This window comes from Massilia pseudoviolaceinigra (assembly GCF_030846505.1).
Lineage (GTDB): Bacteria > Pseudomonadota > Gammaproteobacteria > Burkholderiales > Burkholderiaceae_D > Telluria_A > Telluria_A violaceinigra.
Genome location: NZ_JAVCWL010000023.1, coordinates 1 through 56743 on the forward strand (window position 1 = coordinate 1; position 56743 = coordinate 56743).

52 protein-coding genes and 1 other RNA gene (1 of these 53 cut by a window edge) are annotated in these 56743 nt (G+C 63.4%); 29 read left to right on the forward strand and 24 right to left on the reverse strand.

Features of this window, described 5'->3' with window-relative positions:
* The 3 genes from RBA40_RS21570 to RBA40_RS21580 all read left to right on the forward strand — a co-directional run.
* The coding region (locus tag RBA40_RS21570; protein ID WP_306649813.1) for a response regulator transcription factor at positions 1-260 on the forward strand (260 nt) is incomplete at its 5' end.
* Between the two features lie 147 nt (positions 261-407).
* Positions 408-827, forward strand: a complete 420-nt coding sequence (locus RBA40_RS21575; protein WP_306649815.1) for a helix-turn-helix domain-containing protein — start codon at positions 408-410, stop codon at positions 825-827.
* 1532 nt (positions 828-2359) lie between these two features.
* A complete protein-coding gene (locus RBA40_RS21580) occupies positions 2360-2815 on the forward strand; it encodes a zinc-ribbon domain containing protein (protein ID WP_306649817.1) in 456 nt (151 codons plus the stop codon).
* Between the two features lie 53 nt (positions 2816-2868).
* Here the strand turns inward: RBA40_RS21580 and RBA40_RS21585 are convergent, their stop codons facing one another.
* Complete coding sequence (locus RBA40_RS21585) at positions 2869-3468, reverse strand: short chain dehydrogenase (protein WP_306649818.1); 600 nt, start codon at positions 3466-3468, stop codon at positions 2869-2871.
* A 114-nt stretch (positions 3469-3582) separates the two neighbouring features.
* On the opposite strand from RBA40_RS21585, the gene RBA40_RS21590 reads away from it, so the two are divergent.
* Positions 3583-4467 (forward strand): LysR family transcriptional regulator, encoded by an 885-nt coding sequence (locus RBA40_RS21590; RefSeq protein WP_306649820.1) that lies wholly within the window; start codon positions 3583-3585, stop codon positions 4465-4467.
* Between the two features lie 29 nt (positions 4468-4496).
* On the opposite strand, the gene RBA40_RS21595 is transcribed toward RBA40_RS21590, so the two are convergent.
* From RBA40_RS21595 to RBA40_RS21605, 3 genes are read right to left on the reverse strand one after another with little or no spacing between them, the layout of a single operon-like run.
* Entirely contained in the window at positions 4497-5936 is a 1440-nt protein-coding gene (locus tag RBA40_RS21595; RefSeq protein ID WP_306649821.1) for an efflux transporter outer membrane subunit, read from the reverse strand.
* A 16-nt stretch (positions 5937-5952) separates the two neighbouring features.
* A complete protein-coding gene (locus tag RBA40_RS21600) occupies positions 5953-7560 on the reverse strand; it encodes a DHA2 family efflux MFS transporter permease subunit (RefSeq protein WP_306649823.1) in 1608 nt (535 codons plus the stop codon).
* Positions 7561-7569: 9 nt separating this feature from the next.
* Positions 7570-8727, reverse strand: coding sequence for an HlyD family secretion protein (locus tag RBA40_RS21605; RefSeq protein WP_306649825.1), 1158 nt, complete (start codon positions 8725-8727; stop codon positions 7570-7572).
* A gap of 111 nt (positions 8728-8838) precedes the next feature.
* On the opposite strand from RBA40_RS21605, the gene RBA40_RS21610 reads away from it, so the two are divergent.
* Positions 8839-9501 carry a TetR/AcrR family transcriptional regulator gene (locus tag RBA40_RS21610; RefSeq protein WP_306649827.1) on the forward strand — a complete coding sequence of 221 codons (663 nt, stop codon included), beginning with the start codon at positions 8839-8841 and terminating at the stop codon, positions 9499-9501.
* Between the two features lie 94 nt (positions 9502-9595).
* A complete protein-coding gene (locus RBA40_RS21615; RefSeq protein WP_099875462.1) occupies positions 9596-9781 on the forward strand; it encodes a hypothetical protein in 186 nt (61 codons plus the stop codon).
* Between the two features lie 232 nt (positions 9782-10013).
* Here RBA40_RS21615 and lpdA read toward each other — a convergent pair whose 3' ends face one another.
* The 3 genes from lpdA to aceE all read right to left on the reverse strand — a co-directional run bounded on the left by lpdA (position 10014) and on the right by aceE (position 16010).
* Positions 10014-11849, reverse strand: coding sequence for a dihydrolipoyl dehydrogenase (gene lpdA / locus RBA40_RS21620; protein ID WP_306649829.1), 1836 nt, complete (start codon positions 11847-11849; stop codon positions 10014-10016).
* Between the two features lie 13 nt (positions 11850-11862).
* The gene (gene aceF / locus RBA40_RS21625) at positions 11863-13197 is read right to left on the reverse strand and encodes a dihydrolipoyllysine-residue acetyltransferase (RefSeq protein WP_306649832.1); all 1335 of its coding nucleotides are present in this window, start codon (positions 13195-13197) and stop codon (positions 11863-11865) included.
* 116 nt (positions 13198-13313) lie between these two features.
* Entirely contained in the window at positions 13314-16010 is a 2697-nt protein-coding gene (aceE, locus tag RBA40_RS21630) for a pyruvate dehydrogenase (acetyl-transferring), homodimeric type (protein ID WP_306649835.1), read from the reverse strand.
* A 299-nt stretch (positions 16011-16309) separates the two neighbouring features.
* On the opposite strand from aceE, the gene folD reads away from it, so the two are divergent.
* From folD to RBA40_RS21660, 6 genes are all read left to right on the forward strand, one after another.
* Positions 16310-17155, forward strand: a complete 846-nt coding sequence (folD, locus tag RBA40_RS21635; protein WP_306649837.1) for a bifunctional methylenetetrahydrofolate dehydrogenase/methenyltetrahydrofolate cyclohydrolase FolD — start codon at positions 16310-16312, stop codon at positions 17153-17155.
* Positions 17156-17223: 68 nt separating this feature from the next.
* Positions 17224-19308 (forward strand): M3 family metallopeptidase, encoded by a 2085-nt coding sequence (locus RBA40_RS21640; protein WP_306649839.1) that lies wholly within the window; start codon positions 17224-17226, stop codon positions 19306-19308.
* A 26-nt stretch (positions 19309-19334) separates the two neighbouring features.
* A complete protein-coding gene (locus RBA40_RS21645; RefSeq protein ID WP_306649841.1) occupies positions 19335-19955 on the forward strand; it encodes a glutaredoxin family protein in 621 nt (206 codons plus the stop codon).
* A gap of 8 nt (positions 19956-19963) precedes the next feature.
* Positions 19964-20389 carry a DNA polymerase III subunit chi gene (locus RBA40_RS21650; protein ID WP_306649843.1) on the forward strand — a complete coding sequence of 142 codons (426 nt, stop codon included), beginning with the start codon at positions 19964-19966 and terminating at the stop codon, positions 20387-20389.
* Positions 20386-20748: a DUF2486 family protein gene (locus RBA40_RS21655; protein ID WP_306649845.1), complete on the forward strand. Its 363-nt coding sequence runs from the start codon at positions 20386-20388 to the stop codon at positions 20746-20748. The genes RBA40_RS21650 and RBA40_RS21655 overlap by 4 nt, the downstream gene beginning before the upstream one ends.
* 242 nt (positions 20749-20990) lie before the next feature.
* Entirely contained in the window at positions 20991-22136 is a 1146-nt protein-coding gene (locus RBA40_RS21660) for a branched-chain amino acid ABC transporter substrate-binding protein (protein ID WP_306649847.1), read from the forward strand.
* 109 nt (positions 22137-22245) lie between these two features.
* Here the strand turns inward: RBA40_RS21660 and RBA40_RS21665 are convergent, their stop codons facing one another.
* Entirely contained in the window at positions 22246-22554 is a 309-nt protein-coding gene (locus tag RBA40_RS21665; protein WP_306649849.1) for a c-type cytochrome, read from the reverse strand.
* 185 nt (positions 22555-22739) lie between these two features.
* Between RBA40_RS21665 and RBA40_RS21670 the strand changes: the two genes are divergently transcribed.
* A complete protein-coding gene (locus RBA40_RS21670; protein ID WP_099875452.1) occupies positions 22740-22970 on the forward strand; it encodes a TIGR04438 family Trp-rich protein in 231 nt (76 codons plus the stop codon).
* Positions 22971-23129: 159 nt separating this feature from the next.
* On the opposite strand, the gene ilvD is transcribed toward RBA40_RS21670, so the two are convergent.
* Positions 23130-24815, reverse strand: coding sequence for a dihydroxy-acid dehydratase (gene ilvD, locus RBA40_RS21675; RefSeq protein WP_306649851.1), 1686 nt, complete (start codon positions 24813-24815; stop codon positions 23130-23132).
* A gap of 142 nt (positions 24816-24957) precedes the next feature.
* Between ilvD and RBA40_RS21680 the strand changes: the two genes are divergently transcribed.
* Positions 24958-25875, forward strand: a complete 918-nt coding sequence (locus tag RBA40_RS21680; protein WP_306649853.1) for a LysR substrate-binding domain-containing protein — start codon at positions 24958-24960, stop codon at positions 25873-25875.
* Complete coding sequence (lgt, locus tag RBA40_RS21685) at positions 25853-26692, forward strand: prolipoprotein diacylglyceryl transferase (RefSeq protein ID WP_306649855.1); 840 nt, start codon at positions 25853-25855, stop codon at positions 26690-26692. The genes RBA40_RS21680 and lgt overlap by 23 nt, the downstream gene beginning before the upstream one ends.
* On the opposite strand, the gene RBA40_RS21690 is transcribed toward lgt, so the two are convergent.
* The 9 genes from RBA40_RS21690 to RBA40_RS21730 all read right to left on the reverse strand — a co-directional run bounded on the left by RBA40_RS21690 (position 26643) and on the right by RBA40_RS21730 (position 32009).
* A complete protein-coding gene (locus tag RBA40_RS21690; protein WP_306649858.1) occupies positions 26643-27446 on the reverse strand; it encodes a sulfite exporter TauE/SafE family protein in 804 nt (267 codons plus the stop codon). The genes lgt and RBA40_RS21690 overlap by 50 nt on opposite strands.
* Before the next feature lie 159 nt (positions 27447-27605).
* Positions 27606-28028, reverse strand: coding sequence for a hypothetical protein (locus RBA40_RS21695; protein WP_306649860.1), 423 nt, complete (start codon positions 28026-28028; stop codon positions 27606-27608).
* Complete coding sequence (locus tag RBA40_RS21700; RefSeq protein WP_306649862.1) at positions 28028-28900, reverse strand: MCP four helix bundle domain-containing protein; 873 nt, start codon at positions 28898-28900, stop codon at positions 28028-28030. The genes RBA40_RS21695 and RBA40_RS21700 overlap by 1 nt, the downstream gene beginning before the upstream one ends.
* A gap of 35 nt (positions 28901-28935) precedes the next feature.
* Positions 28936-29409 carry a chemotaxis protein CheW gene (locus RBA40_RS21705; protein WP_306649864.1) on the reverse strand — a complete coding sequence of 158 codons (474 nt, stop codon included), beginning with the start codon at positions 29407-29409 and terminating at the stop codon, positions 28936-28938.
* Positions 29410-29730: 321 nt separating this feature from the next.
* Positions 29731-30360: an ANTAR domain-containing response regulator gene (locus tag RBA40_RS21710; protein ID WP_306649866.1), complete on the reverse strand. Its 630-nt coding sequence runs from the start codon at positions 30358-30360 to the stop codon at positions 29731-29733.
* A gap of 274 nt (positions 30361-30634) precedes the next feature.
* Positions 30635-31099 (reverse strand): EVE domain-containing protein, encoded by a 465-nt coding sequence (locus RBA40_RS21715; protein WP_306649868.1) that lies wholly within the window; start codon positions 31097-31099, stop codon positions 30635-30637.
* Between the two features lie 116 nt (positions 31100-31215).
* Positions 31216-31396: non-coding RNA, 6S RNA (gene ssrS, locus RBA40_RS21720), on the reverse strand.
* 44 nt (positions 31397-31440) lie between these two features.
* Entirely contained in the window at positions 31441-31752 is a 312-nt protein-coding gene (locus RBA40_RS21725; RefSeq protein ID WP_306624011.1) for a cell division protein ZapA, read from the reverse strand.
* Positions 31749-32009, reverse strand: coding sequence for a cell division protein ZapB (locus RBA40_RS21730; RefSeq protein ID WP_306649870.1), 261 nt, complete (start codon positions 32007-32009; stop codon positions 31749-31751). Before RBA40_RS21730 ends, RBA40_RS21725 begins: the two co-directional genes overlap by 4 nt.
* Positions 32010-32462: 453 nt before the next feature.
* Here RBA40_RS21730 and groES point away from each other — a divergent pair, with 453 nt between their 5' ends.
* On the forward strand, positions 32463-32753 hold the full coding sequence (gene groES, locus RBA40_RS21735) for a co-chaperone GroES (RefSeq protein WP_054264305.1): 291 nt from the start codon (positions 32463-32465) through the stop codon (positions 32751-32753).
* 77 nt (positions 32754-32830) lie between these two features.
* The gene (groL, locus tag RBA40_RS21740; protein ID WP_306624009.1) at positions 32831-34477 is read left to right on the forward strand and encodes a chaperonin GroEL; all 1647 of its coding nucleotides are present in this window, start codon (positions 32831-32833) and stop codon (positions 34475-34477) included.
* Between the two features lie 91 nt (positions 34478-34568).
* Here the strand turns inward: groL and RBA40_RS21745 are convergent, their stop codons facing one another.
* Positions 34569-35006 (reverse strand): OmpA family protein, encoded by a 438-nt coding sequence (locus RBA40_RS21745; protein WP_306649872.1) that lies wholly within the window; start codon positions 35004-35006, stop codon positions 34569-34571.
* Between the two features lie 143 nt (positions 35007-35149).
* Here RBA40_RS21745 and RBA40_RS21750 point away from each other — a divergent pair, with 143 nt between their 5' ends.
* The 4 genes from RBA40_RS21750 (at position 35150) to RBA40_RS21765 (ending at position 38274) form a co-directional block, all read left to right on the forward strand.
* Positions 35150-36076 carry a LysR substrate-binding domain-containing protein gene (locus RBA40_RS21750; RefSeq protein ID WP_306649874.1) on the forward strand — a complete coding sequence of 309 codons (927 nt, stop codon included), beginning with the start codon at positions 35150-35152 and terminating at the stop codon, positions 36074-36076.
* 129 nt (positions 36077-36205) lie between these two features.
* Entirely contained in the window at positions 36206-37063 is an 858-nt protein-coding gene (locus tag RBA40_RS21755; RefSeq protein WP_306649876.1) for a CmcJ/NvfI family oxidoreductase, read from the forward strand.
* A 17-nt stretch (positions 37064-37080) separates the two neighbouring features.
* A complete protein-coding gene (locus tag RBA40_RS21760; protein WP_306649878.1) occupies positions 37081-37710 on the forward strand; it encodes a 2-hydroxychromene-2-carboxylate isomerase in 630 nt (209 codons plus the stop codon).
* Between the two features lie 39 nt (positions 37711-37749).
* A complete protein-coding gene (locus RBA40_RS21765) occupies positions 37750-38274 on the forward strand; it encodes a hypothetical protein (protein ID WP_306649880.1) in 525 nt (174 codons plus the stop codon).
* 18 nt (positions 38275-38292) lie between these two features.
* Here RBA40_RS21765 and RBA40_RS21770 read toward each other — a convergent pair whose 3' ends face one another.
* Positions 38293-40137, reverse strand: a complete 1845-nt coding sequence (locus RBA40_RS21770) for a glucokinase (protein ID WP_306649882.1) — start codon at positions 40135-40137, stop codon at positions 38293-38295.
* Positions 40137-41777 carry an alpha-amylase family glycosyl hydrolase gene (locus RBA40_RS21775; protein ID WP_306649884.1) on the reverse strand — a complete coding sequence of 547 codons (1641 nt, stop codon included), beginning with the start codon at positions 41775-41777 and terminating at the stop codon, positions 40137-40139. The genes RBA40_RS21770 and RBA40_RS21775 overlap by 1 nt, the downstream gene beginning before the upstream one ends.
* 335 nt (positions 41778-42112) lie before the next feature.
* On the opposite strand from RBA40_RS21775, the gene RBA40_RS21780 reads away from it, so the two are divergent.
* From RBA40_RS21780 to RBA40_RS21815, 8 genes are all read left to right on the forward strand, one after another.
* Positions 42113-43675: a POT-type proton-dependent oligopeptide transporter gene (locus RBA40_RS21780; RefSeq protein ID WP_306649886.1), complete on the forward strand. Its 1563-nt coding sequence runs from the start codon at positions 42113-42115 to the stop codon at positions 43673-43675.
* Between the two features lie 65 nt (positions 43676-43740).
* Entirely contained in the window at positions 43741-44202 is a 462-nt protein-coding gene (locus RBA40_RS21785; protein ID WP_306649888.1) for a cache domain-containing protein, read from the forward strand.
* 197 nt (positions 44203-44399) lie between these two features.
* Complete coding sequence (locus RBA40_RS21790; protein ID WP_306649889.1) at positions 44400-45368, forward strand: ABC transporter substrate-binding protein; 969 nt, start codon at positions 44400-44402, stop codon at positions 45366-45368.
* A 12-nt stretch (positions 45369-45380) separates the two neighbouring features.
* On the forward strand, positions 45381-46202 hold the full coding sequence (locus RBA40_RS21795) for an ABC transporter permease (protein ID WP_306623993.1): 822 nt from the start codon (positions 45381-45383) through the stop codon (positions 46200-46202).
* Position 46203: 1 nt separating this feature from the next.
* Positions 46204-47001 (forward strand): ABC transporter ATP-binding protein, encoded by a 798-nt coding sequence (locus RBA40_RS21800; protein WP_306649891.1) that lies wholly within the window; start codon positions 46204-46206, stop codon positions 46999-47001.
* A 45-nt stretch (positions 47002-47046) separates the two neighbouring features.
* Positions 47047-48819 carry a sensor histidine kinase gene (locus RBA40_RS21805; protein WP_306649893.1) on the forward strand — a complete coding sequence of 591 codons (1773 nt, stop codon included), beginning with the start codon at positions 47047-47049 and terminating at the stop codon, positions 48817-48819.
* Complete coding sequence (locus RBA40_RS21810; RefSeq protein ID WP_374710530.1) at positions 48816-50147, forward strand: sigma-54-dependent transcriptional regulator; 1332 nt, start codon at positions 48816-48818, stop codon at positions 50145-50147. Before RBA40_RS21805 ends, RBA40_RS21810 begins: the two co-directional genes overlap by 4 nt.
* A gap of 88 nt (positions 50148-50235) precedes the next feature.
* Positions 50236-52992: an alpha-1,6-glucosidase domain-containing protein gene (locus tag RBA40_RS21815; RefSeq protein WP_374710532.1), complete on the forward strand. Its 2757-nt coding sequence runs from the start codon at positions 50236-50238 to the stop codon at positions 52990-52992.
* On the opposite strand, the gene RBA40_RS21820 is transcribed toward RBA40_RS21815, so the two are convergent.
* The 3 genes from RBA40_RS21820 to RBA40_RS21830 all read right to left on the reverse strand — a co-directional run.
* Positions 52993-54846, reverse strand: a complete 1854-nt coding sequence (locus RBA40_RS21820) for a glucokinase (RefSeq protein WP_306649894.1) — start codon at positions 54844-54846, stop codon at positions 52993-52995. It abuts the gene before it with no gap.
* Positions 54847-54984: 138 nt separating this feature from the next.
* Entirely contained in the window at positions 54985-56637 is a 1653-nt protein-coding gene (locus RBA40_RS21825) for an alpha-amylase family glycosyl hydrolase (RefSeq protein WP_306649895.1), read from the reverse strand.
* Between the two features lie 34 nt (positions 56638-56671).
* Positions 56672-56743 carry the final stretch of an alpha-D-glucose phosphate-specific phosphoglucomutase gene (locus tag RBA40_RS21830; RefSeq protein ID WP_306649897.1) on the reverse strand. It continues 1560 nt past the right edge of the window, so 72 of the gene's 1632 nt are visible here — the last part of the coding sequence; its start codon lies off the right edge, out of view; the stop codon is at positions 56672-56674.

Here is a 56743-nt window from a genome sequence, read left to right on the forward strand (position 1 = left end):
CCGCGGGCAAGCGCTATTTTCCGGCGGAGATCGCGGCCGAACTGGCCAATCACTTGGGCCAGGAATGCCTGACCCCGCGCGAAGTGCAGGTGCTGCAGCTGATCGCCCGGGGCCACAGCAACAAGCAGGTGGCGGGCGAACTGGCGCTGTCGGAGGACACCGTCAAGGGACACCTGCGCAATATCATGGACAAGCTGGGGGCGAACAACCGCACGCACGCGGTGACGATCGGGATCGAGCGCGGGTTCATCGGCTTGTAAACACCGACGGTGCGGCTGCTACCGCAACGCCATCGCACCAACACTTTCGGGGGGGTATACAGTCACCCGAGTGGCCCTGTTCGCCCAGGCTGGCTTCACGCATCATCGTCGCTGACGGAGCATCGTCAAGCCACCCTGGAGCGACCCATGCAAGCGACCCTGATTTCCACCTCGTCGACGGCCCCGCCGGGTCGCCGCTTCCACGCGGCGCGGTTGGCCGCATCCCCCGAACAGAAAGGCGCGCTTGCGCCCTGGCAGGTGCGCCAGCTGACGGCGCATATCGACGCCAACCTGTGCGCCACCCTGCGCACCACGCACCTGGCCGCCACCGTGGGGCTGAGCGTGAGCCACTTTTCGCGCGCATTCAAGAACGCGGTCGGCGTACCGGCCCGTGTGTACGTGCTGCGCCGGCGCGTGGCGGCAGCCTGCGAAGCCATGCTGACCGGCGATGAAGCGCTCACCGACATCGCGCACGCCCACGGCTTTTGCGACCAGTCGCATTTCACGCGCGCGTTCCAGATGCAGATCGGGATGGCCCCGCAAGCCTGGCGGCGCAGCAATCGCTAGAATCTGCGGCAGCGCGCGCCGGAACAGCTTGATCATCCACCGGTAGTCCTCACAGGTCCCCTCCGTGGCAGTACGGATATAATCAATCCGACCGCGCAATCATCCGATGGGAATGCCAATGAATTTTCGACGCTTGACCAGATCGAAATGGGCTATTGCCCTGGCGACCATCATGCTGGTTGCAGTGGCATTCGTCGTGGGGATAATGCTAACCAGTCTTTTCAGTCTATCCTGGGTAAGCTCGAACGATGAAAGCTGGAATTGGCATAATGTTCTGACATCGATATGCATGCTCACAGTCCTTGGCGCCTACTTCGGGACGATTGTGGCCTTTGACGCCAGATCGACAATGGCGGTTGCACACCACCCGGTTCTTCGCACTCTGCTATGCGGGGCGCTCGGTGCGGCTGCCGTTCTTGTTGCGCATGCGTGGCCACCTGAGACAGTCAGCCTTACCGTGGTGGCGGCCGGCGCTGTGATCGGAGGCGTGCTTGGATTACTTGGGTGGACCTGGGCAAAATACGTCAACTTCTAGTTTTTCATGTGTTCGGGAATGCGCAACGACGCTCATAACCCGCTTTACAAACCGGTGGCGATCGGTTGCCGATTCCTGGCTGAACGACAACCGTTTGGATTGACGCTTGCTGGGCGGCGCGATTGACATGCCTGACATGCCTGCCCATACTTGACTCACCCCTTTGTGAGGAGGCTATCCTGCCGCCATCACCAAAAACAAGTCGGGAGCCGCACCTCGTCATTCCGCGTCGGAACTCTTCGAGCAACTCGGGACCTTGTTCCATCCGCTGATAGCGCGATCCTCCGCAACAGAGCGTCCGGGCAGCATGGCGGCGCCCCATTCGCCAGCGCAGCTGGTCTCCGAGTTCCCGTAGCGCGTCCGGTGCCTTCATGTACGCGGTATACGCCGGGTACTCGACTGGGCGGCCGGTACGCGCAGCGCCGTACGCATCATCAAATCTCCTTAAAGGGGCGATGTCTTCCACCACGCAAACGCACTCGCAATCCTTGCACCACGCGGGACGCACATTGACCCACAGCAGATCGGCATCGGCGATTTGCTTGTGCGCCGGCGCCGCGTCCACGTAATAGTACGCCTCACGAAATTTGAAATTGAATCGTTTATCGCAGCTGGTGCAAACATAGAAATCGGGGAGCATGGGATGCCTTTGGGCGGATGTGGTGGCGAGTCATTATCCGCCTTGTCAGACCGCCAACAAGCGCGCCGGCTTGCCACACCCGGTATACCTGCCCCGTCTGCGCCCCTTCCACGCTGCAACTCGATCACGGCGTCGCGCGCAATTGCCTCCACGACGCTATTGACCATGCTGGCCGAGGCACCGAAGCGCATCGCCTGCTCCGCCGGAATCCCGCTGATCAGCGGTAATCGATCCGCCATCGTGCTCGACGCACTGCCTATGCCGTCAGACAACTGCCGGCAAATTGCCGGATGAAAGGTAGCCGGCGCTATCCATTCACGTAGAATGTGCCTTTCCAGCATTAGATGGAGTGTCAACTTGACCTCGCTCAACAACACCATTCCCGATACTCGCCCGTCAACCGTTCCCGCCGATACAGAACTCTGGTCCACTCAAAGCCAAAACTCGGTTCCGTGCCAGTTTGGATGGGTCAAGGATTACACTGACAAGGAATATGTCTGCCGGACCTGCGGCGCACCGTGCATTTTTACAGCGAAAGACCAGAAATATACGTACGAGGTAAAAAAAGCTTACATCGACCAGGAACGCAAACTGTGCAGGCCATGCTGGAACCAGTCAAATGCCATCGCAGAACGGATCAAGCCTTACGTGACCCGGTGGGCAGCGGAAAAAAATGTGCTGCAAAATGACATTGCGTTTCTCGCGGAATGGCTGGAACTTCTGACTCAACGTGAGCGCAACCTTTCTGGACGTTTCGACATCGCCCAAAAGAACCTGTTGATCAAATTGATCCGCAAAGCAGGTGCCCGATAAGGGCGCGGGCCCATACCTGCCCGTGCCGCCCCGCCATCAATCGGTGCACTTTTCTACCACACGCGGTAGACCTGCCCCGTCTGCGCCCCTTCCACGCTGCGGCTATACGCCAGCGCCACGCGGCTGGCCGGCGCCGCCTCGAATCCGTAAAAATACGGGCCATACGCATCGAGCGATTCTTCCAGCACCGTCGGGCTGATGGCATTGATGCGCAAGCCGCGCGGCAGTTCGATGGCGGCGCCGCGCACAAACCCCTCCACGGCGTTATTGATCATGCTGGCCGACGCGCCGAAACGGATCGGTTGCTCCGCCACGATCCCGCTGATCAAGGTAATCGATCCGCCATCGTTCAGGAATGCCGGCGCCACCTGCGCCACATTCACCTGCCCCATCAATTTGCTGGCGATACCGACCTGGAACTGCTCCAGCCCCATTTCCGCCAGCGGTCCAAAATGCACGGCGCCTGCGGCCACCACCACGGCGTCGACCTTGCCGACTTGCTCGAAGAGATGCCGCACCTGGGCGATGTCGCGGATATCGGCGCGCACCTCGCCGCTGTTGGCGCCAACGGTCACGATTTCGTGGCGCGCGGCCAGATGGGAAGAAACTGCCTTGCCGATGGTGCCGCTGGCGCCGATGACGATGATTTTCATAGCTACTCCATAGAAGTTGAGAAATGGGCGATGCAGGCAATCAGTATCGATCCCTTAGCAATGAAGATAAATGGACTAATATGACGGATATTGCTCACTCATGATTCGGAATCAATGGATAAACTGCGCAGCATGGAGATTTTTACCGCGGTGGTGGACGACGGCAGCTTCACCGCGGCCGCCGCGCGTTTCGACATGTCGGCCGTGATGGTCGGCAAGCACATCCGCTTCCTGGAAGAGCGCCTGGGCGCGCGCCTGCTCGCGCGCACCACGCGGCGCCAGAGCCTGACCGAAATCGGCGAACAGTATGCGGAGCAGTGCCGCAGCATTTTGGCACAGGTGCGCGCCGCCGAATCGGGCGCCGAAGCGATGCGGCTCGCTCCGCGCGGGCGCCTGCGCATCAGCGCGCCCGTCACCTTCGGCAGCGAGTCGCTCTCGCCGCTGCTGCCGGGCTACCTGGCGCAGCATCCCGAAGTGAGCCTCGATCTGGAATTGAACGACCGCCTGGTCGACGTGGTGGACGATGGCTATGATGCGGCCATCCGCATCGGCGAACTGGATGATTCGGGCATGATCGCGCGCCGGCTGCGTCCTTACCGCATGTTGATCTGCGCCTCGCCCGATTACCTTGCGCGCCACGGCGAGCCGCGCGTGCCGGCCGACCTGGCGCAGCACGAGTGTCTGGACTTCATGCACTGGAAAAAACTGGTGCGCTGGCGCCTGGGCGACGATGACGGCGGTGCGCCGGCCCGGGCCAGCCGGTTCCGGTCGAACAATGGCCAGGCGCTGAAACAGGCAGCGCTGGCGGGCTTCGGGATTGTGATGCAGGCGGAGGTGATGCTGGCGCAGGAAGTGTCTGCGGGTCGGCTGGTATCGCTCCTGGAAGCGCATATTCCGGCGCCGCGCACGATGCACGTCATGTATCCGCGCGACCGCCAGGCCACGCCGAAACTGACCACCTTCGTCGATTTTCTGCTGGAGCACTTCGGCCCGCAGTAGCGCGGCGTACGCACCACTGCGGGTAATCCTTAACGCGACGCCTGGGCGATGGTCGCTTCGGCCGCTTGCTGGGTCCAGCCGCCGCCGAGCGAACGGGCCACCGCCACGCTGGCCAGCAGGCGCTGGGTGCGGATTTGCGCCGCGACGCGGTCGGCATTGAGTGAGCTGCGCTGGGCGTCCGTCACGTCCAGATAGGTCGACAGGCCACGCTCGTAGCGTGCCTGCGCCACCAGGTAAGCGCGTGCGGCGGCCTGCTGCGACTGGGCCTGCACTTCGCCCTGGCGCTGACGCTGCTGCACGTCCGACAGCGCATCTTCCACTTCGCGCAAGGCCGTCAGCAGCTTCGTTTCATGATTGGCGCGCGCTTCGGCGTAGCGTGCCTGCGACATCGCCAGATTGGCTTTGTTGCGGCCACCATCGAAGAGCGGCAGCGACAAGGCCAGCGGGCCGATGGAAAACTGGCGCGCGCCGCTATTGGTCAGATTGCTCAGACTCTCGGATGCGAAACCGAAATTGCCGGTCAGGGTCAACGACGGATAGAACGCGCCTTCCGACACCGCCACCTGCGCATTGGCCGCGCGCAGGGTCGCCACGCTCGACGCCAGGTCGGGCCGCTGCGCCAGCAGGCTGGCCGGCAGGCCGACCGGAATGGCCGGCGGCGCCGGCAGCTCCACCTTGGTGGCGGCGGCGATCAGCGGCGACGACGGCGACACGCCCACCAGGGTGGCCAGGCTGTGTTCGAGCAGGTTGCGCTGACGCTGCACTTCGTGCAGGTCGGCTTCGGCGTTGGCGCGCTCGATGCGGGCACGCGACACATCGAGTTCGTTCGACAGGCCGGCGTCGAAACGCGCTTCAATGAGCTGCTGCGATTCGCCGCGGGTTGCCAGTGCATTCTTGAGGATGGCCATTTCGGCATCCATGCCGCGCAGCTGCCAGTAGGTGCTGGCCACCTGCGCCGACAGCAGAAGGATCACGCCATCGCGGTCATCCTGCGCGGCCAGGGCCTGGGCATCGGCCGCTTCCACCACGCGCTTGACGCGGCCCCACAGGTCCAGCTCATACGACAGCGAGGCGCCGACGAAGTAGTTACTCCCTTCGATCGAGCGCCCGCCCAGGGCCAGGCTTTGCGAGGTTTCGGCGGAGGTGCGCGAATTGGCGGCCGAGGTGGTGAGGTTGACGCTCGGCGACTGCGCGGCGCGCAGGTTGCCCATTTGCGCCTGCGCCTGCAGCAGGCGCTGCGCACTGGCTTTCACGCCCGGGTTGTCGCGCACGGCGCGCTGCTCAAGGTCGTTGAGGGTCGTGTCGCCGAACACGGTCCACCAGCTCGCCGGCAGACGGGCGGTGGCCAGGTTGTCGGTGCCGGCATGGCGCCATGCCGGGTTGGCCGCGGCGACAGGTTCGACGAAATCGGTGCCGATGGTGGCGCAGCCGGACAGCGCCAGCAGCGCGCACAGGATCAGTGGCTTCAAGGTGATTCTCCCTACTTTAATGAGCGCCCGCGCCGGGACCGGACGGGGCTTTGACGTTGTCGGCGAACAGCAGCGCGCCGACGCAAGCGAACAGGAATACGGCCATGATGACAAAGCCATCGTTATAGGCCATGACATAGGCTTCGCGCCGCACCACGCGGTCGATCACGGCCAGCGCCTGGTTGGCGGCGGTGGCGGGATCGATGCCGCTGGCCATGAAGGCCTGGGTCAGCTGGTCCAGGCGTTGCTGCACCGGCGCCGACATCGCCGTGACCGACTGGCCGATGATCGCGGAGTGGAAGTGCTCGCGGTTGGTGAGCGTGGTGGCCAGCATGGCGATGCCGATCGAGCCGCCCAGGTTGCGCGTCATGTTGAACAGGCTCGATGCCGACGACGTGTCGGCCGGCGCGACTTTGTGCATCGCGAAGCTCGACAAGGTCAGCATGATGAAAGGCTGGCCCAGGGCGCGCACGACCTGAGACCAGAAAAGCTGGTCGTATCCGGTGGTCGCATCCATGTGCGAATTCATCAGGCACGAGATGCCGAACAGGGTCAGGCCGATGGAACACAGGATGCGGTTGTCGACCTTGGACGACAGCGCGGCGGCGAACGGCATGATGAACAGTTGCGGCAGGCCGGCCCACATGATGACTTCACCGATCTGCATCGGCGTGTAGCCGGCGATCTGGCCCAGGTACAGCGGCAGCAGGAACGAGGAGCCATACAGGCCCATGCCGATCACCGCCGACAAAATGGTGGCGACGATGAAGTTGCGCTGGCCGTACAGGCGCAGGTTCACGAACGGATCGGCGCGCGTGAGGCTCGTCGTCACCCACCCCACCAGGCCCACCAGCGACAGCGCGGCAAAGGTGATGATGAAGCTCGAATCGAACCAGTCCTTCGAATTGCCTTCTTCCAGGAAGATGGTCAGGCAGCCCAGGCCCATGGCCATCATGACGATGCCGAGCCAGTCGGCTTTCGCCAGCAGGCCAAGGTTGCCGCGGTCGCGGTCCAGGCCCCACCAGATACCGCCGATCAGCAACAGGCCCGGCACCCAGTTGATGTAAAAAATCGATGGCCATCCGTACAGCTCGGACAAATAGCCGCCCAGGGTCGGGCCCATGGCCGGCGCCAGGGTCGCGGTCAGGCCGAAAATGGCCATGCCGACCGAACGGCGCGACGGCGGCAGCTTGGCCATCACCAAGGTCATCGCCATGGGAATCAAGGCGCCGCCGGTAAAGCCCTGCAGCATGCGGAACACGATCATGCTTTCCAGGTTCCAGGCGGTGCCGCACAGGGTCGAAAAGACCAGGAACAGGGCGGTCGTGCCGATCATGTACATGCGCATGCCGAACACGCGCGCCAGCAGCGCGGTCATCGGGATGACGACGATTTCGGCGCACAGATAGGCGGTGGAAATCCACGAGCCCTCTTCCTGCGTGGCCGAGAGGGTGCCAAGGATGTCCTTGAGCGAGGAGTTGGTGATCTGGATGTCCAGGATCGCCATGAAGGCGCCCAGCATGCCGGCGGCGACGGCGATCCAGGTACGCATGTCGACCTTGTCGGAGATCGGCGGCGCTGCCGCCATTGCGCCGGCGGTCATGGTGTTGGTCGGGCTGCTCATGAACTGTGCTTAGTGGGCTGCGGGGGCGGCCGGGGCGGTCGCGGTCGTGGTGGCAGGAGCGGCCTGGCCAAGTTCGACTTCGGCCAGTGCCGACATGCCGGGCACCAGGCGGCCGCGCAGGGTCTTGACGTCTTCAGGACGCAGCACGATCTTGACCGGCACACGCTGGACGATCTTGGTGAAGTTGCCGGTGGCGTTATCGGCCGGCAGCAGCGCGAACTGGTTACCCGACGCCGGCGAGAAGCTGTCGATGCGGCCGACCAGCGGGTGTTTCGGCATGGCGTCGATCACCACGTGGACCGACTGGCCAGGCTGCAGGCCTGCCAACTGGGTTTCCTTGAAATTGGCGGTGATCCAGACGTCGTCCTGCACGATGGCGGCGAGCTGCTGGCCGGGCTGGACGCGCGCGCCCACTTCCACGCTGCGGCGGCCAAGGCGGCCTTCGACGGGCGCCACGATGCGGTTGTAGGCCAGCTGCTGCTGGGCGTCCTTCAACTGGGTTTGCAGGACCTTGATCTGGGCCTTGACGACGTCGCGCGCGGCGCCGGCGGCGGTGATCTGGGCCTGGGCCGCGACCACGGTGCCGCGGCGTGCCGACACGTCGGCGACGGCGCCGGCGCGGCCGGCGTTGGCGGCGTCGAGTTCCGCTTTCGACACGGCCTTCATCTGCGCGTTGTACAACTGGCCGAAACGCTCGGCGTCCTGCCTGGCGCGCACCAGCTGCGCTTCCGATTGCAGTACCTGGGCCGAGGCGGCGGCAGCCTGCGCGCGCACCTGTTCGACCTGGGCGTCGGCCTGCAGTACCTGCTGCTGGGCGCTGGCGATCTGCGCCTGGATCTGTTCGACCTTCACGCGCTGGTCGGCCGGATCGAGTTCGGCGATCACGTCGCCCGCCTTGACGCTCTGGTTATCTTCCACCAGCACCTTGGTCACCACACCCGAAATGCGCGCCGAAACCGGATGCACGTGGCCGGACACATAGGCGTTCTCGGTCTCGACGAAATGGGAGCTGCGGTACCACATGCGCCCGCCCGCGCCGACTGCCACCAGGGCGATCAGGGCCAGGATGCCGCGCACGCGCCAGTTGGGCGGGGTCGCGGCGGGCGCCGCGACGGGTGGAACAACGGCGAGGGCTTGTGGCTCGGCCTTGGCTTGTGCTTGCGACATGGTACTGCTCCGAATAATGAAATGGGGTAAGTGCATTATTCCTTATGCATTGCATCAAGTCAAGAAATGAAACGATTGCATTTCATTTAAGATTGAATTAGAGTGATGACCATGACGACAGCCAACCCTGCCCCACCAGTTCCGGCCGCCAAATCGGCGGGCCGTCCGCGCGCTAGCGAGCTTGAGGCGCGCCACAATAATCTGATCGACACGGCCGGCGAGCTGATGCTCAAGCACGGCTACGGCAAGGTCAGCCTGGAAACCATCGCCCGCGAAGCGCACGTGGCTGTGCGCACGATTTACGTCAAGTTCGGCGGCAAGGCGGGCTTGTTCCAGGCGGTGCTGCTGGCTAACCGCAGCCGGTTCTTCACGGCCAACGAGGTGGAACAGGACATGCGCCCGCTCAAGCAGGTCATTTCCGAGTTCAGCCTGCATTTTTTCGACATGATCACCGCGCCGGAGGCCCTGAGCATGCAGCGCATGGTGATTGCGGAAGCGGCGTCGAATCCGGAATTGTCCGCATCGTTTTACGAAGCGGGGCCACGCCAGACGCGCGATATGCTGATGCGCTATTTCGCGCGTGACGATATCCGGGCCCAGTTGCGCGAGGATCTGGTGCTGGAACTGGTTCCGACGTTTTTGCTGAACTGCGTGCAGGGTGAATACTTCGGGCGGTTTTTGTTTCAACCGGTTCCGCAAGCGCGGGAAGAGGTGGTGACGGCATTGGAGCAGCGCCTGGATCTGTTTTATCGCAGCGTTCTGCGCTCGCCTTGAGGCGGTAGCGGGACGGCGTGCCAGGCAGAATGTGCGTCATCGCACCGAAGTGGTGCATCATTTCTGGCAAAGTTGAGTCTTTCAAGGAGGATGTATGAGCAAGTCTGCTCGCTACGAATGGCATGACCAGCAAGCGTCACTAAATGAACGGATGAAGGGTTTCTTGGAAAACCCGAACATGGAACAACTTGAAGCGGTCGTCGCGGAGATGCACGCGTATGCGGCTGCCGCACGCTCGGGGAATATCGAGATTCCTGCGCGGTGGGTGAGTTTTCACTAGATATCGCCGCCAACCTTGGCGCCGCTTTGCACCGTCGTTTCCACCACTGGCGGAACCCACTTCCCGCGAAGGCGGGGACGCATAGCATCTTTGATCAACCGTGCTATGTATCCCCGCCTTCGCGGGGACGACGGCTCTGGATGTAGTGGGATTAAGTCTTACGGTTAGCACCGCGCATTAAAAAAGCCCCGTTGACGCATGGCGTGAACGGGGCTTTTTCTATTTGCGGCTCTTACTTCTTGCGCACCGGCGGCAAGTCCGTGCACACGCCTTCATACACTTCCGCCGCCATGCCGATCGATTCGCCCAGGGTCGGATGCGGGTGGATCGTCTTGGCGATATCGATGCCATCGGCACCCATCTCGATGGCCAGCGCGATTTCGCCGATCATGTCGCCCGCATGCGTGCCGACGATGCCGCCACCGACGATCCGGTGCGTCTCGGCGTCGAACAGCAGCTTGGTGAAGCCCTCGTCGCGGCCATTGGCAACCGCGCGGCCGCTTGCGGCCCACGGGAAGTGGCCCTTCTCCAGCTTGATGCCCTTCGCTTTCGCCTCGTCTTCGGTAATGCCGGCCCATGCCACTTCGGGATCGGTGTAGGCCACCGATGGAATCACCTTGACGTCGAAGAAGGCCTTCTCGCCATGCGCCGCTTCGGCGGCGACGTGCGCTTCATGCACCGCCTTGTGCGCCAGCATCGGCTGGCCCACCAGATCGCCAATGGCGAAGATGTGCGGCACGTTGGTGCGCATCTGCGCGTCGACCGGAATGAAACCGCGGTCGGTGACCGTCACGCCGGCCTTGTCGGCCGCGATCTTGCCGCCGTTCGGGCTGCGGCCGACGGCCACCAGCACCATGTCGTAGATCTGCGGCTCGGGCGCGGTGACGCCGGTTTCCGCCGCTTCAAACGTGACCTTGATGCCCTCTTCCAACGCTTCCACGGCAACCGTCTTGGTCTTGGTCATGACCTTGTCGAAGCGCTTCTCGTTGAACTTCTGCCAGACCTTGACCATGTCGCGGTCGGCGCCCTGCATCAAGCCATCGAGCATTTCGACGACATCGATGCGCGCGCCGAGCGTCGAGTAGACGGTGGCCATTTCCAGACCGATGATGCCGCCGCCGATAACCAGCATGCGTTTCGGGATCTGGCGCAGTTCCAGCGCGCCGGTCGAATCGACGATGCGCGGATCTTTCGGCACGAACGGCAGGTTGACCACGGCCGAACCGGCGGCGATGATCGCCTTCTGGAACTGCACGATCTTCTTGCTGCCGTCGGCGGCGGTCACTTCGATGTGGTTGGCGCTGACGAACTGGCCGACGCCCTGCACCACATTCACCTTGCGCATCTTGGCCATGCCCGCCAGACCGGTGGTCATCTTGGTGATGACCTTGTCCTTGTAGGCACGCAGCTGGTCGATGTCGATGTCCGGCTTGGCGAAACTGATGCCGTGCCTGGACATGGCTTGCGTTTCATCGATCACGGCGGCCACGTGCAGCAGCGCTTTCGATGGAATGCAGCCGACGTTCAGGCACACGCCGCCCAGCGACGCGTAACGCTCGATCAGCACCGTGTTCATGCCCAGGTCGGCCGAACGGAACGCCGCGGAGTAACCGCCGGGACCCGCGCCCAGCACCATCATCTCGCATTCGATGTCGACCTTGCCGTCGTACTTGGCCATGGCCGGGGCAGGAGCCGCCGCGCTTGGGGCCGCTGGCGGCGTCGGATGCGCAGGCGCCTGCGATTCGGCCCGGTCGGCCGCTGCCGGCGCCGCAGCCGCTGCAGCAGGTGCAGCAGCAGTTGCAGCCGCCGCAGGAGCCGCCGCCACGCCGCCGGCTTCGTCGAGCACCAGCAGCATCGAGCCTTCGGCGATCTTGTCGCCCACCTTGACCTTGATTTCCTTGACCACGCCGGCATGGCTGGCCGGGATTTCCATGCTGGCCTTGTCGGATTCGACGGTGATCAGGGACTGGTCGACCTTGATCGTGTCGCCCACCTTGATCATCACTTCAATGACTTCAACTTCCTTGAAGTCGCCGATATTCGGTACTTTTACCTCGATTGTGCTCATCGCTGTGTCGTCCTTATAACAAGGTCTTGCGCAGATCGGCCATGACTTCGGCCAGATATGCGGTGAAGCGCGCGGCCATGGCACCGTCGATCACGCGGTGGTCGTAGGACAGCGACAGCGGCAGCATCAGGCGTGGCTGGAATGCCGCGCCGTCCCACACCGGCTTCATGGACGACTTGGACAGGCCAAGGATCGCCACTTCCGGTGCGTTGATGATCGGCGTGAAGGCCGTGCCGCCAATGCCGCCCAGGGACGAAATGGTGAACGTCGCGCCCTGCATGTTGGCGGGACTGAGCTTGCCGTCGCGCGCCTGGGCCGACAGCTCGCCCATTTCGACGGCGATCTGCGAGATCGATTTCTTGTCGGCGTCCTTGATGACCGGGACCATCAGGCCGTTCGGCGTATCGGCCGCGAAGCCGATGTTGTAGTACTGCTTGAGAATCAGGTTGGCGCCGGTGGCATCGATCGATGCGTTGAACGCCGGGTATTTCTTGAGCGCGGCGACGCTGGCCTTGATCACGAAAGCGAGCATGGTCAGCTTGACGGTCGACTTGGCCTTGGCCAGCGCGGCGTTGGAATCGACGCGGAACTGTTCGAGGTCGGTCACGTCGGATTCATCGAACTGCGTCACGTGCGGGATCATCACCCAGTTGCGGTGCAGGTTCGGGCCACTGATTTTCTTGATGCGCGACAGCGGCAGCAATTCGGTCGGACCGAATTTGCTGAAGTCGAGCGATGGCCATGGCAGCAGGTCGAGACCCACGCCGGAACCGCCGCCAGAGGCTTTGCTGCCGTTGCCAGGCGACGCGCTCGCGAGCACACCCTTGACGAAGTTCTGCACATCCTGCTGGGTGATGCGGCCCTTCGGTCCGCTGCCGGGCACGCGCAGCAGGTCGACGCCGAGTTCGCGCGCGAACTTGCGGATCGACGGCGAGGCGTGGGCCTTGGCGTTCGATTGGACTGGTGCGGCTGCGTCGGCTGGTGCTGGCGCTGCGGCTGGTGCCGGAGCAGCGGCGGCAGGCGCCGGAGCGGCTGCCGCCGCTGGTGCTGCTTCCGCCGGCGCAGGTGCGGCTGCTGCGGGTACGGCGGCTGCCGGTGCGGCCGCTGCGTCATCGCTTTCGAGGATCAGCAGCAGCGCGCCTTCGGCGACCTTGTCACCGACTTTGATTTTGAGTTCCTTGACCACGCCTGCGTGGCTGGACGGGATCTCCATGCTGGCCTTGTCGGATTCGACCGTGATCAGCGACTGGTCGACCTTGATGGTGTCTCCCGGCTTGACCATCAGTTCGATGACTTCGACTTCCTTGAAGTCGCCGATATCCGGGACTTTGACTTCCACAATGCTCATAGCGTTTACTCCGTTCTTATTCGTTTAGTCGCGCGCTCGCCGCACCCCGCAACTTGGGTTCCCGCCTGCGCGGGAACGACGAAGCTATCTGAGGTGCGGAAAAACGCCGGGCAAAGTTACTGGGTCACCGGATTCGGTTTGTCAGGATTGATGCCGTACTTGGCAATCGCTTCCGCCACCACCGAAGTGGCAATCACGCCTTCGTCGGCCAGCGATTTGAGCGCCGCCACCACGATGTAGTAACGGTTCACTTCAAAGAACTCGCGCAGCTTGACGCGACTGTCGGAACGGCCAAAACCATCGGTACCGAGCACTTTGTAGGTGCGGCCCTTCGGCATGAACGCGCGGATCTGTTCCGCGAACAGGCGCATGTAGTCGGTCGTGGCGATGATCGGACCGGTGGTCTTTTCCATCAGCTGCGTGACATACGGCAGGCGTGGCGCGTCGGTCGGGTGGACCATGCTCCAGCGCTCGGCGTCCTGGCCGTCGCGGGCGATCAGGGTCAGCGACGGCGCCGACCACACATCAGCGGCAATGCCGAAGTCCTTCAGCAGCAGTTCGGCCGCAAAGATCGATTCGCGCAAGATGGTGCCCGAACCAATCAGCTGCACGCGCTGCTTGGCACTGGCGTCGCCTTGCTGCAGCAGGTACATGCCTTTCAGGATGCCCTCTTCCGTGCCTGGCGTGAGACCTGGCTGCTCGTAGTTCTCGTTCATCAAGGTGATGTAGTAGAACACGTCTTCCTGCTCCGCCACCATGCGGCGCAGGCCGTCCTGGACAATGACCGCGACTTCGTGCGCGAAGGTCGGATCGTACGGCAGGCAGTTGGGAATGGTCGCGGCCATCACGTGGCTGTGGCCATCTTCGTGCTGCAAGCCTTCGCCGTTCAAGGTCGTGCGGCCCGCGGTGCCGCCCATCAGGAAGCCGCGTGCGCGCATGTCGCCCGCCGCCCACGCCAGGTCGCCGATGCGCTGCATGCCGAACATCGAGTAGAAGGTGTAGAACGGGATCATGATGCGGTTGTTGGTCGAGTACGAGGTCGCCGCGGCGATCCACGAGCTCATGCCGCCCGCTTCGTTGATGCCTTCCTGCAGAATCTGGCCGGCCTTGTCTTCGCGGTAGTACATGACCTGGTCTTTATCGACCGGCTCGTACAACTGGCCCTGTTGATTGAAGATGCCGATCTGGCGGAACAGGCCTTCCATGCCGAAGGTACGCGATTCGTCGACCAGGATCGGCACGATGCGCTGGCCCAGGTTCGGGTCGCGCAGCAGGGTCGAAATGATACGCACAAAACTCTGCGTGGTCGAGATTTCGCGCCCTTCAGCGGTTGCATCGAGCACGTTCTGGAACGCCGACAGCGCAGGCACCGGCAGCGATTCGGCCGCTTGCGGACGGCGCTGCGGCAGGTAGCCGCCCAGCATTTCGCGGCGCTTGTGCAGGTAGACCATTTCCGGCGCATCGTCGGCCGGCTTGAAGAACGGGATCTCGGCCAGCTTGTCGTCCGGGATCGGGATCGCAAAGCGGTCGCGCATTTCGCGGATCGCTTCGTCGTCGAGCTTCTTGGTCTGGTGCGCGGTGTTGCGCGCTTCGCCGGACTTGCCCATGCCGAAGCCCTTGACGGTTTTCACCAGCAGGACGGTCGGGGTGCCCTTGTTTTCCTGCGCGATCTTGAAGGCGGCGTAGATCTTGTGCGGATCGTGACCGCCACGGGTCAGGCGCCAGATGTCGTCGTCGGTCATGTTGGCGACCATTTCCAGCAGCTTCGGATGCTTGCCGAAGAAGTTCTTGCGCACGAAGGCGCCATCCTTGGCCTTGTAGTTCTGGTATTCGCCGTCGACGGTTTCCATCATCACGCGCTGCAGGATGCCTTCCTTGTCCTTGGCCAGCAAGGCGTCCCAGCCCGGGCCCCAGATGACCTTGACCACGTTCCAGCCGGCGCCGCGGAAGTCCGCTTCGAGTTCCTGGATGATCTTGCCGTTGCCGCGCACAGGGCCGTCAAGGCGCTGCAGGTTGCAGTTCACGACCATCACCAGATTGTCGAGACGCTCGCGCGCGGCCATGCCGATCGCGCCCATCGATTCCGGCTCGTCCATCTCGCCGTCGCCGCAGAAGACCCAGACCTTGCGATTGGAGGTGTCGGCGATCGAGCGCGCGTGCAGGTACTTCAGGAAACGCGCCTGGTAGATCGCCATCAGCGGGCCCAGGCCCATCGAGACGGTCGGGAACTGCCAGAAGGTCGGCATCAGTTTCGGGTGCGGATACGACGACAGGCCCTTGCCGTCGACTTCGCGGCGGAAATTGAGCATCTGGTCTTCCGACAGGCGGCCTTCGAGGAAGGCGCGTGCGTAGATCCCCGGGGACGAATGGCCTTGCAGGTACAGCAGATCGCCGCCGTGGTCCGCGGTCGGGGCGCGCCAGAAGTGATTGAAGCCGATGCCGAGCATGTTCGCCAGCGAGGCGAAGCTCGAAATGTGGCCACCCAGGTCGCCGTCGGCGCGGTTGGCCTTGACCACCATCGCCATCGCGTTCCAGCGCATCCACGAGCGCAGGCGCTCCTCGTACTCCAGGTTACCGGGGCAGTGTTCTTCGAGGTGGGTGGGGATGGTGTTGACGTAGGCGGTGTTGCTGGAAAACGGGATGTGGGCGCCGCGGCGGCGGGCCAGGTCGACCATGCGTTCCATCAGGTAGTGGGCGCGGTCGGTGCCTTCATTTTCAATGACGGCTTCGAGTGCGTCGAGCCACTCCTTGGTTTCGAGCGTGTCGGGATCGTTGGCGGCTGCTGCCGTCAACTGGTCGAGTTGAGCTGACATTGATGCGTCTCCTTTGTTAGTGCCCTACCCGATCGAAATCAACGGCGGACGTTTTGCTGATTATTTACCAATACCCAAATTTAGTGGAGCAATTCTAACAGTAGTTTTCCGCTTTTTCAAATTACGATATATCGTTTCATATCGTGGGATTTCACTTGACGTGAACGTAAAGTCCATCTTTCTTTCAATGCAAGATTATGGGGAGTTCCGGGGATTCGGGGCACGCGATAGCAGCAGTGGCTTTATAATCCCGCTTTTCTCCCACTCTTTTCTCCCCACTCTTTTCCCGGCTAAAAATCATGTCCGCTCAACTGATCGATGGTGTTCTCCTCTCCCAACAATTACGCGCAGAAATCAAGCAGCGCGCAACCGTCCTGACCGCCAAAGGCAAGCAGCCGGGGCTGGCCGTGATCCTGGTGGGGGAAGATCCGGCCAGCCATGTGTATGTGCGCAACAAGGTCAAGGCGTGCGCGGACGTGGGCTTTCATTCGATCCTGGAAAAGTACGATGCCGACCTGACCGAAGCGGCCCTGCTCGACCGCATCGCCAGCCTGAACAGCGATCCGGCCATCCACGGCATCCTGGTGCAGATGCCGCTGCCCAAGCACATCAACCCGAACAAGGTGATCGAGGCGATCTCGACTACCAAGGATGTGGACGGCTACTCGGTGCTCAGCGCCGGCGAACTGATGACCGGCCTGCCGGGTTTCCGCCCGTGCACCCCGTACGGCTGCATGAAACTGATCGAAAGCACCGGCTACGAGCTGCGCGGCAAGCACGCGGTGGTCATCGGCCGCAGCAACACGGTCGGCAAACCAATGGCGCTGCTGCTCTTGCAAGCGAACGCCACCGTGACCATATGCCATAGTGCGACGCCGGACCTGGCTTACCACACGCGCCAGGCCGACGTGGTCGTGGCCGCCGTGGGACGCCGCAACACGCTCACCGCCGACATGGTCAAGCCCGGTGCGATCGTGATCGATGTGGGCATGAACCGCGACGATGACGGAAAACTGTGTGGCGATGTCGATACCGCCGCGGTGCGCGACGTGGCCTCGCATATCACGCCGGTGCCAGGCGGCGTGGGCCCGATGACGATTACCATGCTGCTGATGAACACGGTCGAAGCGGCCGAGCGCGGCTAACCGCAGACCGGCGGCGCGGCAAGCCGAGGCGATAGACAATTTATTGAAACCGACATGAGGAAAACAACATGACTACCGATACCAGCAATCCCCTGCTCGATTTCAGCGACCTGCCACGATTTAACGACATCAAGCCGGAGCACGTCACGCCCGCCATCGATCAGCTGATCGCGCATGCGAGCGCGGTCGTGACCGAGCTCGAAGCGCCCAGCGACGACGTGACATGGGACAATTTCGTCATTCCGCTCGAAGAAGCGACCGAACAGCTGGGCCGCGCCTGGGGCGTGGTCAGCCACCTCAACAACGTGGTGGACACGCCCGAACTGCGCGCCACCTACAACGATAACCAGCCGAAAGTGACCGAGTTCTGGACCGCGCTGGCCCAGAACGAAGCCCTGTTCGCCAAATACAAGGCGATCCGCGCAAGCGGCGCCTATGCGGCGCTGTCGCCGGCGCGCAAGCGCATCGTCGAGAACGCCCTGCGCGACTTCCGCCTGGGCGGCGCCGAATTGCCGGAATCGAAAAAGCAGCGTTTCGCCGAAATCCAGGAACAGCACGCCAGCATCTCGACCCGCTTCTCGGAAAACGTGCTCGACGCCACCAACGACTACAAGCTCATGGTCGAGAACGAAGCCGACCTGGCCGGCCTGCCGGACGACGTCAAGCAGGCCGCGCGCGCCGCCGCCGAGGCCGATGGCAAGCCCGGCTACCAGTTCACCCTGCATTTCCCGTCCTACTTCCCGATCCTGCAATTTGCCGACAAGCGCGAACTGCGCGAAACGATTTATCGCGCCAGCGCTACCAAGGCGTCGGAAATGGGTACCGTGTTCAGCGAGCTGGAGAAGTGGGACAACAGCAGCAACATCGCCAGTTTGCTCAAATTGCGCGACGAAGAAGCCAAATTGCTCGACTATCGCAATTTCGCCGAAGTCTCGCTGGTGCCCAAGATGGCCCAGAGCCCCGAGCATGTGATCGAATTCCTGGAAGACCTGGCACGGCGCGCGCGTCCTTTCGCCGAGCAAGACCTGGCCGAACTGCGCACCTTCGCCAAGGACGAGCTGGGCATCGACAAGCTCGAAGCCTGGGACCTGACCTACGCCTCGGAAAAGCTGCGCGAACGCCGCTACGCCTTCTCGGCCCAGGAAGTGAAGGAATATTTCCCCGAGCCGAAAGTCGTCGATGGCCTGTTCCGCCTGGTGCAAAGCCTGTTCTCGGTCGAGATCAAGCCCGACACGGCCGCCGCCTGGCATCCGGACGTGCGCTTTTTCCGCATCGAGCGCGACGGCAAGCTGGTCGGCCAGTTCTACCTGGATCTGTACGCCCGCAGCGGCAAGGGTGGCGGCGCCTGGATGGACGACGCCCGCGGACGCCGCCTGCAAACCGGCGGCACCCTGCAGACGCCGGTGGCCTACCTGACCTGCAACTTCACGCCGCCGGCCACGGTCGACGGCCAGCTGCAGCCATCGCTGTTCACGCACGACGAAGTGACCACCCTGTTCCACGAATTCGGGCACGGCTTGCATCACATGCTCACGCAAGTCGATGAAATCGCCGTCTCCGGCATTTCCGGCGTTGAGTGGGATGCGGTCGAGCTGCCATCGCAATTCATGGAAAACTTTTGCTGGGAATGGGACGTGCTGCAACACATGACCGCCCACGTGAAGACCGGCGAACCGCTGCCGCGCGCGCTGTACGACAAGATGCTGGCCGCCAAGAACTTCCAGTCCGGCCTGCAAACCCTGCGCCAGGTGGAGTTTTCGCTGGTCGACATGCACCTGCACTACGACTTCGATCCGGCCAGCGCGCAAACCGTGCAGGAACTGATCAACGACGTGCGCCAGAAGTTCTCGGTCATGATGCCGCCCGCATTTAACCGTTTCCAACACTCTTTCGGACATATTTTTGCCGGAGGGTACGCCGCCGGTTACTATAGCTACAAGTGGGCTGAAGTATTATCTGCCGACGCTTACGCCGCCTTTGAAGAAGCGGTCGAGGCGGGCGGCGGAGCCCTGTCCGAAGAAACCGGTAAACGCTTCCAGCAAGAGATACTGGCCGTCGGCGGTTCGCGCCCCGCGCTCGAATCGTTCAAGGCCTTCCGCGGCCGCGAGCCCAGTATCGATGCGCTGTTGCGCCACAGCGGCATGCAGTCCTGAAAGACCGTGCCAGCAGGAGAATTGTAATGACAGCAACAAAAAAGATGACTGGCACGATGATGGCACTGCTGCTGTGCGCCGGCGGCGCCAGTGCACAGCAGATGTATAAATGGGTCGATGCCTCGGGCAAGGTCACGTTCAGCGACCAGCCGCCGCCGGCCAACACCAAGCCGGTGGAAATCAAGGCCGGCGTCGGCGGCGCGGCCAGTGTGCCCCTGCCGTATGCGCTGGCGCAGGCCGTGCGCTCGCAGCCGGTAGTGCTCTACACGCGCCCCAAGTGCGATTTTTGCGACCAGGCACGTACCTTCCTGAAGGAGCGCGGCATTCCGTTTGCCGAGAAAACGGTGCAGACCCCGTCCGACGAATCCAAGCTCAAGGAAGCGGGCGGCGATGGCCGCCTGCCTTTCATCAAGATTGGCCGCGCCAAGTCGACCGGTTTTGAAGCGGGCGCATGGAATACCATGCTGACCGAAGCATCCTACCCGGAAAAGAAAATCCTCCCGGCAACCTACCAGTACCCGAAACCGACCTCCGCCGCGCCACCGGAGCCGGTGGTGCCGAAAGTCGATGAAAAGGCCAAGGCTGCCCAGGATGCCGAACGCGCGCCGCCGCAGGAAAAGACATCACCGCCCGGCTTCGTGTTCTGAGCACGCCGATGACGCGCATCGATTTCCATACCAACATCCCGGACAAGCTGAGCTACGCCTGCCGGCTGGCGCGCAAAGCCTATGCCAGCCGTGCAAAGGTGGTGCTGCTGGCCGAGGATGCGGCGCAGGCGCAAGCGCTGGACGAGGCCCTGTGGACCTTGTCGGAAACCGATTTCCTGCCGCACGTGATGGCCGGCGACCCGCTGGCCGCGCGTACGCCCATCATCATCACCGACCGCGACGATGCCGAGCTGCCGCATTACGACATGCTGGTGAACCTGACGCGGGCCACGCCGGCCCAGCTCGGGCGTTTCCAGCGCGTGTTTGAAATCATTTCCACCGATGACAGCGACGCCGCCGCCGGGCGCAAGCGCTACGTCGCCTACAAGCAGCAATCCTATCCACTGACTCACTTCGTCGCAGGCCAGTCATGACCCAGACTCGTCCGTTCGATCCGAATATCCCCGTGCTGACGGAATTGTTTTCCGACAAAGGCGAGGCGCAAGCCGACCCGGCCGCGCAGCTACCGGCACAGGAACCCCTGCTGGCGGACTGGAGCGAGCCCGAATGGGCCTTGCTCGAACGTCGCCTGTCCGAGCGCATCCTCCAGCAAATCCAGGGAAGAGTCGACTTCGTGCTCGAACAGCGCCTGCGCGACAGCATGGAACAAGTGCTGCAGCACGCCGTCGCCGGGCTGACGGCCGAGCTGCGCCTCGGCCTGCAGGACACCATCGAGAGCATCGTGGTGCGTGCGGTGGCCCAGGAACTGAGCCATCTGCAGAGCCAGAAATAGCCTGCCCTGCCTGCTCTCCCGGGCGGTGCCTTTCATTTGCTTACAAAACAGCGGTGATCTGGTGCACCCCGGCGTGCACGCAACGCCTGTACCCGCGTTGATGGTGAGAGGCCACAATTTCTTCCTTAAATTCTGACAATCGGCTTTGCGAAGCATTTAAATTGTTGTACCTTTTGCCCTACACAAAATTTTCGAAACGGCGCCACGAGCGCTGTCTGTTTTCAATCCAATGGAGAATGCACATGCAGTTCACGACCAAACTCATTCCACTCGCAATCGCCATGGCATTTGCCGCCAGCGCCAGCGCCCAGGACGTCGTCAGGATCGGCCACGTCGGTCCGATCTCGGGTGCCAGCGCGCACTTGGGCAAGGATAACGAGAACGGCGCCAAGATGGCCGTGGAAGAATTGAACGCCAAGGGCTTCATGATCAACGGCAAGAAGGTCAAGCTGGAACTGGTGCTGGAAGATGACGGCGCCGATCCCAAGCAGGGCACCGCCGTGGCGCAGAAGCTGGTCGATGCCAAGGTACAGGGCGTGATCGGCCACCTCAATTCGGGCACCACCGTACCGGCCTCGCGGATTTACCATAACGCGGGCATTCCCCAGATTTCCCCTTCCTCCACGATTCCCGAGTACACCAAGCAAGGCTTCAAGTCCGCCTTCCGCGTGGTTGCCAACGACAACAAGCTCGGCGGCACCCTGGGCCGCTACGCGGTCGACACCCTGAAAGTGAGCAGTATTGCCGTCATCGATGACCGCTCGGCCTATGGCCAGGGCGTGGCCACCGAGTTCCTCAAGGGCGCCAAGGCAAAAAATCCGGCGATCAAGGTCGTGGGCAAGGAATTTACCAGCGCCACCGCCACCGACTTCACCGCCATCCTGACCTCGCTCAAAAACAAGAAGCCGGACCTGATCTTCTTCGGCGGCATGGATGCGGTCGGCGGCCCGATGCTCAAGCAAATGAAGGCACTCGGCATCAACGCCAAATTCATGGGCGGCGACGGGATTTGCACCGAATCGCTGGTGCGCCTGGCTGGTGACGGCGTGGGCGAAGGCAATGTCACCTGCGCCGAAGCGGGCGGCGTGACCGGCGAGCAGGAAAAATCGCTGGCGGACTTTGTGGCGCGCTACAAGAAACGCTTCAACAATGCCGACGTGCAGCTGTACTCGCCGTACGTGTACGACGCGGTGATGGTCATGGCAGCAGCGATGCAAAACGCCAAGTCGGCCGACCCGGTCAAGTACTTGCCTGAACTGCAGAAGATCAAGCATCAGGGCGTAACCGGCCTGATTCAGTTCGACGACAAGGGCGACATCAAGGATGGCGCGCTGACCATGTTCACCTTCAAGGGTGGCAAGAAGACCAAGATGTCGGTCGTCAAGTAACGACCTTGCGCCGGCTGCGGCCCTGGCCGCGGCCCGCGTGGCAGGCATAAAAAAACGCGCTGCAGTGACAGCGCGTTTTTCTATTGCGGTTGATCGAGGAAGCAGCGGCTTATTTCTGTGCCAGGATCCATTTGACCAGGGTGCGGGCTTCAGCATCGCTCACTTGCGGATTGGCTGGCATCGGTACCGCGCCCCAGGCGCCGGCGCCGCCCTTGAGGACTTTGGCGGTCAGCTTGCCTTCAGCATCCTTCTGGCCGGCATACTTTGCCGCAACATCCTTGTAGGCGGGTCCGACCAGCTTGTTCGCGACAGCGTGGCAAGCCATGCAATTTTTTGCTTTTGCCAAATCGGCGTTTGCCATGGCGCTCGACGAGGCCAGCGCCGACAACACCGTGAACAACATCAGGGACCGTTTCATGTATTTCTCCAGAGTGAACAACTGAATGCAATTTTACCGTGTTTCGGAAATCCGAATGTGCGGCCACACGCTCTATAACGGGTCAAGCCTGTGGACGGTTGACCCAACTATTTGCCCAGCGACACGATTTTACTGCCCCTCAGAGGCAATTGTTTGTAAGATATGCGTATGAAAAGGAGTTTGCCATGCCACTGATACTATTAATTGCAGCGCTTGTGGGCCTGCGCTATTTCGAAGTCTGGCGTTTTGCCGAGTTGTCGTGGTGGTGGGTGATTGGTTTGATGTTCGTGGCCTTCATCTGGTTCGAGTTCGTCGAAAAGATTTTCGGGCTGGACAAGAAAAAAGCGCACAACGTCGATGAGGCGAGGCGCAAGGCGCGGGTGAAGGAAGCGTTTGAGAAGGCGAACAAGAAGTAGGAGTTGTGGCGACGGCGGGGAGCTTAACCACAGTCGTCCCCCGCGCCAAGAAGGCCCTCGGCGGGTGCCCAAGTTTGTTCCATAGCCAACGAATGATCAGAAAACTTGGCCCCCCGCCTGCGCGGGGGCGACGGCAGCTGACGGCCGCCTGTCAAAGACTCAACCCGTCACAGCCCCCTTGCTGGCCGACGACGCCAGCGCCGCAAACTTGGCCAATACGCCCCGGGTATACCGCGGCGCCGGCTTGACCCAGTTGGCGCGGCGGCGTGCGATTTCCTCATCGCTCACGTTCAGCTCAATGAGCTGCTGGTGCGCATCGATCGTCACCGAATCGCCCTCTTCCACCAGTGCAATCGTGCCGCCATCGAACGCTTCCGGCGCCACGTGGCCCACCACCATGCCCCAGGTCCCGCCCGAGAAGCGCCCGTCGGTAATCAAGCCCACCGATTCACCGAGTCCCTTGCCGATCAGCGCAGCGGTCGGCGCCAGCATTTCCGGCATGCCCGGACCACCCTTCGGCCCTAGGTAACGCATCACCAGCACGTCGCCCGCCTTGATGCCGTCCGCCAGGATCGCATCCATGGCCGAATACTCGTCGTTGAACACGCGCGCAGGACCGGTGATCACCGGATTCTTCAGGCCGGTAATCTTGGCAACGCAGCCTTCCGGCGACAGATTGCCCTTGAGGATGGCCAGGTGGCCCTGCTTGTATAGCGCCTTATCGATGGTACGGATAACATCCTGCTTCGGGTCCGGTACCGACGGGATCTCGGCCAGTTCCTCGGCGATCGTGCGGCCGGTAATGGTGATGCAGTCGCCATGCAGCAGGCCGGCGTCGAGCAGCAGCTTGAGCACTTGCGGCACGCCGCCCGCCTTGTGCAGGTCGGTCGCCACGTACTGTCCGGACGGCTTGAGGTTGCAGATGACCGGCACTTTCTGGCGCACGCGCTCGAAGTCGTCGATGGTCCACTCGACCTCGGCCGCATGGGCAATCGCCAGGTAGTGCAGCACCGCGTTGGTCGATCCGCCCGTGGCCATGATCAGCGAGACCGCGTTCTCGATCGATTTGCGGGTGATGATGTCGCGCGGTTTCAAATCCTTTTTCACCGCTTCGACCAGCACGCGCGCCGATTCGGCGGCCGAGCCAACCTTTTCGTCGTCCGGATTGGCCATGGTCGACGAATACAGCAAGCCCATCCCCAGCGCCTCGAACGAGGACGACATGGTGTTGGCCGTGTACATGCCGCCGCAGGAACCGGCCGACGGGCAGGCGTTGCGCTCGATGCCGTCGAAGTCTTCCTTCGACATGCGCCCGGCCGTGAATTCTCCCACCGCTTCGAAGGCGGACACGATGGTCAGGTCCTTGCCCTTCCAGTTGCCCGGCTTGATGGTGCCGCCATACACATAGATGCCCGGCACATTGGTGCGCGCCAGGGCGATCATTCCGCCCGGCATGTTCTTGTCGCAGCCGCCGATCACGACCACGCCATCCATCCACTGGCCGTTCACACACGTTTCGATACAGTCGGCGATCACTTCGCGCGAGATCAGCGAATATTTCATGCCTTCGGTGCCCATCGACATGCCGTCCGAGATGGTCGGGGTGCCGAACACCTGCGGATTGGCGCCGGCCGCCTTGACGGTGGCAATCGCAATATCGGCCAGCTTTTGCAGGCCCGAGTTGCACGGCGTGATGGTCGAGTGGCCGTTGGCGATGCCGATCATCGGCTTGTCGAAATCCTCGGTTTCATAGCCCATGGCGTAGTACATCGAGCGGTTCGGGCTGCGCGAGACGCCTTCGGTGATGTTGCGGGAACGACGGTTGTAGCGTGGCTGGTCTGACATGGCTTCACTCCGGTGATGATCTGGTGTTGAACTAATATTGCCAAGAATGCCTTGCAGGCGGGCGCGCGTCAAATATATCATTTGCATTGCTGTGAGTCGCAGCGCATATCACAACACCTTCTTTACATGGAAAAGCATATCGATGAACCTGGAACTGCGCCAGTTGCGCTATTTTGTCGCCGTCGCTGAAGAACTTCACTTCGGCAAGGCCGCGCTGCGCCTGCACATGACCCAGCCGCCGCTGTCGCAAACCATCCAGGGCCTCGAAGAGTTGCTCGGCGCGCCGCTGTTCGCGCGCAGCCGGCGCGCGGTGGAATTGACCCCGGCCGGCCAGGCCCTGCTGCCGGAAGCGCGCCGCATCCTGGCCGCCAGCGCGGCCCTGCCCGCCCTGGTGCGGCGCGCGGCCGGCGGCGAGGCGGGCCGCCTGTCGCTGGCGTTCGTGTCCTCGGCCGATTACAGCGTGCTGCCGCCCTTCCTGCGCAGCTACCGCGCCGCGTTTCCGCAGGTCCAGATCGTGTTGCAGGAAGCCACCTCGGACGTGCAGATCGATGACTTGCTGCACGGGCGCATCGACGCCGGCCTCCTGATTCCGCCGCTGCCGGACAAGGCGCGCCTGGAACTCGATTACCTCAAGGTGCTGACCGAGCCGCTGATCGTCGCCCTGCCGGCCGGCACCAGCGGGGCCACCGGGGATGCGCCGGTAGCGCTGGCGGCCTTGCCGCCGCTGCCGCTGATTATCTTTCCGCGCCCGATCGCGCCAGCCCTGCACGACGCGATCCTGGGATGCTTTCGCGCGGCCGGCATCACGCCCGAGATCGGGCAGGAAGCGATCCAGATGCAGACCATCGTCAGTCTGGTGTCGGCCGGCATGGGGATGGCACTTGTGCCACAATCGGTGTCCAATCTGATGCGGCCCGGCGTAGAATACCGGGCCCTGCGCGAACCGACGCCGCAGGTGGAAACCGGGCTGGCCTGGCGGCGCGACGCCGTCTCGCCGGTCTTGCAGGGTTTTTTGGATTTACTGAGGAAAAATACTGATGCTGACCCACCCGATGCCTGACCCCGTCGCCTTTTCGCTCGGCCCGCTGCACGTGCACTGGTACGGGCTGATGTATTTGCTGGCGTTCGCCATGTTCCTCGCGCTCGGACGCGTGCGCATCAAGCAAGCGCATATCGCCGCGCGCGGCTGGAAAAAAGAAGACCTGGACGACATGCAGTTCTACGGCATGCTCGGGGTAATCATCGGCGGGCGCCTGGGCGAAGTATTCTTTTACCAGCCGGCCCGCTTCATGGCCGATCCGGTGGCCATCTTCAAGGTCTGGGAGGGCGGCATGTCCTTCCACGGCGGCTTTCTCGGGGTGCTGGCGGCCATGGCACTGTGGGCGCGCAAGGCAAAACGCAATCTGCTCGACGTCTACGATTTCATCGCGCCGCTGGTCCCGCTCGGCTACGCGGCCGGACGCATGGGCAACTTCATCAACGCCGAACTGCCGGGCCGCGTGGCCGACGCCAGCCTGCCGTGGGCCATGCTGTGGCCGGGCGTGCAGGGGCCGCGCCATCCGTCGCCGCTGTACCAGATGATCGTCGACGGGCTGGTGGTGTTCGTGCTGCTGTGGATCTATGCGCGCAAGGAGCGCCCGCGGCTGGCCGTGGGCGCCATGTTTACCCTGCTGTACGGCTGCGCGCGCTTCTTCACGGAATATTTCCGCGTACCGGACTGGCAGATCAGCGTGGCCGGCTTGCCGGTCACGTCGGGACAGATGCTGTCGCTGCCGATGATTATCGGCGGCGTGGCCATGCTGGTCTGGGCTTACCGCAGCGGTGCGGTCAGTGAAACGCCTTCCACAGCATATAACCGGCCAGCGCATACAAAATAACGGCGAAGATGCGCTTTAACTGCTGGACCGGCATGCGGTGCGCGGCGCGCGCCCCGAGCGGCGCGGCCAGCACGCTGGCGGCGGCGATCACGGCCAGGGCGGGCAGGTAGATGTAGCCGAGCGAATACGGCGGCAGGCCCGGCTGATCCCAGCCGAACCAGATGTTCGACAAGGTGCCCGAGAGCGCGATCGGAAAGCCCAGCGCGGCGCTGGTTGCCACGGCCTGATGCATCTTGACGTTACACCAGGTCATGAACGGAATCGACATAAAACCGCCACCCGCGCCCACCACGCCCGACACCACGCCGATCCCGCCGCCCACCGCGAACATGCCTGGCGCCTGCGGCAACTCGCGCGCGCCGGCCGGCTTTTTCCCGCTCAGCATCTGCGTGGCCGAAAACGCCACGAACGCGGCAAACACCAGCGCCAGCGCGGTGGTGTTGAGCTGCTTGCCCAGCCACGGCCCGGCCCAGGAGCCGACCACGATGCCAGGTGCGAGCATGCGCACGATCGGCCACACCACCGCGCCATGCGCGTGATGCGCGCGCACCGATGACAGCGAGGTGAACATGATGGTGGCCAGCGAGGTGGCGATCGCCATGTGCACCACCGCCTCGGGCGGGAAATGCTCGGCGGTATAGATCATGGTGATGAAGGGCACCAGCACCATGCCCCCGCCGATGCCCAGCAAGCCGGCCGCGAAGCCGCCGGCGGCGCCCATGGCCAGCAGGATCAGAATCAGGCTCCAGTCCATCGGCGCCCCCTTGGGGTAGCCGTCATTGCATTTAAAGTCGTCATGGGTGCAGTCGGAGGATTGCTGTTAGTAGCAAGCCACACAGAAACTTGCCTTGGCAAGTATTCTACAACGCAACGCCCGCATGCATTGCCGCGCCACCGGCAAGGCCAGCCAGGTTCAGGCGCCCTGGGCATGGGGCGCTGCACGCGCGGCCGGGGCCTTGGCGCCGCAAGCCGCTTGCGCTTGCACTGCCATGCCGGCGTTCAGCATGCCATTCAGGGTAAGGCGCAGGTGGCGCCGGGAGATGCCTGGCTTGAGCAGCACGAGGCCGGCAAGGCGCGCGCTGTCCGGGTCTGGCAGCGCGCCACAGAACAGCAGCACCGGTGGCAGCCTGCTGCCCCCGGCGTGGGCCGCCAGCAGGGCCGGCGCGCGCGCGTCGAGCAAGGCCTCGGCTGCTGCGGCGCAGGCTGCCACCGCAACCCGGTAAGCCGGCGCCAGCAGCATTGCCAGGAGCGCGCCGACCTCGTGGTCCGGGTCGATCAACAGCGCCCACGGCGCTTGCGGCAGGTCCGGCACGGCCGCCGCGCGGGCGGCATCCATCAGAACTGTTCCCAGCTGGGGTCGCCGGAGCGCGCATTGGCCACGCGCAGCGGCCGCGCGGCCGGCCTGGATGGCGCCGCGCGGCGTACCGGGTGCAGCGTGACGACCTTGGCGCCGTGCGGCGGCATGAGGCGCCCCGTTTCATCGCCGTCATGGCCTTCGATGGTGCTGGTCAGGTCACCCGCCGCCACCGTCTGCGCCACCAGCACAGCGGCATTGATCGGCGCGGTGATCGAGCGCCTCACGCGCCAGGCCAGCACGACGCCGATGACCAGCGCCAGGGCGCTCAGTCCCAGCGTCAGGAGACGCGCCCGCTCATAGCTGGCGCTCGCTGCCGTGGTATCGGCGGCAACCTGTTTCTGCTGCTCGTCAAGATGAGTGGCCAGCGCGTCCTGCCACAGCCGGGTGGCCGGCGCGGCGCGGGCGATCAGCAGCGCGATCGCCTCGGCCTGCTTGTTGGCGCGCGCCAGGGTAATAAACTGGTTATTCAGCGGCCTGACGCTCTCTCGCAGCTCGGTCAGCTTTGCGACGAACGCCTTGTCCGCGGCACCGACGGCATTCGCGCTGAAGGCGGTGAAAGCGGCATCGTAAGCTTCGCGCGCCTTGACGATCTTGACCGATTCGCGCTCCTTGGCCGCCTCGTCGTCCAGCAACGCCAAGGTGCGCGCGACGCGGGCGACGATATGCACCGACTCGGACATCTGGTGCAGCAACTCCATGCGCAGCATGCTGCCTTGCACGACATTCTGCAGGCTGGCCTGCACGGTGCCGAGGGAGCTCATGCCGACGACGGCCAGCGCCAGCGTCATGGAGAGCAGGACCGCGAAGCCGAAAGCGAGGCGGGTACCGATATGGTATTTTGCGATTTTCATGGGGAGTTTATGTATGGGGTGAGGAAGCGCGCCGGTCAGGCTGCGATGGCGTCGGGCAGGTGCAGTGCATTGGAGCCCATCAGGCGCTCGACGTCGATCAGGATCAGCATGCGCGCGCCGACGATGCCCAGCCCGGCCATATAACCGGCGCCGATGGCCGGCGCCGGCTTGATCTGGCTTGGATCGAGGGTGCTGACGTCGGACACGCTGTCGACCACCAGTCCCATGACACGGGCGCCGAGGTTGAGGATGATGACCACGGTGAACTGGTCGTAGCTCGGCAGCGCGTTGCCGAATTTGATGCGCAGGTCGACGATCGGCACAATGATGCCGCGCAGATTGATGACGCCCTTGATATGCATTGGCGCGTTGGCGATGCAGGTGACGGCATCGTAGCCGCGCAATTCCTGGACCTTCTGGATATCGATGCCGTATTCTTCGGCGCCGAGCGTAAAGGCGAGATAGTCGGGCGCGCGGGCCGCGCCGGTACTGCGGATAAAGGTGGACATGAGGTCCCTTTCGTTCTGGTTACGCAAACCTTGCGTGAAAAAGAACCGGGCGTCGGGTGACAGAGAGGCGGACAATGGCGCGCTGGCACGATGGACGAACGGTCGTCGAGCGGCGCAGCTGGGCCGGGGGAGACTGCGTCGGCTGCCGGGAGGGAACAGCGCTGGAAAGGCATCCGATGCGTACCCTGCAACGGGGAGGGGTCGCGGGGCGGTCAGCGCGGGCGCTGTGGGGCATCGGAGAGAACAGGAACAAGCTTATTCTCGTTATTTCCACATAGAAATTGTTTTAAGCAAAAACATACCACTTATTACTCATGCCTGTCACTTCTGTGCGCGCGCACCGATCAGGTTCAGCGCTTCGGTCGCTTGCAGGACGTCGCTGGCGACATCGTTGAGCTTTCGCTGGTGCGAACGGGCATGCTCGCGCAGGGTGCGGAAGGCGGTCTCGCGATCGGTTTTGTTACGCTCCATCAAAATGCCCACCGCCATGCCGACTTCCCGCCCCTGCTGCAGGGCCAAGGTGAGCCGGCTTTCGCTGCCGCGCAGCTCGCGCAGCTCGTCGGCGCGCGCCAGTCCCGCCTGCACGCTGGGCACGATGCGCGTGATATCGATCGGCTTGACCAGGTAGCCGACGGCGCCGCCGTCGATGGCCGCGCGCACGGTGGCCTGGTCATCCTCGGCCGACAGGAACATGACCGCGATGGCGCCGTGGGCCTGCAGGTGCTGCGCCAGTTCCAGGCCGGACATGCCGGGCATGGACACGTCCAGCAGCGCCAGGTCGGGTGCGCGCGCGCCGCTGGCGAGCAACTCGAGCGCCATCGCCCCGCTGGTGGCGACGCGCACCTCGTAGCCGGCCAGGGTCAGCACGCGGTTGAGCAATCCCAGGATCAGGACATCGTCGTCGACCAGCAGCAAGGAGCGCCTGGCGGCGCCGGAGGCAGGCAGGCTCATGGACGGCCCGCGCGTTCGATTTTGCCCAGGACCTCGGCGATCCGGTGCCCCGAAGTTGCTTGCGCCATTCCTTGACAGTCTGTTCGCGCGCTGTCCAGCTGGCTGCGCCAAGCGAGGCAAGGATGGCCAACACCAGAAAACCGCCAAACAGCGAAGCGATATGACTGGCGCGGAACCGGTAGCGCGGACGTTCGCTGTTTTCGGGGAGCATGAGTACTCCATAGCATCGCTGTCCCCTGTGCGGGCGACCCTGTTGCCGATAAGGTACAGCTTGCTAAGCCCGGCCGAGCAAGGTGTCGATGGTATGCCATTCGTGCGGCTCGACCGGCATGACCGACAGGCGGCTGCCCTTGGCCAGCAGGCGCATGCCGGCCAGCTCGGGAATGGTGCGCAACTGTTTCAGGCTCAGCAGAGCGGTCTTGCGCACGGCGCGCACGTCGACGCTGATCCAGCGCGGCTGTTCGCGGGTGGCCTTGGGGTCGTAATACGGACTGGCGGGATCGAACTGGGTGGCGTCCGGATAAGCGTTCGAGCACACCTCGACGATGCCGGCAATGCCCGGCTCGGCGCAGCTGGAATGGTAGAACAGCACCAGGTCGCCTTCGCGCATGGCGTCGCGCAGAAAATTGCGCGCCTGGTAATTACGCACGCCGAACCAGGCCACCGTGCGATCGGGCGCGGCCAGCACGTCGTCGATACTCACTTCGTCCGGTTCGGACTTCATCAACCAATAAGCCATGTATGCCACTCCGTCGGCGCGTCGCCATTGGCGGCGCGCCGTCGACATGCACCGACAAAGCGCGCGCCCATAAAAAAACGGTTGCGCACCGAATGCTTGCAACCGCTTATGAAAATCAGAGCCCCGCATGTGCCGTCTTTACCGGCATCCTGAACCTAATGGTTCAAGGCGGTCACAGTTAGTTCAATTTCGGGTTCGTCGGACAAGCGACGCTCACTCCCATCGAACAAAATTCCGCAACCTGTGCACATAAATGGTTCAAGGAATATATGGCAATCGCGAACACCGCAGGGTGAGACGGAGTTTACTCCGATGGGCGGTCATGTCAAACGAAATTAGCCTCAGAACAGATTTTCTTGCGGCGTCAGGGCGTTATCGAGGACCGTGTGCATGTCGCCGAGTTTCTGCTTGACTTCCAAAATCGACATTTCGGAAAGCGGTCCTTGCGGCGTTTTCACCGACAGGAATTCAGCGGCCACACTGAGCGCGGCCATGACGGCGATGCGATCATTTCCCTTGACCTTGCCCGAATCGCGCAAGCCGCACATTTTGCCGTCGAGATAGCTCACCGCTTCCAGCAAGGTGCGTTCCTCGCCTTCCTTGCACATGAGGCGGTACGCGCTTCCCATGATCGTGACATTGAGCTCGGTCATTGTGCAACCTCATCATGCTGTACAAGCGATGCAGGCGGTGCATTCGGATCGGGCATTTGCGAGAGCAAGGCTTCAAGCCGGCGCTGCACTTCATGCATGCGTCCCACGCATTCCTCGTTTTCGGCGCACAGCGCCATATTCGACTGGCGCAGTTCGGCATTGGTCTGGCGCAGCTGCGCGTTCTCGCTGCGAAGTGAGAGGGTCAACGCGGCAAGCCGGTCAATTTTTTCGGATAGTTCGTCGAATTCAGAAATCATCCCGTAACTATAGGGGTGTGAATGAAAGTCCGTCAACCGAATCAGTAACAGGGGTGGACGATTGATGTAAGGGGATGTAATAGGGCCCGGCTGAATCGGCCGCGCCCGGACCGATTCATTACCGCCTTTTCTCACTTGGCGGAAACCGGAAGTGGCGCCGGCAAGTACGCAGGATGCGGGGAACCGCATTCGCGCGCAGCGTTGAGATCTCACCAGTTTACGGTGCTGCGGCGGGCCCGCGGTTTGCGCCAGATCAAGCTCGTCTGTTAAATAGTCAACAGGACGCCTTGAAAAACACCTTGACCGTCCCTATAATTAGCACTCGTTAGTAGAGAGTGCTAACAACTCTTTCTAGTCTCCGCGGCAACACCGCGAGACATGTTGAAACACCGGGAACGCCTGTGGCGGTCCTGACCAATAGCTACTAAACCACTGAATATTAAGGAGTTTTGCATGAACCTTCGCCCATTGCACGATCGCGTTATCGTCAAGCGTCTCGACCAGGAAACCAAAACTGCGTCCGGCCTCATCATTCCTGACGCAGCTGCTGAAAAACCGGATCAAGGCGAAATCTTGGCTGTCGGCAACGGTAAAGTCCAGGATGACGGCAAAGTACGCGCGCTGGAAGTGAAAGTCGGCGACCGCGTCCTGTTCGGCAAATACTCCGGCCAAACCGTCAAAGTCGACGGCGAAGAGCTGCTGGTGATGCGTGAAGAAGACATCATGGCCGTCCTGGTCAAGTGATCTTCAACTAGTCCGCGCACCACCTTTCATTAAGAATTCCACGCGATAGAAATCTACGCACAACGGAGAAAATAAACATGGCAGCTAAAGATGTAGTATTCGGCGACGCAGCGCGCGCCAAAATGGTTGAAGGCGTCAATATCCTCGCCAACGCAGTCAAAGTCACCCTGGGCCCGAAAGGCCGCAACGTGGTGCTCGAGCGCTCGTTCGGCGCGCCGACCGTCACCAAGGACGGTGTATCGGTCGCCAAGGAAATCGAACTCAAAGACAAGCTCATGAACATGGGCGCGCAAATGGTCAAGGAAGTCGCTTCCCGCACCAGCGACAACGCCGGCGACGGCACCACCACCGCGACCGTGCTGGCACAAGCCATCGTGCGCGAAGGCATGAAGTTCGTTGCCGCCGGCATGAACCCGATGGATCTGAAGCGCGGCATCGACAAGGCAGTTGCTGCCACCGTCGAAGAGCTGGCCAAGATCGCCAAGCCATGCACCACCACCAAGGAAATCGCCCAGGTTGGCGCGATCTCCGCCAACTCGGACTACTCGATCGGCGAGCGCATCGCTGAAGCGATGGAAAAAGTCGGCAAGGAAGGCGTTATCACCGTTGAAGACGGCAAATCGCTGAATGACGAACTCGACATCGTCGAAGGCATGCAGTTCGACCGCGGCTACCTGTCGCCGTACTTCATCAACAACCCGGACAAGCAAGTTGCCATCCAGGACAGCCCGTTCGTCCTGCTGTGCGACAAGAAGATCTCGAACATCCGCGATCTGCTGCCGATCCTGGAACAAGTCGCCAAAGCCGGCCGTCCACTGCTGATCATCGCGGAAGACATCGAAGGCGAAGCACTGGCCACCCTGGTTGTGAACAACATCCGCGGCATCCTGAAAACCTGCGCAGTCAAAGCCCCAGGCTTCGGCGACCGTCGCAAGGCCATGCTGGAAGACATCGCTGTCCTGACCGGCGGCCAGGTGATCGCTGAAGAAGTCGGCCTGACCCTGGAAAAGGTCACCCTGGCAGAACTCGGCCAAGCCAAGCGTGTTGAAGTGGGCAAGGAAAACACCATCATCATCGACGGTGCCGGCCAGGCAGAAGCGATCGAAGCGCGCGTCAAGCAAGTGCGCGTCCAGATCGAAGAAGCGACCTCGGACTACGACCGTGAAAAACTGCAAGAGCGCGTTGCCAAGCTGGCAGGCGGCGTTGCAGTGATCAAGGTTGGCGCAGCCACCGAAGTCGAAATGAAAGAAAAGAAAGCACGCGTTGAAGATGCACTGCACGCAACCCGCGCTGCCGTGGAAGAAGGCATCGTTCCTGGCGGCGGCGTTGCCCTGCTGCGCGCTCGTGCCAACATCAAGGTCAAAGGCGACAATCCTGACCAGGAAGCCGGCATCAAGATCGTCCTGCGCGCCATGGAAGAGCCGCTGCGCATGATCGTTCAAAACGCTGGCGAAGAATCGTCGGTGGTTGTTGCAGCAGTGTTGGCCGGCACCGGCAACTACGGCTACAACGCAGCGAACGGCACCTACGGCGACATGGTCGAAATGGGTGTTCTGGATCCAGCAAAAGTCACCCGTTCGGCACTGCAAAACGCAGCATCGATCGCTGGCCTGATGCTGACCACCGACGCCATGGTTTGCGAACTGGCTGAAGACAAGCCAGCTGGCGGCATGGGCGGCATGGGTGGCATGGGCGGCATGGGTGGCATGGACGGCATGATGTAATTGCCGGACGCGCCGGAGCGGCTGGTCCGCTTCCGGCGTCACCGAACAGCCTGCAAGGTTTGCGCCTTGCAGGCTTTTTTACGTCTGTATATTACTGCTCGGCGGCTCCGGGGCGCGGCCCCACCAGCTGCACTTCGACCCGGTTATTGCGGGCGCGCCCCTCGCGCGTGTCGTTCTCGGCCACGGGCAGGCGCTTGGCCTTGCCTTCGGTGTAGATGCGGATGCGCTCGAATCCTTTGTCGGCCAGATATTTTTTTACGGCTTCAGCGCGCTGCACCGACAGCGTCTGCGCCCTGGCGTCGCTGAGCAGCGCATCGGTGTGGCCGATGGCCATGATCAACTCCGGCTCGAGTTCGCTGCTCTTGCTGAGCACCTGGTCGAGAATCGATACCGCATCGGCCGACAGGCGCGCGCTGCCGCTGTCGAAAAACACTTCGGTCGCGAACTGGACCTTGGCCGGTTCGGCGCGCACGGTGGCCGGCAGTGCACACGCAAGACAAACCGAGAGCGCGCTCAAAATGTGTCGCATGGCAAAGACCTTCCCCGTGTGAAGTAGAGCGACGACTGTAACGCGAACTTGCATGATTGACAAGCTATATGGTCCGGTCCGGGTACGAATGCCAACCCTGGCGGCGGGCGCTGGTATGCTGGCGTTTTGCATGAGGAGAGCGCATGTCGGATTCTCTGGTTCCCCTGGCGGCCATGATGGAGCCGCTGCGCGGTTTCGTGGCGGTCGGGCGGCGCATGAGCATCACCCTGGCGGCCGCCGACCTGTGCCTGACCCAGTCGGCCCTGAGCCGCCAGATCCAGGCGCTCGAACAGCGGCTCGGCGTGCGCCTGTTTGTCCGCACCCATCGCGCGATCGCCTTCACGCCGGCCGGGGAAAGGCTGTTCCAGAGCGCTGACGGCGCGCTGCGGCAATTGCAGGACGCCTGCGCCGCCATCAGGCCGTCGGCGCGCAACGGGCAAGTGGCGCTGAGCGCGAGCATCGGGGTGACCGGCCTGTGGCTGCTGCCGCGGCTGGGGAGCTTCCAGCAGCAGCACCCCGGCATCGACCTGCGCGTGGCCGCCAACAACCGCATCCAGGACCTCGAGCGCGAAGGGCTCGACCTGGCGATCCGCTACGCACCGCTGGCCGCAGTTGCGCCCCACTCCACGCTGCTGTTTCGCGAAACGGTCGCGCCGGTGGCCCACCCGTCGCTGGGCATCGCGCGTCTTGACGGACCCGCCGATCTGGCTGGCCTCACCTTGCTCGAATTCGATCATCCGGGCCAACCCTGGCTGCATTGGGAGAGCTGGCTACAGGCAGCCGGGCCTGGCCTGGCGGGACCTGGCCCGGCCGGACCGAAAAGCATCCTGCGCTTCAATCAGTATGACCAGGTGATCCAGTCGGCCCTGGCCGGCCATGGCGTCGCACTTGGCCGCATTGAGCTTATCGAGCCGATGCTGCGCGCGGGCCGGCTGGTGCAACTGCCCTGCTCCCGACCCGCTCACGCCTGCGAGCACGCCTACTGGCTTGTGCGCGCCGTCGCCGAGCCGCGTGCGGAAGTCGGCGCGGTAATCGACTGGATCGTGAACGAAGCAGCCGCCGCCAACTGAAACAGCACGTTACGCATGCGCCGTATGCATGCGAACACGGCGTGTTCTGCGCTTGAGCGCGCGCCGCCGGCGGGTTTCAATGAAGGGGTCGAACGGGAATCGTCCCGGCGGCACCCAGGAGACCCACGCATGAACGCCACCTTAGCCCTGCCCGCGCAGACCGGATCAGTCGAGGCCACGCTCGCCTACATGCATCCGCCGTCCGCAAGCCCGTTCAACTATGCCTGCGAACCGCCGCCCGGCCAGCCATGGCAGAACTACGACGCCGACCGCCGCACGGTGTGCATCGGCGACGCCCGGTTGCTGGCAACTGCTCCATCGGTGCATGCCGACGGCTTCGTCCTGCGCGACGCACCGGTCGACAAACGCAGTTTTCTGACCGACGACGACATCGTGCGCTCGTATTATCCCGAGGTGGCCGAACTGGCCTGCGCCGTCACCGGCGCGACCCGCGCCCGCGTATTCGACCACTTGGTGCGCCACTGCCGCCCCGGCGCCGGCGCACCGGGATTCGGAGGTGCGGACCGGGGCCAGCCGGCCGGTCCCAACGGCTGCGTCCACAACGACTACACCGAGCATTCCGGCGACAAGCGCCTTGGCCTGGTCTTCGGCGAACTGGCGGCGCAGCTGACGGGACGGCGCTACAGCATCGTCAATGTGTGGCGCTCGATCCGCGCCCCGGTGCTCGATACGCCGCTGGCCGTGTGCGATGCCCGCAGCGTCGCTGCGCAGGACCTGGTCGAGGCCGAGGTCCGCTATCCGCGCCGCACCGGCGAAATCTATCTGGCGCGTTATTCACCACTGCACCGCTGGTTCTATTTTCCGGCTATGCATCCGGACGAGGCGCTGGTCTTCAAGCAGTATGATTCCCAACGCAGCGGGGCGGCCCGCTTCACGCCGCATGCCGCGTTCGAGCATTCCGACGCGCCGCCCGGCGTGCCACCGCGCGTGAGCATCGAAGCGCGCTGCCCCGTCATTTACGATTAACCACCCAGGGAGACGCCATGCTTACCAATGATCCGCAGATTGAATTCTGGTTCGATTTCGGCAGCAATTACAGCTATCTGAGTACCATGCGTATCGAGGCGCTGGCCGCCGCGCAGGGTGTACGCGTGCGGTGGAAGCCATTTTTGCTGGGGCCCGTATTCAAGACGCTGGGCTGGAGCACGTCGCCCTTCGTGCTGCAAAAGGAAAAAGGCACCTACGTGTGGCGCGACATGCAGCGACAGTGCGATAAATACGGCTTGCCGTGGACGCAGCCGGGCACCTTCCCGCGGCGCGCGCTGTTGCCGCTGCGCGTTGCCCTGCTTGGTGCGGGCGAAGCATGGATCGGCGCGTTTTGCCGGCGCATCATGCAATGCAATTTCGTCGAGGACCGCGAGATCGATGACGCGGCCCTGGTCGGCGAGGTGCTCACCGCGCTGGGCCTGGACGCCGACGCCCTGATCGCCGGCGCCGGCACCGACGCGAACAAGCTGGCCATGCGCGCCCAGGGCGAGCAAGCCATGCGGCGCGGCGTGTTCGGCGCGCCGATGTTCTTTGCCGGGGACGAGATGTTCTGGGGAAACGACCGCCTGGAGGATGCCCTTGCGTGGGCCGCTGGCCATGTTGCTCCCCGTATAGTTTTGGCGTAGTATGACCACAACATCAACGTGCCTTTGCAGCCCACATCTATGTCCGGATCGTCGAAAAAAGTAGTCCTGCTGTTTGCCATGATCGCCCTGGTCGCCGCTGGCGCCGTGGTGTACCACAGGTACCATGAATCGGCCCATGCGCCGACCCCGGCGGCCGCCAGCGCCAAGCCGGGGGCGCAGATGGCGCGCACCAAGGCGCAGGCGATCGATGCGCTGATGGCGCTGCCGGAACTGAAAGCCTGGTCGGCGCATATCGAGAAAGCCTCGGGCGGCAGCGCGCATGGCGCAGTGCTCGACGACGAGACCGCGACGAAGGTCATCAACGGCAAAAATTACTGGACCCTGAACTTCGTCGAAAACAGCAAGGATGCTGCGCATCGCTGGGAGACTTTTCTGGTCGCCACCACAGGCGACGAGATCCTGGTCGAGGACATGAACGACGACCGCCAGCTGACACTGGCCCAGTGGCGCGCCGAAACGCGCCCGATGGAGCGCATCGCCAAGAAAGCCGCGCCCGCGCCAACCGAGGCTGGCCCGGTTCCAGCCCCGGCTCCGCCGCCTTGATCGATGCCGGCGGGTGGCCTACCCGCCCAGGTGCGAAATCTGCGTGTGCCGATTGGCGCCGTCCGGCTGCCCGTTGGCGCCGAGCGAAATCCCGACCGACAGAATATCGATCAGCAGCAGCTGCATGATCCGCGAGATCATCGACAGGAAGCTGGTGCTGTCTTCGGCATGATCGACCGCCAGGCACACCGTGGCCTTCTTGGCCAGGGGCGAGCCGCTGCTGGTCATCGCAATCACATCGGCGCCGGCGGCGCGCGCCGCATCCACGGCGGCCAGCAGTTCGGGCAAGCGCCCGGAATTTGAAATCGCAATGACCACATCGCCCGGCTTGAGCAATTCGGCCGCGAGCGTGAACAGGTGCGAGTCGCCGTACGAAGCGGTCGGAATGCGAAAGCGGAAAAACTTGTGCTGGCCGTCCAGCGCCACCACCCGTGAATTGCCCATCGCGTAAAACTCGACCCGGTGCGCATGGGTCAGCAGTTCGATGGCGCGGTCGAGCGCGCGCACGTCGAGCTGGTCGCGAAACTTGAGAATCGCCGAAACGGTGTTGTCGATCACCTTGGCCGACACGTCATGCGTGCTGTCGCCGCCGCGCACCTGGCTGTGGCGCACGGGAATGGCGCCGGTCAGGCTGCTGGCGAAACGCAGCTTGAAGTCGGCCAGGCCCAGGAACCCGAGCGAACGGCAGAAACGGATCACGGTCGGCTGGCTCACTTCCGCCAGGCGCGCGATATCGGCAATCGGCTCGCCCAGCACAAGGCGCGGCTGTTCCAGCACCAGGCTGGCCACGCGCTGCTCGGCGGGCGTCAGTTCGTGCTGCAGATGCTGGACGCGCTCCATGAGCGTATTGGCGCCGCTGCGCCCGCGCAGGTGCTCAGACAAGATCGTCGCCACGCCGTGGAAGGCCGGATTGGGCGTGGTGATGACGTAGGTGGGAATATCGGCCAGGTAGGTCGAAAAGCGTCCCTTGGCCTCGAAGCGGCTGCGAAACGGCGAACTGGCAAACAGCTCGCCCATGCGCGGTACGATGCCCCCGCCAATGAAGATGCCGCCGAACGCGCCCAGGGTCACCGCCAGATTCGCCGCGGCGCCGCCCAGCATGCCGCAGAAGCACTCGATCACCTCCAGGCACAGCGGGTCCTTGTCGTCGATGGCGCCGGCAATGATCTCCGGCGAGGTGCGCGGCGCGGCGGCCACGCCGTTGCGCTGCGCCAGCGCGCGGTAAATGATTTCCATGCCGGGTCCGGAGATCAGGCGCTCGTTCGAGACGTGCGGCCACTCCTTCCAGGCAAACTGCAGGATCGCGAATTCGCGCTCGTCGGCCGGCGCGAAATTGACGTGCCCTCCTTCGCTGCCGAGCGTGACAAAGCCATCGACCGTGGGAATCACGCCCGACACGCCCAGGCCGGTGCCCGGACCGAGTACGCCGATGACGGCATTGCCAGCCGCCGTGCCGCCGCCGACCTTCATCAGGTCGTCCGGCGTCAGGCCCGGCAGCGCCATCGCCAGGGCCGTGAAGTCGTTGACGATCAACAGCGTGTGCAGCCCCAGTTCGCGCCGCACCGCGTCGGTGGAAAACTCCCAGGCGCGGTTGGTCATGCGCACCTGGTCGCCGTTGACCGGGTTGGCCACCGCCAGCGCCGCGTGGTTCAGCACCATGCCCGCATGGTCGGCCAGGTAAAAACGCAGCAGCGCCACGATGCCTTCGAAGTCGTCGCACTTAAGCACCCGCACCGAGCGAAATACGCCGGGTGCGGTTTGCAGCGCGAAACGCGCATGGGTCGCGCCGATGTCGGCCAGCAGGCGCGGGCCGTCGGCAAAGGCCGTGCGGCCGAATTTTTCGGAATCCGGCTGGTCGTTCATCAGTTCTTGGTACCGAACCAGGCGCCATAGGCTGGCAAGGTCAGCGTGCTGCCTTCGGCGCTGCCATGCAGGCCGTGGCCAATCATCGAGACCGCATCGAGGGCGTCGGCAAACTCGTAGGTGGCCGGGTCGGGACCCAGGTTGAACACGGCCAGCACGCTGGCGTGGCCGGCCAGGTCGCGGCGCAACGCCAGGACCGGTTCGGGCGCGTCGAAGAAGACGATCTCGCCGCGCGTAAGCTGCGGCTGCTGGCGGCGCCAGGCGATGATGCGGCGCGCGAAATTGAGCGGTGAGTCGGTATCGGTTTCCTGCGCGCTGGCGGCCGACGCGATATGCTCTTCAGCCACCGGCAGCCACGGCGTGCCGGTGGTGAAGCCGGCGTTAGGCAGTTCGGCGGTCCAGGGAATCGGCGTGCGGCAGCCGTCGCGGCCTTTGAACTCGGGCCAGAAGGTGATGCCGTACGGGTCCTGCAGCAGCTCGAACGGCACGTCCGCCTCGGTGAGCGCCAGTTCGTCGCCCTGGTACAGGCACGGCGTGCCCTTGAGCGAAAGCTGCATCGCCAGCACCAGCTTGGCCAGCGTATGGGTCGGCGCGGCGCCGCCCCAGCGCGTCATGACGCGGATGCTGTCATGGTTACCGACCGACCACGAGGCCCAGCCGCCCTTGACGCGCGCCTCGAATTCTTCGACCTGGCGCCGCACGTGGCCTGCCGAGAATTCAGGCGTGAGCAGGTTGAAGCTGTACGCCATGTGCAGCTTGTCGCCATCGGCGGTGTAGTCGGCCATGACGCCGAGCGCGTCGTCCGCGCCCACTTCGCCGATGGCGACCGCGCCGAATTCGTCGAGCAGCACGCGGATTTTCTGCAGAAAGGCCAGGTTCTCCGGACGCGTCTTGTCGTAGACGTGCGCCTGCATGCCGTACGGGTTCACATCGGTGACGGTGGAGGTGTCGCGGCTGGTGGCGGCCGGATTGCTGCGCAGTTCAGGATCGTGGAAGTGGAAATTGCATGCGTCCATGCGCACGCCATCCACGCCGCGCGCCAGCCAGAAGCGCAGGTTGTCCAAATGCGCCTGCTGCACGTCGGGATGGTGGAAATTCATGTCCGGCTGGCTGACCAGGAAGTTATGCAGGTAGTACTGCTTGCGCCGGCTGTCCCACTGCCACGACGAGCCGCCGAACACCGACAGCCAGTTATTCGGTGGATTGCCGTCCGCGAGCGGGTCGGCCCACACGTACCAGTCGGCCTTGGGATTATCGCGGCTCTTGCGGCTCTCGCTAAACCATGGGTGGATGTCGGCGGTGTGCGACAGCACCTGGTCGATCATGATCTTCAGGCCCAGGCTGTGCGCTTTGGCGACGAGCGCGTCGAAGTCGTCGAGGGTGCCGAACATCGGGTCGACGTCGCAATAATCGGCCACGTCGTAGCCGAAGTCCTTCATCGGCGACGTAAAGAACGGGGAGATCCACACGATGTCGGCGCCCAGGCCGGCGATGTAGTCGAGTTTTTCGGTAATGCCGGGCAGGTCGCCGATTCCGTCGCCATTGGTATCACGGAAACTGCGTGGATAAACCTGATAAATGACGGCCTCGCGCCACCATGGCGTATTTTGTTCGGAGTGCAGCGAATTATCTTTGTTCATGATGGGCGCCCATGTGAGTTTTTGTACATAATATACATCAATCGAAGGGATTTTACAATTTACAGAACAAAACAGTGATATCAAGAAATTTCCTTTTATTTCAACAACTTATGCCGAATGCATCGGCATTGGCGCAATGGATTCAGTAGTCAAACTACAGCCATGCTCGACACCGACCGGTACTTGTGTAACGACGCGACGGGGAACTGCGGACGGTGTGCCGCCACGATGAACGATACCTATTGCCAGCCTCCGGGCTTGGGCTTAGCATCCCATCTGTTTAAATAGTGGGAGTACCCATGTCGCAGCTGGATAAAGAAAACGGAAACGGGCCGATGCCCCGTCAGATTCCGTACATCGTGGGCACCGAGGGATGCGAGCGATTCAGTTTTTACGGGATGCGCAACATCCTCACCCCCTTCCTGATCAGCACCCTGCTGCTGTTCATGCCGGTCGCCGACCGCGCCGGCGAAGCCAAGCACGTGTTCCACACCTTCGTCATCGGTGTGTATTTTTTCCCGCTGCTGGGCGGCTGGCTGGCCGACCGCTTTTTCGGAAAATACGACACCATCTTCTGGCTCAGCCTCGTGTACTGCGCGGGCCACGCCTGCCTGGCGGTCTTTGAAGATAGCCTCAAGGGCTTTTACTTCGGCCTGTTCCTGATCGCGCTCGGCTCGGGCGGCATCAAGCCCCTGATCTCGTCGTTCGTGGGCGACCAGTTCGACCAGACCAACAAGAACAAGGCGAAAGTCGTCTACGACGTGTTCTACTGGATGATCAACTTCGGCTCCTTCTTCGCCTCGCTGCTGATGCCGATCTTCCTGCGCGATTACGGGCCTGCCGTCGCTTTCGGCATTCCGGGCGCGCTCATGTTCGTGGCCACGATGGTGTTCTGGCTGGGCCGCAAAAAATACATCCACGTCCCGCCCGCCCCGCCCGATCCGGATTCGTTTACCCGCGTGGCACGCACTGCCCTGCTGGCGCACAAACCCGGGCAGGCCCGCACCGGCCTCGGGGTGGCCCTGTTCGGCGTGGCCGGCGCGGTCGCTTCGCTGGCCATGTCGCCGCAGTGGGGCTTCGTCATCGCCGCCTGTACCGCGCTGGTCCTGCTGCTCGCGTTCGGCGGCATCGGCACCTCGATGCAGCTCGAGCGTGCGCGCGGCCTGCACCCGGACGTTGCGGTCGACGGCGTGCGCGCCGTGCTGCGCATCCTGATCGTGTTCGCGCTGGTGACACCGTTCTTCTCGCTGTTCGACCAGAAGGCGTCGACCTGGATTGTGCAAGCCAATTCGATGATCCCGCCCACCCTCAGCATGTTTGGCCGCGACTTCACGTTCGTGCCAGCCCAGATGCAGGCGCTTAATCCGCTGCTGGTGATGATCCTGATCCCGTTTAACAACCTGGTGCTGTACCCGGCCCTGCGCAAGATGGGCGTCGAACCGACTCCGCTGCGCCGCATGACGACCGGGATCGTGTTCTCGGCGCTGTCGTGGATCGTGATCGGCACCCTGCAAGTGCAGATGGACGGCGGCACGCCAACCTCGATGGCATGGCAGGTCCTGCCTTACGCGCTGCTCACCTTCGGCGAGGTCCTGGTGTCAGCCACCGGCCTCGAATTTGCCTACAGCCAGTCGCCACCATCCATGAAGGGCGTGATCATGGCCTTCTGGTTCCTGGCCACCACCGTGGGCAGCCTGTGGGTCCTGATCGTCAACGCCAGCGTCAAGAACGATGCGGTGGTCGCCAACATCGCCACCAGCGGCTTTAGTGTCATCGCCTTCCAGATGTACTTCTTCGCCGGCTTTGCGTTCGTGGCCGCCGCCGTCTTCGGCTGGTACGCGACACGGTATAAGATGATGGATAACTACCGTTCCGACGCCGCACCGGCCAAGGCGTAAAAACTGGCCGTCTAAAGGCGGGGAAGCTGCCGGCTTCCTCGCCCGACAACGATAGGGGGATCATCATGCGTAAATTGTTCCAGATAGCGTTAATGTGCTGCGCCGCCGTGTTTTGCACCAGCACTGTCGCCGCCAGCGACCATGGCAGTGCCGAGGAAGCCAAGGCACTGGTGCAGAAGGTGATCGCCTACATGAAAGCGAATGGCCGCGAAAAAACCATCGCCGAGATCAACGACATGCAAAGCACGCGCTTTCGCGACCGCGACCTGTACGTAACCATTAACGACATGACCATGAAGAACCTGGCGCATGGCGCCAACGCCAAGATGCAGGGCAAGGACCTGATTGACCTCAAGGACGCAGACGGCAAGTCGTTCATGCGCGAGCGCCTCGACCTGGTCAAAGCCAAGGGCAAAGGCTGGCAAGATTACAAATTCGTCAACCCGGTCACCAAGCAGATCGAACCGAAGTCGATGTACTTCGAAAAATACGAAGACCTGATCATCAACTGCGGCATCTACAAGTAAGTACGCACTGCGGGCGCCGCAGCCGTGGCGCCCATCCCCTCCCGCGCGGTTTTCCGCACGCCGCAGTGTCCCCGTTCCGGATTTTCGCCAGTTTTCGTCCGTCTCCTTGCCGCTGTGCCCCTGCGGGCAGCGCCAGCGCCGCTGGCACGAAAGATGCAATAGACATGGTGTAGCTAAACCATAACGGAGACGAAAAAATGAAAACCATCCACCACCTGATCCTGGCGGCAGCCGCCCTGTCCGCGTCCGCGCAGGCAGCCGACAATGTCGTCAGGCTCGGCAACCTCAAATTCGCCCACTACGGCGCCGTCTCGTACATCAAGGAGATCGCGCCCAAGTGCGGCATCAAGGTGGAAGAGAACATGTTCGCCAAAGGCCCCGACGTGATGCAGGCGATCCTGTCGGGAGACCTCGACGTCGGCGCCACCGCATCGGAAGCGGCCATTTCAGGCCGCGCCAATGGCGCTCCCATTTACATCGTGGCCGGTTTCGCTAAAGGTGGCGCGCGCCTGGTCGCGCGCCCCGACGGCGGCATCAAGTCGGTCAAGGACCTCAAGGGCAAGAAGGTCGGCGTGACGCGCGGCGGCATCCATGAAGTGCTGCTGTACGCGCAACTGGCCAAGCATGGCCTGAGCTGGTCCGATTCGGCCGGCAAGGACGTGCATGTCATTTACCTCGCGTTCGCGGATCTGAACCAGGCGCTGCTCGGCAAGAACCTCGATGCGATCATGCAAAGCGAACCGCAATCGTCTCAAGCGATCAACAAGGGCTTCGGCATGGAAGTGATGAAACCCTACGACACCCCGATCGGCGAGCCGGTACGCACGCTCGTCATGAGCGAAAAATTCTACAAGGAGAACCGCGCCACGGCGGCCAAGTTCATGAGCTGCTTCGTGCAGGCCACCAAGCTGTTCATCGAGAACAAGGCGGCCGGCGAAAAATATGTGCGCGAATCGATGTTCAAGAACCAGATCACCAAGGACGATTTCGAGGACGCGATCGCCAACTCGCCCTACACCTACGACGTCAGCATCGAGCATATCCAGACCACCACCGACGTGATGGCCAGAACCGGTACCGGCAAGATGCGTACGCCGCCGCTCGCTAAGGACTGGGTCAAGACCGACCTGCTCGATCAGGCCAAGAAGTCCCTGTCCGTCCAGTAAGCGGAGGCCTTCATGACTCAAGCTACATGGCGCGAAAGCGCCGTTGGATTCGTCGTACCTGTCGTCATCATCGCCTTGTGGCAGGCCGGGGCGATGCTGGGGGTGATCAACCCGCAGGTGCTGCCATCGCCATGGGCGGTGCTGCTCAAGTGGATCGAGTATGCGCTGCCGTTGAGCGCCTACGATCCGGCCGCCGGCTCGCGCCTGGCGTGGATGTTCTCCGGCGAGCTGCTGATCGACACCATGGGCAGCATGTACCGCGTGGTGGTCGGCTTCGTCATCGGCGCCGGGCTGGCCCTGCCGCTCGGGCTGGCGATGGGATCGAGCCGCACCATGTACGCGTGGCTCAATCCCCTGATGCAGGTGCTGCGCCCGATTCCGCCGATTGCCTATATTCCGCTGGCGATCCTGTGGTTCGGCCTTGGCAATGCGCCGGCCGTGTTCCTGATCGCCATCGGCGCGTTCTTCCCGGTGCTGATGAATACCATCGCCGGGGTGCGCCAGGTCGACAGCATCTACATCCGTGCCGCGCGTAATCTGGGCGCCAGCCAGAGCACCATGTTCCTGCGTGTGATGCTGCCGGCCGCCGTGCCGTACATTCTTTCCGGCGTGCGGATCGGGATCGGTACCGCGTTCATCGTCGTCATCGTCTCCGAGATGATCGCCGTGAACAACGGGCTGGGCTTTCGCATTCTCGAAGCGCGCGAATACTTCTGGTCCGACAAAATCGTCGCCGGCATGATCAGCATCGGCCTTTTGGGCCTGGGCATCGACATCGCCATGAATAAACTGAACAACCATTTGCTGCGCTGGCACCGTGGCCTGGAGAGCTGACATGACTTCCTCCCATATCGACGTTGCGAACGTCAGCAAGATATTCAACGCCGGCGAGCGCGAAGTGACCGCCCTGCGCGACATCAACCTGCATATCCCCGACGGCCAGTTCGTCTGTCTGCTGGGGCCCTCGGGATGCGGAAAATCGACCCTGCTCAATGCCATCGCCGGCTTTTCGCTGCCATCGACCGGCGACATCCACGCCAATGGCGTGCGCGTGACCGCCCCCGGCCCGGACCGGGGCATGGTGTTCCAGGAGTACGCCCTGTTCCCCTGGATGACGGTCGAAAAGAACATCGGCTTCGGCCTCGGGATCAAGGGCATGGAAGCGGGGGCAATCGACCAGCGCGTCGGTGCCCTGCTGGAGATGCTGTCGCTGTCGGATTTCCGGCATCGCTTTCCCAAGGACCTGTCGGGCGGCATGCGCCAGCGCGTGGCGATCGCGCGCGTGCTGGCGCTCGACTCGCCCATCATGCTGATGGACGAACCGTTCGGTGCGCTCGACGCCCTCACCCGGCGCAACCTGCAGGACGAGCTTCTGCGCATCTGGGCCGACCTGAAAAAGACCATCGTGTTCGTCACCCACAGCATCGAAGAGGCGATCTACCTGGCCGACCGCATCATCGTGATGACCTACCGGCCGGGCACCGTCAAGCGCGACATCATCGTCGAACTGCCGCGCATGCGCGATCCGTCGTCGGCAGCCTTCAATGAACTCAAGCGCGAGCTGGGGGCACTCGTGATGGAAGAGCAGCAGCGCCATCACAACGATGAAATAAGGATGGCGGCTGTCGACTGAGCGTGCGCGTGCAGTAGAATCGAGGCCACTCTCCGTGGGCCGACCATGCACGTAAAACGACAACTCGCCTGGCTCCTCGCGCTGCTCGTCAGCGCGGGGCTGATTGCGGGCGCCTATCACTGGGCGGCGCGCCAGGGCGGCGCCGACGAACTCGAACGCGGCGCGCGCCAGCTGCAGCTGATGGCGCCCGAACTGGAATCGGCGCTCGACAAGTTCGAAACCCTGCCCTACGTCGTCGGCCTGCAGGAAAACGTGGCCGCGCTGCTCGCCCATCCCGGCGAGCGCGCGCGCATCGACCAGGTCAACCGCAGCTTCACGGCGATCGCCCGCCAGTCCAGAGTGGGCGCCATTTACCTGATGGACCGCGCCGGCAACACGATCGCCGCCAGCAACTGGGATTTGCCGCTCACCTTCGTGGGCAGGAACTTCGGCTACCGTCCGTATTTTCGCGAAGCGCTGGCCGGGCGCGCCGGGCGCTTTTACGGCATCGGCAGCACCACCAGCGAACCCGGTTACTTCATCGCCCAGCCGGTGATGACTGGTGCCACCGTAAGCGGCGTGGTCGCGGTCAAGATCAGCCTCGACGAATTTGAACGCAACTGGGCCGGCGCCGAAGACACCATCGTGCTGGCCGACCGTGCCGACGTAGTGTTCCTGTCCAACCGGCCGCAATGGAAGTACCGCAGCCTGCACCCCCTGAGCGCCGCCACCCAGCGCGAGCTGGCCAGCACCGACCAATACGCGCGCCGCACCATCACCCCCATCGAGGGGCAGCCGGTGCCTCATGCAGCGCGCAAGACGGGCCCCCTGGGATGGCAGCTGATGCTGTTCCCCGCGCCGGGCCGGGTGCAGCGCGTGGCGGCCCTGTGGGCGCTGGCAGCCGCCCTGGTCGCGGCCAGTGCCATCGTCGCCGCCTGGGCCATATACCAGCGCCGCCGCCGGCTCGAAGAGCGCCAGGCCGCCAACGCGGCGTTGCAGCGCGCGGCCGGCGAACTCGATGTGAAACTGGCCGAGCGCACCGCGCTGCTGCGCCAGGCCAACGACGACCTGGAAGCGCGTTACGCCACCCTGAAACAAACCGAACATGTGCTGCGCTCGACCCAGGACCAGCTGGTCCAGGCAGGCAAGCTCGCGATGCTGGGACAGATGGCGGCCGGCGTCACGCATGAACTGAACCAGCCGCTGGCCGCGATCCGTGCGTTTGCCGACAACGCGCGCACCTTTCTCGAACGCGGGCAGCAAGCGCAGGCCAGCGCCAACCTGACCCACATCAGCGACGCCAGCGCGCGCATGGGCGCCATCATCGGCCAGTTGAAGGGCTTCGCGCGGCGCAGCGACGCCGTGGCGACGGTCGACATCGCCCAGTCCCTCGCCGCCTCGGCATTTTTGCTGCAGGGCGAATTCAAACGTTTGGGCGTCGCGCTGGCGCTGCCGCCGCCCGTTCCCCTGCTGATCACCGGCGACGCCGTGCGCATCGAGCAGGTGTTCATCAACCTGCTGCGCAATGCGCTCGACGCTGTCGACGACGCAGCCGTACGTGAAGTGTCGGTCACGCTCGCGCAGCAAGATGGCTACGCCGTGGTATGCATCGCCGACAGCGGTCCGGGCATGTCCGACAACGTGGCTGCCCACCTGTTCGAGCCATTTTTTACCACCAAACCATCGGGCAAGGGCCTCGGGCTCGGGCTCGCGATATCATCATCGATCGTGCAAGCCATGAACGGGCGGCTCGAAGGCAGCAACCGCCCCGGCGGCGGCGCCCAGTTCGAGGTGCGCCTGCCGCTGCCGGGCGGGGAAAACGACGAGGGGAATGAATGAAAACCATGCAAGCCATCCTGGTGGAAGACGAAGCGCCGCTGCGCCTGGCCACCACCCAGACCCTGGAACTGGAAGGTTTCGACGTGCGCGCCTTCGCCAGCGCCGAAGAAGCCGAAGCGGCGCTGGACGCGGCTTTTGATGGCGTGATCGTCAGCGATGTCCGGCTGCCCGGACGCTCCGGCCTCGACCTGCTCGCGCAAGTTGTGGCGCTGGACGCGGAACTGCCGATGATCATGGTCACCGGCCATGGCGATGTGGCGATGGCGGTCGGCGCCATGCGTGCTGGCGCATACGACTTCATCGAAAAACCGTTCGGCGCCGAACGCCTGTTAGATGCGGTCCGGCGCGCGCAGGAGCGGCGCAGCCTGGTGCTGGAAAACCGCCGCCTCAAGACCGCGTGGGCGCTGCATCCGGATACGCCGCAGCTGGTGGGACACTCCGACGCCATCGAACGGCTCAAGGTTTTGGTGCGCAATATCGCACCGGCCGGCGTGGACATTCTGATCAACGGCCAGACCGGCACCGGCAAGGAAGTCGTCGCGCGCCTGATCCACGCGGCCAGCGCGCGCAAGGGCAATTTTGTCGCGATCAATTGCGGCGCCCTGCCCGAATCGGTGTTCGAGAGCGAGATGTTCGGCCACGAGGCCGGTTCGTTTACAGGCGCGCACAAACGCCGCATCGGCAAGCTGGAATACGCCAACGGCGGCACCCTGTTCCTCGACGAGATCGAGAGCATGCCGATGGCGCTGCAGGTCAAGCTGCTGCGGGTGCTGCAGGAACGCCGGCTCGAGCGGCTGGGCGGCAACGAGGCGATTGCGGTGAACTTTCGCATCATCGCGGCCAGCAAGGCCGACCTGCTCGAACTGAGCGCAGAGGGGCGCTTTCGCGAAGATCTGTATTACCGCATCGGCGTGGCCACCATCGACCTGCCGCGCCTGAACGAACGGCGCGACGACATCGCGCCGCTGATGGCGCACTTCACGCAGGATGCGGCGCAGCGCTACGGGCGGCCGGTGCCGCAGTGGAGCAGCCAGCAAATGAGCCAGTGGCAGGCGGCGGAGTGGCCGGGCAATGTGCGTGAGCTGCGTAACTTCGCCGAGCGGCTGGTGCTGGGCATCGTCGCGGCGCCGGCGCCAGTCGCGGTTGCCGCGCCCGGCGCGGCCTTGAGCCTGCCGCAGCAACTCGACGCCTATGAGCGCGAGCTGATCGCCAATGCGCTCGACGCGGTGGACGGCAACGTGTCGACCGCCGCCGACCAACTCGGCGTGCCGCGCAAAACCCTGTACGACAAGCTCAAAAAATATCAGCTGGCACCCGGGAAAAAGTAGTCTGAATATGTAATTTCACTACAAAGTCGCCGATAATATGCAAAAATCGGGGGCTTGGACGAAATCGTGGTGTAGCAAAGATACCTCGATGTCCTGGCACTTCTACAACGACGACACCGGACGCCAGATGACCTTTTCACTTTTCAGGGCCGCAGTCCTCGCCGGCGCGAGCGCATCGGCGTCGGCCGCGCAGATGGCGGCGGTGTGCGACAGCGGCGCGTTTCAAACGATCGTGCAGCCGTCGCCCGGCAGCATCGATGCACGCGCTGTCTGGCTCGACCGGCGCCTTGCGCAATGGCCCGGCGTGGAGAACGCGGGGCGATTCAAACTCTATCACTCGCCCGACGGCACCATCGTCGCGCCGGCCGGCGGCACGGTCACCGGTGCATCAGGCGCGCTGTCGCTCGCTGCTTTCAGCGGCGCCCTGGCACCGGACGTGGCGCAGCGCTTCAGGTACGTCGGCAAGGGCGTGATGCTGGCCGTGGCGGCATCCGGTCTGGCGCGCCTGCCCGACCTGCACCGTCAGCAGCTGGTACTGGTGCAGGAGGACGCCGCAGGAAAAGTGCGCGCGGCGGCAAGGCTGCAGGCGGCGGGCGCGCTCGACGATCTTTACGCGGCCGCGGAATCGGCGAGCGATCTCGGTGCCATCCCTGCGCGCCGGGGCACCACATTCAAGCTGTGGGCGCCGACTGCCCGTCAGGTATCCGTCTGCACCTATGACAGCAGCAGCGGGCGTGCGAAAGCGATCGATACGATGCGGTTCGACCGCGCGACCGGCATCTGGAGCGCCACGCGAAAAGGCGACCTGTCCGGCAAATACTACAAATACGCGGTCGACGTGGTGGCCGATGGCACGGGCCTGGTGCGCAACATGGTGACCGACCCGTATTCGGTCAGCCTGACCACCGACTCGAAACGCAGCTACATCGCCACCCTGGCCTCGCCGCGACTCAAGCCGGCCGGCTGGGACAAGTCGGCGCCACCGGCGACAGTCACGGCGCAGACCGACATGGTCGTCTACGAGCTGCACGTGCGTGATTTTTCAATCAACGACGCGACCGTGCCGGCGGCCAGGCGCGGCAAGTACGCCGCCTTTTCCCAGACCGATTCAAACGGCATGAAGCACTTGGCCGCCCTTGCCCGCGCCGGCATGACCGATGTGCACCTGCTGCCGGTGTACGACATCGCCACCATTCCGGAACGCGGCTGCGCGCAGCCGGCGCCCACTGGCGCGGCGGACAGCGAAGCGCAGCAGGCGCTGATCAGGCAGACAGCGGCGGCCGATTGCTTCAACTGGGGCTACGATCCGTATCACTACAACGCGCCGGAAGGCAGCTACGCCAGCGATGCGGCTGATGGGGCCACACGCATCGTCGAATTGCGCGGCATGGTCATGAACCTGCACCGGGCCGGCCTGCGGGTCGGCATGGACGTGGTGTACAACCACACCTTTGCCTCCGGCCAGAAGGAAAAATCGGTCCTCGACCGCATCGTACCCGGTTACTACCACCGCCTGAACGCGGCTGGTGCCGTCGAGCAATCGACCTGCTGCGACAATACCGCGACCGAAAACCGCATGATGGCCAAACTCATGATCGACTCGGCTGCCTTGTGGGCACGCGAGTACAAGATCGACTCGTTCCGTTTCGACCTGATGGGCCACCAGCCGCGCGCGGCGATGGAACAGTTGCAGGCGCGCGTGAACGCGGCGGCGGGCCGCCATGTACAGCTGATCGGCGAAGGCTGGAACTTCGGCGAGGTGGCCGATGGCGCGCGCTTCGTGCAGGCGTCGCAATTGTCGCTCAACGGCAGCGGCATCGGCACCTTCAGCGACCGCGCGCGCGACCATGTACGCGGCGGCTCGGCGGCCGATGGCGGGGCGGACATGATCCGGCGCCAGGGCTACATCAACGGTCTGGTGTACGACCCGAATGCGCTGGCCGGCGAACGGGCGCCGGCGGACCTGATGCAGGCGGCCGACATGGTGCGCGTTGGGCTGGCCGGTTCGGTGCGCAGCTATGCCATGACGACCTGGAAGGACAGCACGTTGGCGTTGGAGGCCATCGACTACAACGGCCAGCCGGCCGGATACGCCAGCGAGCCCGGCGAAGCGGTCAACTACGTCGAAAATCACGACAACCAGACGCTGTACGACATGAACGTGTTCAAGCTGCCGCTGGCGACATCAGGTGCCGAGCGCGCCCGGGTGCAGATACTGGGCGCGGCGATCAACGCGTTCAGCCAGGGTGTGGCCTACTTTCATGCCGGGATCGACACCTTGCGCTCGAAATCGATGGACCGCAACAGCTTCAATTCAGGCGACTGGTTCAACCGCATCGACTGGACTTACCAGGACAATTACTTCGGCACCGGTGCACCGCCGGCCGACGACAACGCCAAGGACTACGCGCTGATCAAACCCTTGCTGGCCAATGCCGCGCTCAAGCCGGCGCCGGCCGATATCGCATTCACCCGCGATGCGTTTCGCGACCTGCTGAAAATCAGGGCCAGCTCCACGCTGTTCCGCATGCGCAGCGCGCGGGACATCGGGCAGCGCCTGCGCTTCTACAACACCGGGTCGAAGCAGGTTCCCACCGTAATCGCTGCGCACGTCGTCGGCACGGGCTACGCCGGCGCCGGCTTTGAGGGCGTGACGTACTTCATCAATGTGGACAAGGTGGCGCACACGCTCGATGTGGCCGAGATGCGCGGCAGGCGCCTGCGCCTGCATCCAGTGCATACGGCGCCGGCCGCAGCCGACCAGCGCGCCGCGGCAAGCACGTTCGACAGCGCGACGGGACGTTTTACCATCCCCGCGCGCACCGCCGTCGTGTTCGTGGAGTGATCAGATATCGAGGTGCGAGATGAGAGAGCGCTTTTTCTCGTGATCCGCCGGATCGTCGCCCTGCGCGCCGAGCGAAATGCCGACCGACAGAATATCGATCAGCAGCAGCTGCAGCACGCGCGAGATCATCGACAGGAAGCTCGTGCTGTCTTCGCTGTGATCGACCGCGAGGCAAATGGTCGCCCGTTTCGCCAGCGCCGATTTGCTGCTGGTAATCGCAATGACGTCGGCGCCCGTCGCGCGTGCCGCATCCACAGCCGCCAACAGCTCCGGCAGCTGGCCCGAGGTGGAAATGGCGATCACCACGTCCCCCGGCTTGAGCAGTTCGGCGGCCAGCGTGAACAGGTGCGAGTCGCCGTACGACGAGGTGGGAATGCGGAAGCGGAAGAATTTGTGCTGGCCGTCCAGCGCCACCACGCGTGAATTGCCCATCGCGTAGAACTCCACCCGGTTGGCCTTGCGCAGCAGCGCGATGGCGCGGTCAATCGACACCACGTCGAGCTGGTCGCGAAATTTCAGAATCGCCGACACGGTATTGTCGATCACCTTGGCCGACAGGTCGTGCGTGCTATCGGATACCCGCACCTGGCTGTGGCGCACGGGGATGGTGCCGGTCAGGCTGCTTGCGAACTTGAGCTTGAAGTCGGCAAGGCCCAGAAAGCCCAGCGAGCGGCAGAATCGGATCACGGTCGGCTGGCTGACGTCGGCCAGGCGCGCGATCTCCGCAATCGGTTCGCCCAGGACCTTGCGCGGGTGTTCAAGCACCAGGGTAGCGACGCGCTGTTCGGCCGGCGACAGTTCGTGCTGGAGATGCTGCACGCGCTCCATCAGCGTATTGGCGCCGCTGCGCCCGCGCAGGTGTTCGGACAGGATCGTCGCCACGCCGATGAAGGCCGGGTTGGGAATCATGATGACGTAGGTCGGGATCTGGCCGAGATAGGACGTGAAGCGGCCCTTGGCCTCGAAGCGCGCGCGGAACGTCGATGTGGCGAACCACTCGCCCATGCGCGGCACGATGCCGCCGCCGATAAAGATGCCCCCGAAGGCACCGAGCGTGACGGCCAGGTTGGCGGCCGCGCCGCCAAGCATGCCGCAGAAGCAGTCGAGCACCTCGAGACAGAGTGCGTCGTTGTCCTCCAACGCGCCGGTGATGATCTCGGGCGAGGTGCGTGGCGTGGCCTGCACACCGTTGCGCTGGGCCAGCGCGCGGTAGATCAGTTCCATACCGGGGCCGGAAATCAGGCGCTCATTCGAGACGTGCGACCATTCGTTCCATGCGTATTGCAGGATCGCGAATTCGCGCTCGTCGGCCGGGGCGAAATTGACGTGACCACCTTCGCTGCCAAGGGTGACGAAGCCGTCGACCGTCGGGATCATGCCGGATACGCCAAGGCCGGTGCCCGGTCCAACTACCCCGATAACGGCATTCGTTGCCGGCGATCCGCCGCCAACCTGCATCAGATCGTCGCCCGACAAGCCGGGCAGCGACATCGCCAGGGCGGTGAAGTCGTTCACGATCAGCAGGGTATTGAGGCCCAGTTCGCGGCGCACTTCATCGGTCGAGAATTGCCAGTCGCGGTTGGTCATGCGGATCATGTCGCCGCTGATCGGGTTCGCGAGGGCGAAGGCAGCGTGATTGATGCGGATGCCGGTGTGATCGGCGAGATAGGTATGGAGCAGCGGGACAATGCCGGAGAAGTCGTCGCACTTGAGCACGCGCACCGAGCGCAGCACGCCGGGCGCGGTTTCGAGGGCAAAGCGCGCGTGGGTCGCGCCGATATCGGCCAGCAGGCGCGGGCCATCGGCATAGGCGGTACGGCTGTACTTTTGTTCTGAATCGTGTTCTTTGGTCATCGCGGTCGCTTGGGACAGTTCGGGCAGTTCGCGCGTAGCATACCCTATTGTATGAAATGTATGAAATGGTCCATGGTCACGCTGGATGTAAAGCTGGTTAGATCCGACGGTGGATAACTTGGAGTTGCCCTTAGGTGCTTAGTTCGCGATCAGCACGATCCCGTTCTTCGTGTGGAAATCGACCTTCCCGCCCGCCACCACGGCCTTCTTGCCCGAGTAGTAATCCGTCACCGACTCGCCATCCCTGAAAATCGGCCCCACCACAATCGGCGTCGACTTGTCGGTCGGCAGATCGAGCGCCACCACGACCCGGTCCTTCTCGTATGTGCGCGCAAACGTGTACGGGGTCGTTTGCAGCTTGCGATGCTCGCCCGCGCCCACCGCAGGATGCGCCTGGCGGAAGCGGCCGATCAGGCCCCAGTGCTTGCGCACATCGGCGATACGGTAGCCGTCTCGCTGGGCGTTGCTGGCCAGTTCCTCCCAATTCATGAAGGAGCGCAGCACCGCGTCGCCCTTCGCACCGTCGTGCGTGAGCAGGCGCGCGGTCTCGTCGCCGTAATAAATCTGCGCCGCGCCAGGCGAGAGCAGCAGCTTCACCGCCGAGTCGAAAGGACGCGCACGCGCCGGATCGAACGGCGCCCCATCGTCGTGCGAACTCAGATAATTAATCACCGAGTAACCGCGCAGCGGCCCGCCCAGCAGCGCGGCATAACGGCCGAACATGGCGTCGTAGCCGCCCTTGGCGTCCGACGTCATGCTGAAATTGATCACGCTGTCGAAACCATTGTCGTAGAAATCAACGAAAGTCTCGCCACCCATGTCGAACTGGTGCGCGTGGCGCAGCGAGTAGTTGTAGACTTCGGCCGTCATGTAGAACTTGGCATCGCCCAGCCGCTTGGCCGGGTTCTCGCGCTTCCAGTCCTCGAACGCCTTGCTGGCGACTTTCTTCAGGTCCTTCCACACGCGCGGCTCGACGTGCTTGGCGGTGTCGGCCCGGAAGCCGTCGAAGCCATATTTGCGCACCCAGTCCGCGTGCCATTTCATCAGATAGTAACGCGGCGCGCGCGGGTAGCCGGTCTCTTTGAAAAAGGCATCGAGCGAGGCGACTTCACGATCGTAGCGCTTCTCTTCCTTCCACTTGGCCACCAGCGCCGGCGGCAGCGCGACGGGCCGGTCGACATCGGTGCGCAAGTCCGGCAGGTTCTTCACCAGCGTGCAGTCGACCGTGGTGCGGGCATCCTTGAAGGCGCACACCGGTGCGGTGCGCACCCATTCCTTGGGCCACACAGGATCAAGCGCCGTGACCGGGCCGGTGTGGTTCATCACCACGTCGAGCAGCACGCGGATACCGTTGGCGTGCGCGGTGTCGACCAGTTCCTGCAGGTCCGCTTCGGTACCGAGGTTGGCGTCGATGCTGGTGAAGTCGCGCGCCCAGTAGCCATGAAAGCCGTACGATTTGCCGGTGCCTTCATCGGTGCCAGCATGAATCTGCTCGACCGGCGGCGTGATCCAGATCACATCGACGCCCAGCTCCTTGAAATAGCCTTCCTTGATCTTCGCGGTCACGCCGGCCAGGTCGCCGCCCATGTAGCCACGCAGCGGCGCGGCATCGGCCTTGCGCCCGTACGCCAGGTCGTTGGCCTTGTTGGCGTTGTTGAAGCGGTCCGTCAACAGGAAATACACAGTCGCGTTTTCCCACACAAACGGGGTGCGCGCCACCGGCGGGGCGGCACTGACGTGGGCAGCGCCGAAAGTGAGCGCCAGTGAAACTGCAAGTGCGGAAAATTTCATGTATTCCCTGTTGGCTGATTGTTAAAGTGGTTTGTCAGGTCGTGACCGTCGGCCGGTCGCGCCCCGTACGCTGGTGCAAGCCGGCCAGGCGGTCGGCGATGGTGGC

Excerpts from the sequence above, each read along its gene's own strand:
- RBA40_RS21655 (WP_306649845.1), top strand. The coding sequence starts at position 20,386 with ATGACCCAGACTCGTCCGTTCGATCCGAATATCCCCGTGCTGACGGAA.
- RBA40_RS21795 (WP_306623993.1), top strand. The coding sequence starts at position 45,381 with ATGACTCAAGCTACATGGCGCGAAAGCGCCGTTGGATTCGTCGTACCT.
- RBA40_RS21800 (WP_306649891.1), top strand. The coding sequence starts at position 46,204 with ATGACTTCCTCCCATATCGACGTTGCGAACGTCAGCAAGATATTCAAC.
- RBA40_RS21820 (WP_306649894.1), bottom strand. The coding sequence starts at position 54,846 with ATGACCAAAGAACACGATTCAGAACAAAAGTACAGCCGTACCGCCTAT.
- RBA40_RS21575 (WP_306649815.1), top strand. The coding sequence starts at position 408 with ATGCAAGCGACCCTGATTTCCACCTCGTCGACGGCCCCGCCGGGTCGC.
- RBA40_RS21755 (WP_306649876.1), top strand. The coding sequence starts at position 36,206 with ATGAACGCCACCTTAGCCCTGCCCGCGCAGACCGGATCAGTCGAGGCC.
- lgt (WP_306649855.1), top strand. The coding sequence starts at position 25,853 with ATGCTGACCCACCCGATGCCTGACCCCGTCGCCTTTTCGCTCGGCCCG.
- RBA40_RS21710 (WP_306649866.1), bottom strand. The coding sequence starts at position 30,360 with ATGAGCCTGCCTGCCTCCGGCGCCGCCAGGCGCTCCTTGCTGCTGGTC.
- RBA40_RS21745 (WP_306649872.1), bottom strand. The coding sequence starts at position 35,006 with ATGCGACACATTTTGAGCGCGCTCTCGGTTTGTCTTGCGTGTGCACTG.
- RBA40_RS21765 (WP_306649880.1), top strand. The coding sequence starts at position 37,750 with ATGTCCGGATCGTCGAAAAAAGTAGTCCTGCTGTTTGCCATGATCGCC.
- RBA40_RS21780 (WP_306649886.1), top strand. The coding sequence starts at position 42,113 with ATGCCCCGTCAGATTCCGTACATCGTGGGCACCGAGGGATGCGAGCGA.
- RBA40_RS21660 (WP_306649847.1), top strand. The coding sequence starts at position 20,991 with ATGCAGTTCACGACCAAACTCATTCCACTCGCAATCGCCATGGCATTT.
- RBA40_RS21650 (WP_306649843.1), top strand. The coding sequence starts at position 19,964 with ATGACGCGCATCGATTTCCATACCAACATCCCGGACAAGCTGAGCTAC.
- groES (WP_054264305.1), top strand. The coding sequence starts at position 32,463 with ATGAACCTTCGCCCATTGCACGATCGCGTTATCGTCAAGCGTCTCGAC.
- RBA40_RS21645 (WP_306649841.1), top strand. The coding sequence starts at position 19,335 with ATGACAGCAACAAAAAAGATGACTGGCACGATGATGGCACTGCTGCTG.
- RBA40_RS21590 (WP_306649820.1), top strand. The coding sequence starts at position 3,583 with ATGGATAAACTGCGCAGCATGGAGATTTTTACCGCGGTGGTGGACGAC.
- RBA40_RS21600 (WP_306649823.1), bottom strand. The coding sequence starts at position 7,560 with ATGAGCAGCCCGACCAACACCATGACCGCCGGCGCAATGGCGGCAGCG.
- RBA40_RS21805 (WP_306649893.1), top strand. The coding sequence starts at position 47,047 with ATGCACGTAAAACGACAACTCGCCTGGCTCCTCGCGCTGCTCGTCAGC.
- aceE (WP_306649835.1), bottom strand. The coding sequence starts at position 16,010 with ATGTCAGCTCAACTCGACCAGTTGACGGCAGCAGCCGCCAACGATCCC.
- RBA40_RS21665 (WP_306649849.1), bottom strand. The coding sequence starts at position 22,554 with ATGAAACGGTCCCTGATGTTGTTCACGGTGTTGTCGGCGCTGGCCTCG.
- RBA40_RS21785 (WP_306649888.1), top strand. The coding sequence starts at position 43,741 with ATGCGTAAATTGTTCCAGATAGCGTTAATGTGCTGCGCCGCCGTGTTT.
- RBA40_RS21790 (WP_306649889.1), top strand. The coding sequence starts at position 44,400 with ATGAAAACCATCCACCACCTGATCCTGGCGGCAGCCGCCCTGTCCGCG.
- RBA40_RS21825 (WP_306649895.1), bottom strand. The coding sequence starts at position 56,637 with ATGAAATTTTCCGCACTTGCAGTTTCACTGGCGCTCACTTTCGGCGCT.
- RBA40_RS21615 (WP_099875462.1), top strand. The coding sequence starts at position 9,596 with ATGAGCAAGTCTGCTCGCTACGAATGGCATGACCAGCAAGCGTCACTA.
- folD (WP_306649837.1), top strand. The coding sequence starts at position 16,310 with ATGTCCGCTCAACTGATCGATGGTGTTCTCCTCTCCCAACAATTACGC.
- groL (WP_306624009.1), top strand. The coding sequence starts at position 32,831 with ATGGCAGCTAAAGATGTAGTATTCGGCGACGCAGCGCGCGCCAAAATG.
- RBA40_RS21605 (WP_306649825.1), bottom strand. The coding sequence starts at position 8,727 with ATGTCGCAAGCACAAGCCAAGGCCGAGCCACAAGCCCTCGCCGTTGTT.
- ilvD (WP_306649851.1), bottom strand. The coding sequence starts at position 24,815 with ATGTCAGACCAGCCACGCTACAACCGTCGTTCCCGCAACATCACCGAA.
- aceF (WP_306649832.1), bottom strand. The coding sequence starts at position 13,197 with ATGAGCATTGTGGAAGTCAAAGTCCCGGATATCGGCGACTTCAAGGAA.
- RBA40_RS21705 (WP_306649864.1), bottom strand. The coding sequence starts at position 29,409 with ATGTCCACCTTTATCCGCAGTACCGGCGCGGCCCGCGCGCCCGACTAT.
- RBA40_RS21585 (WP_306649818.1), bottom strand. The coding sequence starts at position 3,468 with ATGAAAATCATCGTCATCGGCGCCAGCGGCACCATCGGCAAGGCAGTT.
- RBA40_RS21695 (WP_306649860.1), bottom strand. The coding sequence starts at position 28,028 with ATGGATGCCGCCCGCGCGGCGGCCGTGCCGGACCTGCCGCAAGCGCCG.
- lpdA (WP_306649829.1), bottom strand. The coding sequence starts at position 11,849 with ATGAGCACAATCGAGGTAAAAGTACCGAATATCGGCGACTTCAAGGAA.
- RBA40_RS21680 (WP_306649853.1), top strand. The coding sequence starts at position 24,958 with ATGAACCTGGAACTGCGCCAGTTGCGCTATTTTGTCGCCGTCGCTGAA.
- RBA40_RS21775 (WP_306649884.1), bottom strand. The coding sequence starts at position 41,777 with ATGAACAAAGATAATTCGCTGCACTCCGAACAAAATACGCCATGGTGG.
- RBA40_RS21760 (WP_306649878.1), top strand. The coding sequence starts at position 37,081 with ATGCTTACCAATGATCCGCAGATTGAATTCTGGTTCGATTTCGGCAGC.
- RBA40_RS21770 (WP_306649882.1), bottom strand. The coding sequence starts at position 40,137 with ATGAACGACCAGCCGGATTCCGAAAAATTCGGCCGCACGGCCTTTGCC.
- RBA40_RS21810 (WP_374710530.1), top strand. The coding sequence starts at position 48,816 with ATGAAAACCATGCAAGCCATCCTGGTGGAAGACGAAGCGCCGCTGCGC.
- RBA40_RS21670 (WP_099875452.1), top strand. The coding sequence starts at position 22,740 with ATGCCACTGATACTATTAATTGCAGCGCTTGTGGGCCTGCGCTATTTC.
- RBA40_RS21750 (WP_306649874.1), top strand. The coding sequence starts at position 35,150 with ATGTCGGATTCTCTGGTTCCCCTGGCGGCCATGATGGAGCCGCTGCGC.
- RBA40_RS21690 (WP_306649858.1), bottom strand. The coding sequence starts at position 27,446 with ATGGACTGGAGCCTGATTCTGATCCTGCTGGCCATGGGCGCCGCCGGC.
- RBA40_RS21730 (WP_306649870.1), bottom strand. The coding sequence starts at position 32,009 with ATGATTTCTGAATTCGACGAACTATCCGAAAAAATTGACCGGCTTGCC.
- RBA40_RS21700 (WP_306649862.1), bottom strand. The coding sequence starts at position 28,900 with ATGAAAATCGCAAAATACCATATCGGTACCCGCCTCGCTTTCGGCTTC.
- RBA40_RS21715 (WP_306649868.1), bottom strand. The coding sequence starts at position 31,099 with ATGGCTTATTGGTTGATGAAGTCCGAACCGGACGAAGTGAGTATCGAC.
- RBA40_RS21640 (WP_306649839.1), top strand. The coding sequence starts at position 17,224 with ATGACTACCGATACCAGCAATCCCCTGCTCGATTTCAGCGACCTGCCA.
- RBA40_RS21815 (WP_374710532.1), top strand. The coding sequence starts at position 50,236 with ATGTCCTGGCACTTCTACAACGACGACACCGGACGCCAGATGACCTTT.
- RBA40_RS21610 (WP_306649827.1), top strand. The coding sequence starts at position 8,839 with ATGACGACAGCCAACCCTGCCCCACCAGTTCCGGCCGCCAAATCGGCG.
- RBA40_RS21725 (WP_306624011.1), bottom strand. The coding sequence starts at position 31,752 with ATGACCGAGCTCAATGTCACGATCATGGGAAGCGCGTACCGCCTCATG.